Source organism: Arthrobacter sp. 18067 (genome assembly GCF_902706295.1).
In the GTDB taxonomy this organism is placed as follows: domain Bacteria; phylum Actinomycetota; class Actinomycetes; order Actinomycetales; family Micrococcaceae; genus Arthrobacter.
Genome location: NZ_CACSJJ010000009.1, coordinates 1 through 57671 on the forward strand (window position 1 = coordinate 1; position 57671 = coordinate 57671).

Consider the following 57671-nt stretch of genomic DNA (forward strand, 5'->3'; position numbering starts at 1 on the left):
ACGTAAAGCTCATGGAATTTAGAAGTGGTATTAAAACTTTAAAAATCTTTTGTTACTGATAACCCCTTAGATTGGGAACAGTATTGTTTTTTTTTTTTTTTTTCAAGCAGAAGACGGCATACGAGATAGGAGTCCGTCTCGTGGGCTGGAGTGTGTATAAGAGACAGGTGGGGTCCATGCCCCGCATAGAAGCGGTACAACAACTGATCACTGACTTCAGTGGCACCACTGAGCAGGACGAAAGGCAACACCATGGTTAAGCAGTCCATTTTCGGTCGGATCTCGCAGCTCGCCAAGGCAAACATCAATGCCTTGCTGGACCAAGCTGAGGACCCGCAGAAGATGCTGGACCAGATGGTCCGCGACTACACGAACAACATTGCCGAGGCCGAGTCAGCCGTGGCCCAGACCATCGGCAATCTCCGGATGCTGCAGGCGGACTACAACGAGGACATCAAGAACGCCCAGGACTGGGGCAACAAGGCCCTCGCGGCATCCCGCAAGGCCGACGAGTACCGTTCCGCCGGCGACTCCGTTGATGCCCAGAAGTTCGACAACCTTGCCAAGGTGGCCATCCAGCGCCAGATGACTGCGGAGTCAGAAGCAAAGTCGGCTGAGCCCAGCATTGCGTCCCAGACAGAGGTCGTGGACAAGCTCAAGACCGGGCTTGACCAGATGAAGAACAAGCTCAACCAGCTGACGGCCAAGCGCAACGAGCTCGTGGCTCGCTCCAAGACCGCAGCGGCCCAGTCCCAAGTACACGACGCCCTCAAGAGCATCGACATCATGGACCCCACCAGTGAGGTGGGACGCTTCGAAGAGAAGATCCGCCGCGAAGAAGCCAAGGTCCTGGGCCAGCAGGAACTCGCCAGCTCCAGCCTTGACGCACAGTTCAACCAGCTCGAGGACCTCGGAGAGCAGACGGAGATTGAAGCCCGCCTTGCAGCTCTGAAGTCCGGTGGTTCCACGCCGGCCATCGGTGCCGGTGCTCCTGCTTCAACCGGCGCTACCCTCGACGAAGCCGACTTCGACAAGCTTTAGTACCCAGCGGGCGGAGTGCCTGTGACGTATCTCTGAACCATGGAAATGGGCCGGATCCTGGAGAGGATCCGGCCCATTTTCTTTGAATTCATATACTTATCCCGCCGGGGATTGCACCACTGAATCCTGCCCTGGACTGACATCTGTTGCCACTTCGGCGCGGATCTCAAAACCCTTGGGATGGAAGTAGGTCACAGTACATTCCAGGACCTCGCCGTGAGGGCCCAGCGTCGTCCGCTCCAGTCGCGGCACCATAGCGAAGCCACGGACGTTGAGCGCGTCCGCAAGATGCTCCGGCGGCTCATGCATGGTGACTGTGATTTCCGCCCGCTGGAGCGGCTTCAGTGTCCTGTCCTGGATGACTTGGTAGATGGAGTTCCGTTCGGCATCCGCAAGGCTGATGTGGCGTCCAATGTGCGACGGGATGAAAATCTCCGCAATGGCGTAAGGCCAGCCGGCACTTGAATAAGAACGGCGGATCACCAGGACGAGGTTGTCATCAGAGACCAGTTTGGCCGGCACTGACTTGTCCTTTTCCATCCACTTGTATTCGATGAGGCCCTTGACGGTCTTCATCCCTGCCGCCGTGAACGTCTCCATGAATGGCGCCAGGCGGTTCAGCATCTTGACGGGACGTTGGGCCATCACGAACGTCCCCTTGCCCTGCCTGCGGACCAGCAGACCCTTCACCACGAGTGTTTCGATCGCTTTGCGGACCGTGGTGCGGCTAATCCCGTACTCGTCCATCAAGGACTCTTCGGTGGGTATACGTGACCCGGGCTCTAAACGGCTGACCTGGTCCGTGAGAACGTCAGCCACCTGTTGGTAGACCGCAACTGGGCCGTCCCTTTGAAGGACTTCACGATTGAGGCCAGGGTTGAAGGCTTCATTGACCATTGGGCCGTCCCATCCATTTTCTTGCCTCAGCAATCCGGATCCGATGCTAGCACCGGTATGCCAGCTGCCTATTAACATGGGAAGCCGGCCTTAAAACAAAAGATCCGGATCAGTTATAACTGATCCGGATCTTTTCTCCAGTTGCGGGGACAGGATTTGAACCTGTGACCTCTGGGTTATGAGCCCAGCGAGCTACCGAACTGCTCCACCCCGCGTCGCAAGAACAACTCTACCGCACCTTCAGAGCGCCTCTGACCAAATGCCCGCAATGGTGCCGCAGATCACTTCCAGCGGGTGCGGCTTCCACTCGATCCTCGCAAACGACGGTGATCGGGTCCGCCGGTTTCGGGCAAAACAACCGCCGGTCTCGGGCAAAACAAAAGGTCCGGATCAGTAAATACTGATCCGGACCTTTTCTCCAGTTGCGGGGACAGGATTTGAACCTGTGACCTCTGGGTTATGAGCCCAGCGAGCTACCGAACTGCTCCACCCCGCGTCGCAAGAACAACATTACCGCCCGGTGAATGGGAGACCAAATCCTGGCTACGTGATGTGCATCTCCCCCATTGCGAAAGGGCCGGTGCCCGCTCCCGAAAAGGAGCGGGCACCGGCCCTTTGCTGTCGCTATCGCCGCTAGCTGCTCGGCGAAGGCGACGGTGTGGCGCTGGGAGTAGCTTCAGGCGTCGCCGTCGGAGCCGTTGCGGCGCCCAAACGTGTTTCCGCGTCCAGGGCCTTCTTCAAGGCTTCTGACAGCTTGGCCTGCTGGGCGCCGTAAGTGGCAAAGTCGCCCTTGGCCAAGGCAGCCTGACCATCCTGGATCGCCTTGTTGGCCTCGTCCAAGGCGGCCTTGAGGTCGGCCTTCGCGTCGGTCGGGCCAGTGGGCGGCGTAGTGGTACCCGGAGGCGCAGTGGGCGTTTGGCCGTTATTGTCCGCGTCGCCGGCTGTGGCACCGGAGTTGCCACCGAACAGTTGGTCAAGCGCTTCGTCCAGCGTGGGCGCGAAGCCGATCTTGTCACCGAAGGCCACCAGCACGCGCTGCAACGTCGGGTAGGACGTCTCACCGGTGGACTTCAGGTAGACGGGCTGCACGTAGAGAAGGCCGCCACCCACAGGCAGGGTCAGCAGGTTGCCGTTCAAGACGTCGGACGCTCCCTGTCGCAGGAGGTTCAATGCCTGGGACACGGTGGGATCAGAGTTGAACTTGTTCTGCGCCTGTCCAGGACCTGGAACCTGCGTATCGGTGGGAAGCTCCAGAAGCCGCAGCTTTCCGTAACTCTCCCCCTTAACGCCCTTCACGTTGCCAGCATCAGAGTCGGCAGCGAGGAAGCCATAGAGGATGTTCCTCGCACTGCCGTTTACCGTCTGCGGGATGAAGGACGACGTCAGCTGGAAGGCCGGCTTTTCCTGGTCAGGCATCTGCAGCGACATGTAGAACGGCGGTTGCTTTACAGCTTCCGAAACGGTGGGATCGTTCGGAACGCTCCAAGCATCGTTGTTCTGGTAGAAGCTGTCCGGGTCTGTCACGTGGTAGCGGCCAAGGAGTTCGCGCTGGACCTTGAACAGGTCCTCGGGGTACCGGACGTGGCTCATGAGGTCGCCGGACATCTCCGAGTACGGCTTGATGACGGTCGGGAAGACCTTCTGCCAAGCCTTCAGGATGGGGTCCTGATCGTCCCAGGCATAGAGGTTGACGGAACCGTCGTAGGCATCCACGGTGGCTTTGACCGAGTTGCGGATGTAATTCACCGAGCTGTTCGGCAGGGCAACTGTGCGGCCCGCGTTGGTCTGCGAGTCAGCAGTAGCGTTCTGCAACTGCTGCGGCTGGGAGTAAGGGAAGTACTGGCTGGTGGTGTAGCCGTCAACAATCCACTTCACGCGGCCGTCAACGACGGCCGGGTACGCGTTGCCGTCAACGGTCAGGTACGGAGCCAGCTTCTCGACGCGTTCGCGGGGATTGCGTTCATACAGGATCTGGGACTCAGCGTTCACACCATCGGACAGCAAGAGGTCCGACGACTGGAATTTGATGGAGTAAAGGATCCGGTTGAGCCAGTTTCCAACGTTGGGTCCACCGTTGCCGCTGAAGGTGTACTGGGTCTCTCCCCCACCCTCCCTGCCTGCCGGGCGGTCCTGCTCACGGTTCGGAGCACCGTCCGGTGCACCCACGATCGAGTACTCAGGAGAGTTCTCACCGAAGTAGATCCGCGGTTCGTACGTGGTGTCGTTGCCGAGGACGCCGTTGGAAGGGATACCTGACTGCAGGAACTCCGGCTTACCGTCAGCCGTAAACTTGTTGCCCTTGGCCGCGACCACGCCATAACCATGGGTGTAGACGATGTGCCGGTTGACCCAGGTCTGCTGGTTGGCGCTCAGTCCGTCCGGGTTCAGCTCGCGGACGGCAATCACGGTGTCCTGGACCTTGCCATCAACCATGTAGCGGTCAACGTTCAGGGTCTGGGGGAACTGGTAGTACGGGCGGTATTGCTCCAACTGGGCGAAGGCCGAAGAAATGAGGTTCGGGTCCAGCAGGCGGATGTTGGCCGTAGTTTGCGCATCGGCAGCGAGTGCGCCGGTAGTGGCGGTGGTGGTGGCGTTGTAAGCCGACACATCAATCTGGTCCAGGCCATATGCGGCACGCGTCATCTTGATGTTCCGGTCGATAAAGTCCTTCTCCAAGGTGTTTTCCGAGGGGCGTACCTGGAACTGCTGGATAACCCATGGGTAGACACCTCCGGCAAGGATGGCTGTGATGACCAGCATCGCGGTACCGATCACCGGCAGGCGCCAGCGTCCGATGATCGCCGCAATGATGAACAAGATGGCAACCAGACCCGCGGCAACTGCAAGGATTGCCTTGGTGGGAACCACGGCATTGACGTCCGTGTAGAGCGCGCCGGCCCAGCGGCCCGAATTGCTCTGCACGGTGGTGTACCGGTCAAGCCAGAAATTGATACCAAGCAGGATCAGGAAAAGGGCACCGGTCACGGCGATGTGGATCTGGGCAGCCCGGCTGGTGAAGATGCCGCGTTCCATCAGGCGGATACTGCCATAAAGGTAGTGGGTCAGGATGCCCGCGATACCGGCCACGACGGCGATGCTGATCAGGAACCCGGTGACGAAACCCAGGAACGGAAGCGACATCAGGTAGAAGCTGATGTCGAGGTTGAACAGCGGGTCCGTCTGGCCAAACGGCTCCTGGTTGAAGAACAGCAGTGCCTTCTGCCACTGGCTGGCCGCCGCACTGCCGGCGAAAAGGCCGAACAGGATGGGCAGGCCGATCATGACAACCCGGCGAACAGGCTCAAGCTGGGCCTGGTAGCGGTTGAGGTTGTCCCGCGACTCGGCGTCCGGCGCATAGACGGGGCGGGAGCGGTAGGCGATCCTGATGGCAAAGAAAACAGCAGCGAACATCATGGCGAAACCGATCAGGAATGTGATGATCCTGGCCAGGTTTTCACGTATATAGACTTCGAAGAAACCAAGCTGCTGGTACCAGAGGACGTCAGTCCACACATTGGCGAAGAAAATGAACCCGACGACGGCCACTGCCACGACAATGAGAGTCGGAGTAAGGGCACCTCGTCTCAGCGGTGATCTTCCGGGCGGGTTGGAGCTGGCGGGACGGGACAAACTCTGTACCTCATTGGTGTCAGTGAACAGTCGGTATGCGAGTGGTTGACATTCTCTGCCGCTGGGATATGGCGGAGGCCGTCATATATGCCACGAGTGGCGATGGAGCTAAGTTCCACCGCCAGTCTAGTTGTTTGTGCAGGTGGGAAGGCCCGTCGTGTCTTCTCCTGACCCGAGCCGCTCCACAGCGGAGGTGGCATCGGCCAGCGTTTCGACTTTGACAACCTGCAATCCATCGGGAACGTGGCCCACGACGTCAGCACAATTGGCGGCCGGAGCGAGGAACATGGTGGCTCCCTGATGCCGGGCTCCGATCATCTTCTGGGCGATCCCACCGATCGGGCCTACGGCGCCATCGGCGGTGATGGTGCCCGTACCAGCCACGTGCTTGCCGCCCGTCAGGTCTCCCGGGGTGAGGTTATCGATGATGCCGAGGGCGAACATCATGCCAGCGCTGGGTCCACCCACATTCTCCAGGGAAATGCTGACATCGAACGGGAAAGTGAAATCGCTGGCCAGAAGCACGCCCAGTACGTAGCGGTCAGCCGCATTCCTGGTGGGGGTGATGGTTACCGGGACGGGGGTGCCATTCCTCTCCACCACGACGACGGCCGGCGCCCCTGCACCGGCGGCCAGCTCACCCTGGATCACGCTCATGGAGGTAATGGCCTTGCCGTTAATGGACTTCAGGAGATCGCCTTCCTGAATTTTTCCTGCCGATGGTGATGCTTCCGAGAGACCGGCGACGTTCAGCTTCTGCTCGAACGGGATGTCCAACTCCCGCAAGGCCGCGGCGAACGCATTCTCTTGGGACGTCTCCATGGCAATCTCGCCCTCTTGCACCGTCTGCTCCGCGGTGGTGCCTTTGGGGTAGATGAGTTCCTCGGGATAGATGGCCTTTGAGCTGTCCAACCAGGCACGGAAGACATCGAAGATGGTGGCCGGGCTCTTGGGGCCGCCGGTCATGACGACGGTTGTGAGGTCCAGGTTTCCATTGGCAGGAAAAGACTCGCGGCCGGAAATGCTAATCACCGGCTTATCGCCGTCTTTGCCAAGGGTATTGAACGTGGGTCCAGCTGACTCGATCACATAGGGAACGGGCAGGGCCGCAGCGCCAATGCCTAGGCCCAGTGCCAGCAGGCCCGAGATCACCATGATCATGTACCTGGTGTCGCGGGGAGGTGCCGGAGGCACTGAGGAGGAATCGGCGTCGGGCGTTTGACGCGGATCCAATGAGCCCTCGGGGCTGGGCGAAGTAAGCATTGAGGCCTCTCTATGCCGGCATTGCGTGACCGGTTCCATGGCTCGCGCCGCCGAAGACGGCAGCGGCACATACCAAATATCAACACTACGCGGTCCGACCCTGCCCAGCCGCTTTGCCTACAGCGAACGACGCCGCATCCGGGCAGACAGCGTTCCGGCCGCGGGGTACGGTGAAAGAGATCACCAGCCAGTTCGACGATCGGCGGCACCATGACATCCAACCCCAACAATCCGTCCAACGACGACGACACTCCCAAGGATCCGCTGGCAGAAATGCTGCAGAACCTGATGGGTGGCCAGGGCATGGGCAACATCGATCCCGCCGAACTGGCCAAAGCCGCAGGCTTGCCCAACGACCCCCAACTGCTGCAGCAGATGTTCGCGCAGGTCCAAGCGATGATGAGTTCCACCTCCGAAGGCCCAGTGAACTGGCAGCTTGCCCACGAGAATGCCAGGCGGGTTGCAGCGGCCGGCAGCGATCCCTCCGTCAACGCCGTACAGTCCCGGGAGATCGACGAAGCCCTCAGGCTCGCCGAGCTTTGGCTCGACCCCGTAACCGATCTCTCGGCAACTGGCCTGATTGGCCGCGCGTGGTCACGGGCGGAATGGGTCGAAGCGACACTGGGTACGTGGAAGCGTCTGACCGAGCCAGTGGCGAACAGCGTCGCCAACGCCTTGTCCAACGCGTTGACCCAGCAGATGCCCGAGGAAATGAAGTCCATGATGGGCGGGGCATCGTCCATGCTGCAGAACATGGGCGGGGCAATCTTTGGCATGCAACTGGGACAGGCCATCGGCGCGCTGTCTGCAGAGGTTGTCAGCTCCACCGATATCGGAGTCCCCTTGGCGGACTTGGAAATGGCACTACTTCCGGCCAACGTCGCCAAGTTCGGCGAGGGCCTTAGCCTCCCCGAAAACGACGTCCGGCTCTTCCTCGCCGTTCGGGAAGCTGCGCATGCCCGCCTGTTCGTCCAGGTCCCTTGGTTGCGCGGACACCTGCTGGGTGCCATTGAGGCATACGCCCGCGGCATCCACATCGACATGTCCCGCATAGAAGACCTGGCCAGGGATCTTGACCCCAGCAACCCCGAGGGAATACAGGAAGCACTCTCTCAGGGCGTTTTCACTCCGGAACGCACTCCGGTTCAGACAGCCGCGCTGGAGAAGCTCGAAACCGCACTGGCGCTTGTTGAAGGCTGGGTGGACGAACTCACCGCTGAGGCTACCGACAAGGTCCTGCCCTCTGCGACCGCCCTCCGCGAAACCGTAAGGCGTCGTCGCGCCACTGGCGGACCCGCCGAACACGCCTTCTCGTCGCTTGTCGGGCTGGAACTGCGTCCGCGCAGGCTCAGGGAGGCTGCCACACTGTGGGCAACCCTGAAGGAAGAACGCGGCATCGCCGGTCGCGATGCCATCTGGCACCACCCGGACCTGCTGCCAACCGGTGAAGACCTCGACGACCCCAAGGGATTCTCCGAACGCCGGAGGCTTGCGGAAGCCAGTGACAGCGAGGTTGATGACGCCCTGCAGAAGCTGCTGAGCGGCGGCTACGATACCGAAGAAGCCCAGGACACCGACACTTCAGAAGCGTCTGATACCCAAGGCGATCCCGCCGGCAACGAACCTGAAACGGATGACACTGATCCGGAATCCCCAGCCAAATAAGTCCTCGTAAGCAACGGCCGCCATTCCAACGGCGGCCGTTGCTTCGTTAAGCTGCGTTAAGTCGTCGAGTCCGAATCTGCCGGGAGGCCTCGGGCCGTGGCAAAGGCAACGCCCTCCAGGAAGGCCTTCGCACGCTGGGTCTCGGGATAAGCCTCAACGAGCCGCCAGAAGTCGGCGTTGTGCCCAGCCACCAGCAAGTGCGCGAGCTCGTGCACCAGGACGTAGTCGATGACCCATTGCGGCATGGACTGAAGCTTGTTCGAGAGCCTGATGGTGCCATCCGCCGGAGTAGCCGAACCCCAGCGCGAGTTCTGGTTGCTGACCCAACGTACCGACGTCGGAACAGCCCGGCCGCCCAAGTATGTCCGCGAAAGGTGGGCGGCGTGCTCAGCCAATACCTCATCGGTGGCCGGACGGCGCTTGCCCCGGCCAGATCTTTGCTCGCCCTGTTTCTTCAACTTGGCCAGCATGCGGTGGACCCATTCCCGTTCCTGGGATTTGGTAAAGCTGGCCGGGATGGCCACAACAGCCTTGCCGTCTTCCCAGAAGGCTGCAACGGTCCTGCGCCGCCTGGCCGAACGACGCACGACTACTGGAGCACCGTCGTCGGTGACCAGTGGAATTTCTGCCGACCCGGCCGGTGGGCGCGGCATCAGAGGTCGCTGCTCTCAGCCAGGACGGCCAGGACTGCTTCGCCGTACCGTTCAAGTTTTGACGGTCCAATTCCAGCAAGGCCTGCCAGTTCCTCAAGGGAGGATGGCTTGGCCTCTGCGATCGCCGTGAGGGTGGCATCCGTGAAGACGACATACGCCGGGACATCGGCGGACTTCGCTTCATCCTTGCGCCACTGCCTCAACGCATCAAACGTTTGTTCCTCGTATGACGGGGGGCACTGGTTACAGCGCCCGACCTTGCGTTCGGCTCCGCTGGCGAGCATGCTTCCGCACACCCTGCATGACGCCGGTGCAGCAGCTTTACGGCGCGTGGGACCTGTCTTGCTGCGGGCGTTGGCCGATGCCACGGAATTTGGGCGAAGTCCGTCAAGGAACCGCGAGGGTTTGCGGTTTGCGCGGCCACCCGGCGTCCGGGCCGTGGACCAGGACAAATTGAGGTGCTCCCGTGCCCGGGTAATCCCGACATAGAGCAAGCGGCGTTCTTCATCCACGTCCTCAGGAGTGTCCGCAAAGGATATGGGCATGAGGCCTTCGCTGAGGCCCACCAGGAACACCGCATCCCATTCCAAGCCCTTGGCAGCGTGGAGGGAAGCCAGAGTGACACCCTGGACGGTGGGTGCATGTTGTGCCACCGAGCGTTCCTGGAGTTCATTGACGAATTCGGCCAAAGTGAAGGACTCCCCACGGCTGATGGCAAGTTCGTCCGCCAACGCGACCAAGGCAGCCAAGGATTCCCAGCGCTCCCGGAGGGCTCCCCCGCTGTGCGGTGCGGCATCCGTGTAGCCAAGCGATGCGACGATGTCCCGAACAATCTGTCCCAGTGCTTCTTGGGGCCCCTCGGCCACTGCCCTGGTTGCGGCCCTCAGCTGGAGGATGGCATCGCGGACTTCCTTACGCGCGAAGAACCGCTCGCCTCCCCGCAACTGGTAGCCGATGCCCGCTGAAGCGAGGGCTTGTTCGTAGGCCTCCGACTGTCCATTCGTGCGGAAAAGGATTGCGATCTCGCTGGCTTTGATTCCGGTGTTGAGCAGTTCCTGGATCCGGCCTGCCACCACAGCGGCCTCTGCTTCGTCGTCCGGGCATTCCATGAAACGCGGCTCCGGACCGGCTTGCCGCTGTGCGACGAGCTTGAGCGGCGGCGCCCACGCGGCATCGGCCACAGGTCCACCGCTTCGCCGGGAACCGAGAAGCTCGTTGGCCAACTTCACCACTTGCGGGGTGGACCGGTAATCGCGAATCAGTTTGACGACGGTTGCCCCAGGGAACTGGGCTTTGAAGCCTAGCAGGTGCTTGGGTGAAGCTCCGGTAAAGGAGTAGATCGTTTGGCTCGCATCGCCTACCACGCACAGCTCGTTGCGGCCGCCGAGCCACAAATCCAAGAGACGCTGTTGCAGCGGCGACACATCCTGGTACTCGTCCACCACGAAATGGCGGTACTGTTCGCGGACCGTTGCCGCCACTTTCGGATCCTCTTGGAGAATGCCCACCGTGATCAGGAGGACGTCTTCGAAGTCGATGACGTTGCGATCTGTCTTGATGTCCTCATATGCCTGGAACACCCTGGACACTGCCGTGAGGTCAAAGCCGCCAGGCGTTCCACGGTCCTGGGCGTTCTCGAGGTAGTTGGCCGGCGTCAGCATGGACACTTTGGCCCATTCAATTTCGGCGGCCAGGTCCCTGATGGTCGCACGATCAGTACTGAGCCGTAGCCTGCGCGAGGCTTCTGCGATCATGTTGGCTTTGTGGTCCAACAGGTTCGGCAAAGTACCGCCGATGGCCTGCGGCCAGAAGAACTGCAACTGCCTCAGGGCAGCTGCGTGGAAGGTACGGGCTTGGACGTTTGCCACCCCGAGGTCGCGAAGCCGGCTGCGCATTTCGGCCGCGGCCCGCGCCGTAAATGTCACTGCAAGCAGGCGCTGCGGGCTGTAAACGCCGGAGTGGACTCCATAGGCAATGCGGTGGGTGATGGCACGCGTTTTCCCCGTGCCAGCACCCGCGAGGACGCACATCGGCCCCGTCAGGGTACTTGCTACTTCCCGCTGTTCGTCATCCAAGCCGCCGAGGATGCGTTCCTCAAGTGAACCGCCGGCGTCGAAAATGTCTTCGGTCACGGCTGAAAGTCTTCGATGACGCCGCCGTACCAATGTTCAATCAGTGAACGCGCAATGGACAGGCGCGTGGAGATGGTGATCTCGCCGTTGGAGACTGCTTCCTGAAGCTCTTCGCGGCTGAACCAGCGCGCCCTGGTGACTTCAACGCCGTCCGGCCTGGCAACCGTGTCTTCTGTGACGGCGGTGAAGCCCAACATGAGTGAGGCAGGGAACGGCCAGGATTGCGAACCGAGATACTGGCATGCCGATACACGGACGCCCACTTCTTCGCCGATTTCACGGACAACAGCCTGCTCCAGCGATTCACCGGGCTCAACAAAGCCGGCAAGCGTGGAATAGTTCCTGGCGTCTGTGGGACCGCCGCCGCCCAGAAGGATGCGGCCGTCAGGTCCAACAACCGTGACGATAATTGCAGGGTCGGTTCGCGGATAGTGCTCGGAATTGTCCCGGGGACAACGGCGCACCCACCCCCCGGCCTCGACGTCCGTGGGATTGCCGCACTGAGGGCAATGCGTGTGTGTCGCGTGCCAGTTGGAGATTGCGCTGGCCTCGATGAACAAGGCGGTGTCATTGGCGTCCAAACGCGCCGCGACATCCCGGAAGCCAGCCCAATGGGCGTCCGCAGGCACCGTCGCGGTGCCCGGTGACGGAGGTTCAGCAACCGTGAAAAGCAGAACGGACGTGCCTTCCGGCAAAGAAGAAGGTCCCAAAGTAGTGCCCAGATAAATGGCCGCGGCAGCACCGCCGTCGGCTCCTTTGAGGGCGTTCCACAGCGGCGTGGCATCCCCGAACCAGAGCCCATCGGCAGTCACCAGCGCCTTACGTTGGGAGATCACCATGGCCTTTGCCGTCCCGGAGGCAATGAGATCTTCCACCATGCCGGGCTTCATTCGGACCCCGGAGCCGCGATCCACCATGGCAGGGCGCACTGGAAGAACAGTGTCCATCAGGTGGTTGGCCAGCGCCCGCGACTCCGTATAACTCATGTATCTACCGTACTGACTCGTACCGACAAAAAACATTTGGAAGGGCCCCGCCCTGTGGATGCGTCATTACCGGACTGCCAGGGAGGCGAAATTGCCTTGTTTTGCTGTGGATCTGAAGACTCGCCGCACTGCATCATGGCCACAGGGCACACTCAATCTACCGTGGAGAACGTGAGAAGAACACCGCTCGAACTGGCCGCCATAGCAACTGCGGCGGTGCCTGGCCTGGCGCCGACGGCTACAGCCTTTTCCCCCGACGACGACGCCGATTTCGACTCGGCGCTGCTGCTCGACTCGGAAGGCAAGCGCTGGCGGGTCCGTTGCCCACGCCATCCGGAAGCCAGCACGCGGCTGGAGACCGAGTTCATGGTGCTGCGTGCCTTCGCACCTGCCATCCGTGCCGAGCTGCCCTTCCACGTGCCAACCATCGCCGGCACTGTGCGTCAAGGCGCCCTCACCACGTTTGTCTACGCGCACTTGCAGGGCTCGATGCTGTCCATCGAAGAACTCTCCGCAGGCAGCCCCGCCCTGGCTCAGGAGATCGGGGCAGCCCTTGCCGCCATTCACGACCTCCCGTTGACCCTTGTGACCAACGCGGACCTGCCGAGTTACTCTGCCAATGAATTCCGGCAGCGCAAACTCAATGAACTGGACCAAGCGGCAACCACCGGGAAGATCCCGGCCACTCTCCTCCGTCGTTGGGAACACGCCCTCGAAGACGTTGCCCTCTGGCGGTTCAATACATCCGTGGTCCACGGGGATCTCCATGAAGACAACCTCATGGTGCAGGATGACTCCGTAACTGCCTTGACGGGGTGGACCGACCTCCGGATTGGTGATCCTGCGGACGACTTCGCGTGGCTTGTTGCGTCCAATGAGGCCACGTTCGTTGATGCCGTCCTGGCCCATTACACCCAGGCACGCCGGGAGACCCCGGATGTCCACCTGCTCCGCCGTGCAGCGCTGCTGGCAGAATTCGCCCTCGCCCAGTACTTGGTCAAGGCCATGGCGGCCGGACACCAGAGCATGACCGCCGAAGCTGAGTCCATGCTCCAAACACTGGCCGACGACATCGAGGAGCAGGCGCGACGCGAAGAAGAAGCCGCTCAAGCGGCCGAGGAAGAGGCGGCTGTGCTGCAGGCGCCTGAAACTCCGGCCGGCCAGCAGCTTCCCGTCAGCGTAGCGGCAATTCCCGACGCCGGTCCAACAGTTACGGTGGCGGCCATACCGGCCGCTACGGCGACGGTTGCGGGGCCTTCCGAGCAGTCTCTTCCGTCCATCCCGGAGGGAAGCGGCGGACCGGAATCAGCCGTCGACACCGGGGACGGTGAAAGGTCCGCACCATTGGAGGGCCGCGATTCCGCTGACACGGTGGACCCGGATGACACGTCCACGGCCGCGATCAGCGTGGTCAATGTGACACCGCTCCATGCGGCCGAGAGGTCCTAGCTTTAACGGCGGTCCAGCCCTCTATCCGGCACTCTCCAACGCCCTCGCGACAATCTGCTCCAGTTCTTCGGCGCTGCCCAAGTCGTGCGGCCGCACCACTGAGTCGTCCGCGACGTAGTAGAACGCAGCACTGACGTCTTCAAGGGGCACGCCCTTGAGCCGGGCCCAAGCGAGCCGGTATACAGCCAGCTGTACCGCCCGGGTCGCCAACTGCTGACCCGCTGGACGTCGTCCGGTCTTCCAGTCGATGAGCTGCCAGCGTCCATCGGCGTCACGGAACACTGCATCGATGCGTCCACGGACTACGACGTCGCCAATCCGGGTTTCCACCGGCACTTCGACGAATGCGGGCGCGCGCTGTGCCCACTCGGACTGTTTGAAGGCCGCCACCATGTCCTCCAAGCCGTATGCCTCGTCGATGTGGGAGTCCGAGCCTGGCGCCTCGTCGAGGTCGAGCATGCCCGTGGTCCCGAAGTACTCCTCAACCCACGCATGGAAGGCCGTACCTTTGCGGGCTGAAATGCCGGGTTCGCGGGGAACCGGCCTGCGGAGTTGGCTAAGGACGGCAGCCGGGTCGGCACCGAGGTCCACGAAAAGCGAGGCCGAAATGTGGCTCGGCAGGTGAACATCCTGAACTGACTTACGTTGCTGTTGGCGGTCCAGCAGGAGTTCTGCCTCCTGGGACCATTTACGGGCAGGGCCACTAAGCTCCGGGGAGGGTGCCTGGCCCAGGGCATCACCGATGTACGCACGGACCCTTGCCGCCGCTTGATCCATGGCCAGCCTGCGCCCTGGGACCAACCTGAGGCGGGCGCCGCTCCGGGGATCCGAAGGACCTTCGAGGGGATCATACGGGAAGCCGGCGACCTCAAGCGCTGCGGTCAGAGGGCTCTCCTCGGGGAGTGCTTCCTCGGCTACAGATTCCGGATGGACCACTGCACAGCCGGGCGCGTGGGAGCAGCTGGCACCGCTCTCGGGGTCGACTCCGGCAAGCGGGGCCAGCTCGGAGAGGAAGGCAGACATACCGGCCATGCCTGAGCGGGAGCCGTTCCAGGCCGCGCTGGAGACCCACAAGACGAATTTCGCCCGTGTGTAGGCGACATAGGCGAGCCTCCGTTCCTCGGCCTCGCCATGATGCTGGACTTCGGACTTGAAATCCTTCTCCGCGTCCAGCCACCCTTTTTGGTCAGGCTGGTCGAGGTCCCACTGGGGGAGGTCGGCGCGGTCACCCCGCAAAGGCCACGGCAACGCAGCGGCTCCGCTGCTCCATCGCGAATCCCTGCTGCTGGGGAACGAACCTGCGTTGAGGCCGGGGACGAAGACAACGTCCCATTCCAAACCCTTGGAGGCGTGCACCGTCAGCAATTGCACGGCCTCCCGGTTGGTTTCGACGGGTGCAACGTCCAGGCCGCCCTCCTCGGAGGCCGCAGCCTCGAGCCACGACAAGAATGCCAAGAGATCGATGCGCTGGGATGTCTGAAGGAATCCGGCCGCGGCATCTTGAAAGGCGTCAAGGTTCCGGCGCGCCTGGTGAATGCTGATTCCAGGCTTTGCCGCTACTTCAATGTCCAGGAGCATTGCGCGTTCCACCTCGCCGAGGAGAGTCGTGAGGTCGTCCCCGATGTAGCTCCTCAGGGAACGAAGTTCCGAGGCAAGTCTGCTCAGCCGCTCCAAGGCAGCAGCACTCAAGCTCCTCCCGTGCCCGGACGTCCAGCCCGCCCTAGGGAGGAAGTCCAGGGCTTCCACGAGGCTGGCGGCATCTGTAATGTCGCTCTCGACCACTACCGCCGCCGGTTCCTCGTTGTCATCTGTGGTTTCGGAGTGGGCGTCCGGAGCTGAACGGCGACGGGCAAGGAAGCGGGACCAGTCGCTGAACGCCATCAAGTCTGCCGGGCCAATCCGCCAACGGGCTCCAGCCAGCAGCCTCATCAAGGCATCGGAGCGTCCTGGATCGGCGAGGACGCGCAAGGTGGCCACCAGATCCACAATCTCCGGTGTGTCCAGCAAACCGCCAAGGCCCACGATTTCGTAGGCAATTCCCTGCAACTCAAACTCCCGGCGAAGGCACTCCATCTGCGCGCGCCTGCGGCACAGGACCGCCATGGTTGGCTTGACTGGCGTCCCGTCCTTCTCTTGCTCGAAGACCGTGCGCTGATAGCGGCGGACATCCCGGGCTACAACAGCGGCTTCATCCTCGTCCGTACCGAAACGGCCAATCACGACGCTGCCGTCGACCGCTGCCGGGCTCGGAACCAGCGGAGGGACAGAGACGCTGCCGGCCGTCCCCCTCTCCCCCGCAGGGCCATCCGATGCTGCTGCTTTGTTCAAGGGCGCTGCGATGGTGTTGGCAGCTTCAAGAATGTGCCGACCGTTCCGCCAGGCAGTAGTCAGGTACGACGTTGGGGCCACGGAATAGGCCTCAACACTCTCCGTGGGGTCCATGTTCCTGACGGGGAACTCCTGGACAAAATGGAAAAGCTGTCCGGCCGAGGCACCGCGGAACCCATAGATCGACTGGTTGGGATCACCCACCGCTGTGACGGCGTGTCCATGGCCGAAGAGCCGGGAGAAGAGAACCAGCTGGGCATGGGATGTGTCCTGGAATTCGTCCAGGAGCACCACTTTGTAGCGGGCCCTCTCCGTTGACGCCGCGAGGGGAATGTCACTCGCAATCCGGGCAGCGAGCGCCACGAGGTCTCCGAAATCGAGGACTCCGCGCTGCCGCTTCGCTTCCTGGTAGCGCACCACCATGTCTGCCACGCTGGCGCGGGTCCGGAGCATGGCTGCCAAGTCTGCAGCAGCCTGGGTCGGGTTCTTCTTTGCGCCGGCCACGTAGGGAAGCTGGCCAAAAATTTCTACACGTTCCAGGACCCAATCCCGCACGGAGCCAGGATCCTGCAGGTGTTCGGCGCACTCCCCGGCAAGTTGAATGACGGCATTGACGAGCGTTGACTTGGCCGCAGTGAAGTGCTCATAGTCGCCGTCGTACGCCTCGACAACTTCGCTGGCCAACTGCCAGGATTGTGCCCCGCCCAGCAGGACGACGTCGCGCTCGATGCCCAACCGCAGACCGTAGTCAGACACTATGCCGCTTGCATAGGAGTGGTATGTGGAGACCTTGGGTTCAAGGTCGTCAGCACCTACGAGTCCGTCGGGGAACCCGATGGTGCCGTCATCCTCGGCTGCAACTCGCTGGAGAGTGGCCAGCTTGGTCCGGATCCGGCTGGCCAGTTCCCCTGCGGCCTTGCGCGTAAAGGTCACACCAAGTACTTCCTCCGGACGCACCCAGCCGTTGGCCACGAGCCACACCACCCGGTCAGCCATCGTGGCGGTCTTCCCCGACCCGGCTCCGGCAATCACCAAACGCGGTGACAGCGAGGAGGCGATGATGTCCGACTGTTCGGAGGTGGGATGGTTCCTTTCGCCAAGAATGTCAGCAAGTTCATAGGGTGAAAAGCGGGGCTCCGGAACAGCTGCCACGCCCTGGGTGCCGGATGGAGCAGCGGCAAAGCCGTCCAAGAGCTCAGTTGTCATTCAGTGACCTGCTTTCCTCTGGCGCACAACGGGCAAATATCCGGGAGACGGCACCCATGGCCGCCATGCCCCCCTTTGCTGGGATCGTGCCGTGCTTCGAACGTGGCCCCGGCCATCAGGGCAGCAGCTTCGTTAACCAGGTTCTCTGCCCAATTGTCGGAAGGGTCCAACGGATCCTGCTGCTGCACCCCCGGACTCTTGGTCTTGGTCCCTAGTTGGGCCAGGACGGCACCCCCGGGGACAACGCCGTTCGGGGACCCGGCGAGGGGAACGGCGTCAGCCGTTGGTTTACCGGTTCCCGCATCCTGGAAGCCACCCCTGAGTACTGCCGCCTGATAGGCACCCAGTTGCGGGTGCTTGGCAACCTCGGCCTTCCCAGGTTGACGCTTTCCGGTCTTGAGGTCCACGATGACGAGCCTGCCCTCGGGATCGATCTCAAGGCGGTCCACCTGGCCACGGAGGACCGCGCGCCGGGTGGACTCCCCCTCACTTCCATCAGGGGTTGCCGCATCCACGCTGACATCAGGAAGCTGTACCTCAAAGTCGTGCTCTACCGCCAGCAGGCTTCTTCCGTCGTTGCGCATGATGAGAACGTACTGGGCCAACTTGCGGACCATCAGCTCCGCGCGTTGGAAGTCAAGCCTGCCTTCCCAGTTGTCCTTCATGCCCAACGTGGGCCAGCGGCGGACAAGTTCAGCGACGTACTCTGACCCCGAAGCATCGGGAAATTCCTGGGCAATACTGTGGACCAACGTTCCCAGGCTCCGTGCAAAATCTGTGGCAGCCTCACCTCCAGCGGCCTGGACAAACCAGTCCAGTGGCGACTTATGGACCGCTTCCACCTTGGATGGTGAGACAGGGACTGTTCCGCCGGGAGGAACAACAGGCTCCACGGAACTCAGGGGCGCCAAGCCCCACCAAGTGTCCGGGTGGGCGCCCGGAACAGGTGGTTCCGTACTTGCGAGCCGGGCCAGCAACCGCGCCGCCTCCTGCCCGGCGCCAGTATCGGAATCTTCGGACTGGGCATGTTGCCTCAGTTCCGCGACAAGTGCCCGTAGCGTCATGGGACGGTCCACTGGGGTGTACTCGCGCCTGTACTCGCCGGAATCCAGCGGTGCCACATAATCCAGGAAGGCAGAGGGTTGCTCATCCTCGGACGAAACGGCCGTGCAAATCAGGACCTCACGGGCGCGCGACACGGCGGTCGAAAAACTCCTGAGTTCGTCGTATCGGATATCCCGGAGCCTACTCAACGGTCCACGACGGACAGCGTAATCCACTCCATGCTCCACGGCGTCGGCATACAGCGTGCTCCCCAGGAGCTCACCACGTAAACGGGTATTGGGCCACACGCCCTCCTGGAGGCCGGCAACGATCACCACCGGCCATTCCCGGCCCGCTGCACTGGCCGGAGTCATGATCTCAACACAGGCCTCGAGCTGTGCCCGTGCGGCGAGAGTGTCCATGGGGAGTTCCTGGTTCAACAGATACTCCAGGAACTGTTCAGGACCGGATCCAGGCAATTGGTCGACGAAGCGTTCGGCTGTATGGAACAGGGCCATCATGGCGTCGAGGTCACGATCCGCCCGTGCGCCGGCGTTGCCTCCTTCAAGCGCCATTTCAGCCCATCGGGACGACAATCCGGTGGCCTGCCACAAGGCCCACAGAACAGACTCCGCATTGGCACCGGGCTCAGCGGCAGCCCCGCATCCAGCCGCTATCATGCGGGCCAGCCGGCGGGCCGAACTCCCTTCTATTCCCAGCGACGCCAAGGCCCCGGGCTGAAGCAGAGCCTCCACCAAGAGGGCGTCGCTGGATCGGCCGCCACCGCCCAGAAGTTCCTCGCGTCGGAGCGATTGCCTGAGCCTGCGCAATTCGATGGCAGTGGCTCCGCCTACACGCGATGTCAGGAGGGAAACTGCCGTTTCGGGAGTTAACTTAGCTGGGTCCAGGACAACCGCAAAGGTCTCCAACAGCGGACGGACAGCTACTTCGTCGCGGACGGCTGAGTCTGCCACCGGAACGCGTACCGGGATTCCCTGGCCGCTCAGGTAACGCTGCAGCTGCGAGATCTGTCCTCCGTTGCGCACTATCACCGCGATATCGCTGAAGTCCCGGTGTTCCCGTAACTGTGCTTCCAGAATCCGCTGGGCAACGTACCGCATCTCATGGACGGCGGACGGCAGCACATGCCCCTCCACACGGCCCTCGCCGGCCGGCGCGGGCTCCACCATTGGTGGCTGCTCCATCCTCCGGGCCAATTGACCACCGGAGCGCTGCGAAATTCGAGCTGCGACACGCGTCCATGCTTCAGCTACCTCGGGCCGGTGACGGTGGGTAACCCACAGCGGACATTCTTTAACTGCCTGCTGCAGGCCTCCCAACAGGGAAGGCAGCTCAGCGAGAAGGTCTGGACGTGCTCCGCGGAAGCCCTGCACGACAGTATCCGGGGAGTACGTCACCACAACGTCCTTGCCTTCGGATATATCGGCAAGAAGTTCGAAAATCGCGGGATTGGACTCCTGGGCGTCATCCACCAAAATGAGCTGGAGGCGTTCGCGTTCGGCTGCCAGGAAGGCCGGCGAATCCTGGAAGATCTGCCGCGCCGTGGTGATGATTCCCGCGGGGTCGAAGGCCTCGGGCATGCGCAGGTCCAGGACATCCCTGTATTCGCTGTAGAGCTCGGCCGCGGCCATCCAATCGGGACGTCCGCATTCATAGGCAAGCCCGACCAGGTCCTCCGCGGTACGGCCCGATTCAATGATGCGGTCGAACAGCTGACGGATCTCGTGGCGGAAGCCGCGGGTGGGAAGTGCCGCCGCGAGGTCCTCCGGCCAAGGCAACTGGAAACCGGGCCGTGAGTGCCCCTCGAGCAACTCCTTGATGATCAGGTCCTGCTCCGGTCCGGACAGAAGTTTCGGCGGCCTGGCCAGGGGCAGGACGCCTTCGGCTTTCGCCCGCCGGATGACATCGAAAGCGTACGACGCCCAGGTGCGTGCCGGCGTCGTACTGAGACTGCGGTCAAGCCTCCCCGTGAAGGTGTCCCGCAAGGCCGCGGCAGCATGCCGTCCAGGCGCGAGGATCAGTATCTGTTCAGCGTCCAGCCCATCCTCACGAACGCGTCGGACGGCGGATTCCACGAGCACGGTGGACTTGCCGGTTCCCGGGCCTCCGGGCACCAGCACTGGGCCGCTCCCCTGTCGGAGGGAAACGACTGCTTCTTGGTCCGGAGACAAAACGGGTGCCGTGTAGTGGGTCTCGCGCGGAGGCAGCAGGCGAAGAGCTGCCGGTACTTGGCGGGCTTTGGCAGGAGTCGCGGTCACACAGTCATTTCATCATCGGGCACCGACAATTTATGGAGTTGACGCTCCAACTGGTCGGAGATCACATCAAGTTGATCGAAATCGGCGTCCGTAGGCGCCCAGCGCGCGGCCGTCAGATCCACCCGCCAGCGGCCTTCGCCCGTCCTCTGGAATGCTTCGTAAGCGCCATGGAGGGGGGTCGATTCATCCAGGTAGTGCCGAAGGGCGTCAGCCTCGTGGCCGGGGGGCGCCTCCCCGCTTGCCCGAAGCACCCTCCACCAAGCCACCGAACTGCCATAGTGGCTCATGACTGCGCCAACTTGGCGGGGTCCACCGGCTCCCAGGAGCTCCGCGACGTCACCATAGGAGACCGCTGAACCCGACGGCACGAGGTCCACAACGGCCAGAACCGCCGTCACATACTCCATCCGCATGTGTTCAGCGTAACGGCAGGAGTGTCGCGCCCAATACTGTCGGGGCCACCCGGTAACTTGAAACCATGAGTTCCTGGAACACCCTCTCCCGCGCCGCATTCGACCTCGAGACCACCGGGAAGAACTCGCGTTCAGCCCGCATCGTCACCGCTTCCATCACAGTCGTGGACTCACACGGAGAGCTCATCGCCGAACATGAGTGGCTGGCCGATCCCGGCGTCGAAATTCCCCTCGAAGCCAGTGAAGTGCACGGAGTGACCACAGAAAAGGCCCGCGCTGAAGGCCGCCCGGCAGCGGAGGTAACGCGGGAAGTCGCCGCGGTTCTCCAGGAACTGTTCGACGCCGGTACTCCAGTCATCGCTTTCAACGCAAGCTATGACTTCACGGTCCTGGCCGCCGAATCCGCCCGCTACGGCGTCCCGCAACTGAGCCGTTTCCCAGTTCTGGACCCGTACGTCATGAACAAGCAAGTTGACCGCTACCGCAAGGGCAAGCGCACCCTGACCGCCCTGTGCGAGGAATACGGAGTGGACCTGGCCAACGCGCATACCTCTGCTGCGGATGCGCTTGCCACCCTCCGCGTCTTGGATGCCATGGCCGGCAAATTCCCCAAACTCCAGATGCCGGCATCCACGCTGCATCAGCTCCAAGTAGACTGGGCCGCGTCACAGGCCGCCGATTTCCAGCAGTACTTGCGGCGCAGCAAACCCACGGCAGTCATCGAAGGCGAATGGCCGGTACTTCCGCCCGAGGACGCAAGCCGGGGCGGCTTCTAAGTCGGAAACATCCCGCACGTTACTTTCTGCGACGCAAGTCACAGCAATTTCGGGAACCTCCAACCTGGGCTTGGTCGTGCGTGGATTCCATGCGGAGAGCTGCCCTCGGAATAGTCCGGAGCTCGGAGGCCTTCAGGCGGGAAGTTTATTCGGACAAATTGAGTGTGAGCAACCATTTGTTCGATTCACCGTGCGCTAGCGGGCTGGTGACATAATTAAGTTTGGCGGGTTGAAGTCTGCTACGGCGGCCAACCTTCTTTCGGTTGCCGAATTCCCCGCCCACCGCGAAACGTCTCCGTGACCCGATGAAAGTGATTTCTTTATGAAATTCAAAGCTCCTAAGTGGCTGTCTGTTGCCCCCGTGGCCGCAGCCCTGGTGATTTCCCTGGCAGCATGCGGCGGAGGCTCCTCCGAGCCCAGCGGCTCCCCCACCGACGCCCTCGCCGGCAGTGACCAGCAGACGCTGGACAAGTTCACCACCGCCGACGTCACGCCGCTGGACAAGATCGACAAGTCCAAGCTCGGCCTCATCACCGACGGCACCTTGCGCGTGGGCACACTTTCCGACGCTCCGCCGAACATCTTCATCGATCCGTCCGGCAAGTTCACCGGTTACGACAATGAACTTCTCCGTGCCATCGGCGACAAGCTCGGCCTCAAGGTCGAGTTCGCTTCCACGGACTTCTCGGCACTCCTGTCACAGGTTGCGAACAAGCAGTTCGACGTTGGATCCTCGTCGATCTCCACCACTGACGCACGACGCAAAACCGTCGGATTCACCAACGGCTACGACTTCGGCTACATGGCTGTCGTCACCAAGAACGACTCCGCCATCAAGGGCTTCGCTGACATCAAGGAAGGCCTGCGGGTTGGCGTTGTCCAGGGCACCGTCCAGGATGACTACATGACGAACACCCTCAAGATTGAGCCCGTTCGCTTCCCGGACTACAACACCGTATATGGCAACGTGAAGAACGGCCAGATCGACGCTTGGGTAGCACCTTCGCAGCAGGCTGAAGGCCAGGTCAAGGAAGGCGACAACACCAAGATCGCCGAGAAGGTTGTCAACACCCAGAACTTCACCGCCTACGCAGTGAACAAGGACAACCAGCCGCTGATCGATGCTTTGAACTCCGGCCTCGACGCCGTGATTGCTGACGGCACCTGGGCCAAGCTCACCGCTGAGTGGTACAAGGACCGTCCGACGGCTGCCGAGCAGACCCCGCAGGGCTGGACGCCGGGCAGCAAGGCCGTCCAAGTCCCCGCCAAGTAACCCGGGCGTTCCATGGATATCCTCAATCAACTGGCCGACACCTTCTTTGACTGGGAGGCGATGGGCCAAGTCATCCCCAAGATGTTCGCCATCGGCCTTCCGAATACGCTGATCCTGGCTGTCACATCGGGCATCATCGGAACGGCGATCGGAATGCTGCTTGCCCTGATGGGGATCTCCCGGAACGCAGCAGCCCGGTGGATTGCCCGCATCTACACGGACATTCTGCGCGGCCTTCCTCCCGTTCTGACCATCCTGGTGATCGGTTTCGGCTTCGGTCCCGTTATCCGTGAACTGACCGGTTCCACGAGCCCGTACCCCATGGCGATTGCTGCATTGTCCTTGATGTCCGGTGCGTACATCGGCGAGATCTTCCGCTCCGGCATTCAGAGCGTGGACAAGGGCCAACTCGAGGCAACCCGCGCTTTGGGGTTCAGCTACGGTTCGTCCATGCGGCTGGTGGTGGTGCCCCAGGGTATCCGCCGCGTCCTTCCGGCGCTGGTCAACCAGTTCATCGCGTTGATCAAAGAATCGTCATTGGTCTTCATGCTTGGCTTGCTGGCAACGGAGCGCGAGATCTTCCAGATCGGCAAGGACGCCGCTGCCAACAGCGGCAACCTGTCGCCGTATGTAGCTGCAGCGATCTTCTATCTGGCATTGACCATCCCGCTCACTCACTTCGTGAACTGGATTGATGCCCGAATGCGTGCCGGCCGACCCGAGAAGAAGGAACCGGACGAAGCAGCAGCCGTCGTTGGAAAGGGAGCCCAGGCATGAGCGAATTCGCTTCAGGAACGTTGTCTGCGAAGAACATCCACCTGTCGTTCGGCAGCAACCATGTATTGCGCGGCATTGACCTCCACGTCGAGAAGGGCACCACGGCCTCCGTGATCGGTCCTTCGGGCTCGGGAAAGTCAACCCTTCTCCGTGTGATGAACCGGCTCATCGAGCCGGATCAGGGTGACATTCTCCTGGATGGCCGTTCCGTTCTCAAGGACAACCCTGACGAACTGCGTCGCCGGATCGGCATGGTCTTCCAGCAGTTCAACCTGTTCCCGCACAAGACGGTTGCCGAGAACATCTCCCTCGCCTTGCGCAAGCTCCGCGGCATGTCCAAGGAAGAGGCACGGGATGAGGCCCTGGCCCAGCTCGACTTGGTCGGTCTGAAGCACAAGGCCGATGCCCGTCCCGCCAACCTGTCCGGAGGCCAGCAACAGCGCGTGGCCATCGCCCGCGCGTTGGCTATGAAACCGGAGGTCATGTTCTTCGACGAAGCAACATCCGCTCTGGACCCCGAACTGGTTAAGGGCGTTCTCGCCCTCATGACGGATCTGGCCCAGGGAGGTATGACCATGGTGGTGGTCACCCACGAGATGGGTTTCTCCCGCAATGTCTCGGACATCGTCACCTTCATGGATGCGGGCGTAGTGGTGGAATCCGGCCCTCCGGAGCAACTGTTCACCGACCCCAAGACGGAACGTCTTCAAGGCTTCCTTTCGGACGTCCTCTAGCCCGGAGCAGTGACAGATGTTGAGAACCCCGCCTTCCATGTGAAGGCGGGGTTCTTTGCTTTGCTCATTGCCCGGCTTTGACCCTAAGTACCGTCAAGGCGGCAGCATCCACTTTTGCCCGGAACGCGGGCTCGTTTTGCGCCTTCTTCACCACGGCTTGGTGCATTAAAGGAATAGCCGCAGGATCCGCGCACACCAGCATGGTTCCACCGGCGCCAAAGAAGTTCAGGGCACGGTCCGCATCGGACCAGGCTTCCAGTTGCGCGGCGCTGCAGAGATCATCCGAGAGAACGATGCCTTTGAAGCCTGCATCGGCACGCAGCATGGTGTCCATGACCGTCGGGGAGAACGGCGCAATGTTGGCCGGATCGATCTTGTCGTAGAACGCGTTGGACACCATCACCCATTGCGTGCCCGCCTTAATTGCTGCGTGGAAAGGCTCCAGCGCGGGATCGTTCCGCGTGGTGGAGGTGTCCCGGACATCGCTGGAGACGTCCGTGTTGGGAACAACCCTGCCCAAACCTGGGAAGTGCTTCACCACCGGTGCGACACCGGCGTCCTTCATGCCGTCGGCAAAAGCATTGCCGAGTGAGGAAACCGTCGCGGGTGCATAGCCATACTCGCGCTGAAAGTGGCCGATCGGGGCGTTGGACGGCGCGAACTCCGGGCTGGTTACCGTGTCCAAGACTGGAGCAAGGTTGACGTTGACGCCAACGCTGCGTAGCTCCCTGCCCCACGTTGCAGCATCGGTGCGGAGCTTGGCCGGACCGGAGGATGCCTGCATCAGGGCAGTGGGGATCGTCGAGAATCCAGGGCCCGAAAGAACCTGGACGTACCCGCCTTCCTGGTCGGTGGCCACGTAGAGGGGTATTCCGCCGGTGGTGGCGGCCGAAACCGTTCCCGTCAACGCGGACACAACGCCGGCAGTAGCGGCAGAGCCTGTTTTGCTACGCCCACTCAGGTAGACGTTGCCGGTGTGATATTGCTTCAACGCCTGCATGGTTCCTGGCTCAGCGCCGGTGGCCTTGGCTGCCACCATGAACAACTGGCCCACGCGCTGCTCAAGGCTTAAGGCAGCCAACTGTTGCTCGGCCACGGCGGGAGCGCTTGTGGTCGGCGAGGCAGAGGGCGAAGGAACCGTAGACGGCTTTGTTGGCGGCGATGAAGCGGCGCTGGGTTTCGGGGTGCCTGACGGGGTGGAGGGGGAAGCCGACGGCGTCCCTTCCGCTGAGGATTGGGCGGTGCTTCCGCTACCGGTTGAGCAGCCCGACGCCATGGCGACGAAAGCTCCAGCCGCCGCGATGCTCATACCGAGGGATGCAATTGTCTGGATCTTGCGCATGGTAAACCGTTAGTTCGTTGGGGTTGGGTTTCCAACTATGAGCCTACCCCGTGGGGACGCAACAATGCCCCGGGCAGCTGACGCGCGCAGCTGCCCGGGGCATGAGCACGATCAGGCGGTAGCGGCAGCCGCAGCCTTTGCAGCTGCCGGGAGGGCATCGACGATGCGGTTCATCGCGGCGTCGTCGTGGGCCGCTGACAGGAACCAGGCTTCGAAGACGGACGGCGGAAGGTAAACCCCGGAGTCCAGCATGGAGTGGAAGAACGGCGCGTAGCGGAACGTCTCCTGGCCCTGGGCATCGTCGTAATTGTGGACGCCGTGGGCCGAGGTGCCGAAAGCAACGGAGAACAGGTTTCCGGCCCTCTGGATGGAGTGGTCCACGCCCGCAGCGTCCAGGGCCGAAGACAGCGCCGCCGAGAGCTCCAGGGAACGGGCATCCACGAATGCGTAGACCTCAGGGGTGGCATTTGTCAGCGTTGCCACGCCGGCGGCCATGGCAACAGGATTCCCGGACAGCGTGCCCGCCTGGTAGACAGGGCCTACAGGAGCGAGGTAATCCATCACGTCGGCACGGCCGCCAAGTGCCGCTGTCGGCATTCCGCCACCGATGACCTTGCCGAAGGTAAGCAAGTCCGGCGCCCAGCCTTCCTGGCGGCCCGTCAGCCCCCAGTAGCCGGAGTAGCCGGTGCGGAATCCAGTGAGGACTTCGTCAAGGATGAGAAGGGCACCGTGTTCCTTGGTGATGCGGGACAGCCCTGCGTTGAAGCCCTCCCCCGGGGTGACAACGCCCATGTTCGCCGGAGCGGCTTCCGTAATGACGGCAGCGATGTTGTTGCCGTGGGCAGCGAAAGCAGCCTCGACGGCGTCGAGGTCGTTATACGGCAGAACCAAAGTCTCAGCTGCCGTAGCTGCCGTGACACCGGCCGAACCCGGCAATGCCAGTGTGGCGACGCCGGACCCAGCGGCGGCAAGCAGCCCATCAAGGTGGCCGTGGTAGCAGCCAGCGAACTTGATGATCAGGTTACGGCCAGTGAAACCGCGAGCCAGACGTACCGCGGTCATGGTTGCTTCAGTACCGGTGGAGACCATGCGCAGCCTTTCGACGGCGGACACGCGCTCCTTGACGATCGCCGCAAGATTGGCTTCATCCGGCGTAGAAGCACCGAAGGACAGCCCGCGGTCCACTGCTGCGTGGACGGCGTCGAGTACTGCCGGGTGCGCGTGGCCCAGCAGCGCCGGCCCCCAAGAGCACACGAGGTCCACATATTCCTTGCCGTCGGCGTCCGTGAGGTAGGCCCCCTTGGCCGAGACCATGAACTTCGGGTTTCCGCCGACGGATCCGAAGGCGCGGACCGGGGAGTTGACGCCGCCGGGCATAAGGGACCGCGCGCGGTCGAAGAGCTGATCGGAGACAGGGGTGTTTGAAGTCATGGTTCCTATTCTTTCAGTGATTCATCCGCGGCAAGGCCGCAAGCTACGAGGCGTCAGCCAACAGCTCGGCGACGCGCGGGGCCACCTCGGTGCCGTAAAGCTCGATGCAGCGCATCATGGACTGGTGCGGCAGAGTTCCGTTGCTGTATTTAAGGTCGAAGCGGTCCACTCCAAGGTTGCGCTTCAGCAGGACGATCTTTTGCGCGACGGTCTCCGGAGAGCCCACATATAGCGCGCCCTCGGGGCCGCACATGGCATCGAACTCACCCCGGTTACCCGGACCCCAACCCCGTTCGGCGCCGATCCTGTTGCGCTGCTCAAGCCAGTGCGGGAAGAGCTCCTCACGGGCGGCCTCATCCGTATCGGCAATGAATCCGGGTGAATGGGTTGCGATCTGGCGCATCGGGTGGCCGTACTTGCCCATGGCTTCGCGGTACAGGTTCACCAAGGGGGCAAAGCGCCGGGGCTCTCCCCCAATGATGGCGAAGATGATCGGGTACCCGTATTCAGCACAGCGCAGAACGGACTCAGGCGTGCCGCCCACACCGATCCAGGCCGGCAGAAGATGGTGCTGCAACCGCGGGTAGACCTGGAGTCCACTGACGTTGGGCCGCGTCCGCCCTTCCCAGTGGACGGGTTTCTGCGCGCGCACCTTGTCGAACAGCTCAAGCTTTTCCTCGAAGAGGACCTCGTAGTCTGCCAGGTCCAGGCCAAACAGCGGGAAGGACTCCACGAACGATCCTCGCCCCAGCATCACCTCAGCCCTGCCGTTGGCGATGGCATCCACGGTTGCGAATCTTTGGAAAACACGGATCGGATCATCGGAGCTGAGGACCGTGACGGCCGATCCCAGGCGAATCCGGGACGTCACAGCGGCTGCGGCACCAAGGAACACTTCGGGCGCCGACACTGCAAAATCACGGCGATGGTGCTCTCCCACGCCAAAAGCATGGATCCCGACGGCGTCAGCCAGCTTTGCTTCCTCCAGCAACTCGCGAAGCACGTGGGCATGTTCCTTGGGGTTTCCCTCGGCGTCCAGCCCCGCGTCGCCGAAGGTGTTCAGGCCGAGCAGGATCTGGTTGGCCGCTACGGGCGCAGTGGGATCGGAGGGAACGGAGGTCATCAGGACTCCTTCAGCCAGCCTGCCAGTTCGGAGGCCCAGTAGGTCAGGACGGTATCGGCTCCGGCACGCTTGATCCCGAGCACGGATTCGGTAATGGCACCACGCCTGTCGATCCAGCCGTTGGCGGCAGCCGCTTCGATCATGGCGTACTCGCCGGAGATTTGGTAGGCCGAGACCGGGACGGGGCTCATGGCTGCGACATCGGCAAGGATATCGAGGTAGCTCATGGCGGGTTTCACCATCACCATGTCCGCACCCTCTTCGAGGTCCAACTCAACCTCCAGGATGGCTTCACGGCGGTTGGCTGCGTCCATTTGGTAGGTCCGGCGGTCACCCTTGAGCTGGGAATCAACGGCTTCCCGGAACGGGCCGTAGAAAGCCGACGCGTATTTGGCGGCATAAGCCAGGACCGCGGTGTTCTTGTTGCCGGATTCCTCCAGCGCCTGGCGGATCACGGCGATCTGGCCGTCCATCATTCCCGACGGCCCCAACACGTGGGCGCCTGCCTCAGCCTGTGCCACGGCCATCTGACCGTAGATCTCCAAGGTCGCGTCGTTGTCCACGTAGCCGTCAGCATCCAGCACACCGCAGTGCCCGTGGTCGGTGAATTCGTCCAGGCAAACGTCACCCATGATCACCAGGTCATCGCCGACTTCCGCTTTGACATCGCGGATGGCTTTGTTCAGAACACCTTCAGGGTCGAGGGACGCAGTGCCCTGCGCGTCGCGTACCGCGGGCACGCCGAACAGCATGATGCCGCCCACGCCCAGCTCCACGGCTTCGGCTGCCGCCCGCTTCAAGGAATCGGTGGTGTGCTGGACGACTCCAGGCATGGAGCTGATGGGGCTGGGCTCAGTGAGTCCTTCCCGGATGAAAGCCGGCAGGATCAGGTCTGCGGGAGCCAGTCGGTTCTCGGCAGTGAGCCTGCGCATGGCGGGAGTTGTGCGCAAGCGGCGGGGACGATGGTTTGGAAAGCTCATTGCGGTTTCCCTTCGTTGGCGAAAACAGATTCCAAGGCGGCCACGATGCCGTCCGGGGTTGGTTCTTTGGCTGTGGCAGCGACGGTGAGACCGAGGCGGGCGGCCTCTGCCGCCGTCGGGCGCCCTATCGCGATCAGACGGCAGGCGCCCAAGGACGGGAACACCTTTGCGATGCGCCGTGCGGCGCTGGGTGAGGCAGCAACCATGGCATCGACTGTCCCGGCCCCGAGCGCTGTCAGTGCGTCTGCCGGGGTGAGGATCGGCGCCAGTTCAGTTTCGGAAGTCACGACGGCGGCGGGCAGTTCCGCTTCCAGCGTCCGTCCCGTCCGGGCTGGGTAGTCGACAGTCCGGTACGCAACCACCGTGGCCACTTCTGCACCCTTCGCCGCCAAACCTTCCCGCAGGCCCGGTGCCGCGATATCAGCCTGGGGCAGCAGCACTCGTACCAGGCCCGCTTCCCACACAGCAAGCAATCCTTCTGCAGACTGGATTTCCGCAGGGGCCAGGGCAACGGTGAGGCCAACGGATTCGAGGACGTCCCTGGATGATGGGCCGATGGTCGCCACCTTGGTTCCGGCAGGGACGAGGTCCGCAAGGGACTTCCCAAGCCTTGCAGCTTTCGCCAAAAGAACCCGCACTGTGGTGACGCTGCTGATCACCAGCCAATCGAATTCTCCGGTGGCCAGCCGGTCAAAGGCGTCATCGAGGGAGGTCTGGTCCTCAGCCCGCTCAAAATCGATCAGCGGCAGCACCAACGGCGTGGCGCCCAAGCTGCCAAGGAGTGATGCCAGCGGCCTGGCACGGTCGGCGCTCCTGGTGATCAGGATGCGCCGACCGTTCAGCCCCAACGAATCATGCAGTTCAGGACGCGGCAAGGTCCGCGATCTCCGCGGCGCCGGCAGCGAGCAATAGCTCTGCCACTTCGATGCCGAGCAACGTGGCGCCGACGTCGGTCAGCCCATCCGTGGCCTTTTTCTCGCGGACAGTCTTGGTGCCATCCACGGCGCAGACAACAGCTTCCAAATGCAGCATGCTGCCCTTGCGGAAGGCATAGGCGCCGACGGGTGCGGCGCAACCGGCTTCGAGCCTGGCAAGGACGGCACGTTCGGCCGTTACGGCCAGCCGGGTGTCGTCGTCGTTCAATGCTTCCAGTGCTTGGGCCAGCACGCCGTTGGAACCTTCAGTGGTTCCTGCCTGACGCGGAGCATCCTCAGTGCGGCACTCGATGGCCAGCGCCCCTTGTCCTGGTGCGGGAAGCATGACGTCCGTGGCGAAGAACTCGCTGACAGTATCCAGCCGGTCGATTCGTTCCAAGCCAGCGGCAGCCAGCACCACAGCATCCAGATCGCAGGACTTGCCGGGAACAACCTCATCAGTGGCATTTCCGGGGAGCCCCGGGACGCGTCCAAGGCGGGTGTCCACGTTTCCGCGGATGTCCAGCACTTCGATGTCAGGACGCGCTGCCCTGAGCTGGGCAGCACGTCGTGGGGAGCCTGTGCCCACTCTTGCCCCACCTGGAAGGTCTGCAAGGGTCAACCCATCGCGGGCACACAGTACGTCCCTGACATCAACGCGCTGGGGCGTCGCAGCAATGCTGAGGCCCAAAGCGGCCCCGGTGGGCAGATCCTTCAGGGAGTGCACGGCGACATCGCAGCTGTCAGCCAGCAGCGCGTCGCGCAAGGCTGCGACGAACACGCCGGTGCCGCCCATTTGGGAAAGGGAGCCGGTCTTGACGTCGCCTTCGGTCTTGATGTGCACGAGCTCCACCGGGAAGCCGCCAACCGCAGCCAACTTGTCTGCCGTCTGCTGCGTCTGCGTCAAAGCCAGCTTGCTGGCCCGGGTGCCGATGCGAACGGTCACTTTGCTGCCTCCGAAGCCGGGTAGGCATCGTGGCCGATACCAATGGTGGTGCCAACCTCTGCAATGACGGGCTTGGCGCCTCGGAAGTTCTCGCAGCAGTTGGGCCGGCACACGTCGTACCAAGGTCCAAGGTCCGTGACGTGCGGACGGTCGGCGATGTTGTTCTCCACCGTCCGTTCGCAGATCAGGTCCACCAGGCCGGACACGAAGGCCGCATGCGTCCCCGGGGTGGGAACACGCGTGGCTTCGATGCCCAGGTTCTTGCAAGTTTCCAGTGCCTCGGTGTCGAGGTCCCAGGCAACTTCCATGTGGTCACTGACGAAACCAAGCGGCACAATGACCACACCGCGGACGCCTTCAGGGGCAATTTCCTCAAGGTGGTCGTTGATGTCCGGTTCCAGCCACGGGATGTGCGGCGCACCGGAACGGGACTGGTACACAAGATCCCAGGCGACGTTCGGCGCCACAACATCCATGATGGCCTTGGCATTGGCCAGGTGCTGGGCCGCATAGGCGGAGCCTTCTGCGAACTCGCGCGGCTCGTCGTCGGACCTTCCGGCCGCCTCGGCATCCCTGGTGGGAATGGAGTGGGTAGCGAACAGCACGCGGATCCTGGAATCCGGGTCGGTTTCGCCGGCGGCGGCAAGCTTGCCACGGATCTCTTCAAGACCCGCTGCCGTGCCTTCAAGGAACGGCTGGACCACGCCGGGGTGGTCGAAGTACTGGCGGATCTTGTCCACCTCAAGCTTGCCGTCCAGACCGGTTTCCGTCAGGGCAATGCCGATGTCTTCGCGGTACTGGCGGCAGCTGGAGTAACAGGAGTAGATGCTGGTGGTGAGCATCAGGATCCGGCGGTGTCCGGCGTCGTACGCGTCCTGCAGGACCGGCGCGATGTAGGGATCCCAGTTGCGGTTGCCCCAGAGAACCGGCAGTTCAATGTCCCGCTTGGCCAGTTCAGCCTCGATGGCGGCCTTCAGCTCACGGTTCTGCTGGTTGATGGGGCTGATCCCGCCAAAAGCGCGGTAGTGGTGCGAGACCTCTTCGAGGCGCTCGTCCGGGATACCCCGGCCACGGGTGACGTTGCGCAGGAAGGGGATGACGTCATCCTGGCCTTCGGGACCACCGAAGGACGCGAGCAGCACGGCATCGTAGCGCTTGGCTTCCTGGCGGCCACGCTCAGTGATGGCGTTGGGTGCGGTGGACACTACGGGACTGGTCATGCCAGAACCTCGGCAATCTCGGCCGCCGTGACGCGGCGGCCCGTGTAGAAGGGGATTTCCTCGCGCACGTGGTGGCGTGCCTCGGTGGACCGCAAGTGACGCATCAGGTCCACCAGGTCCACCAGCTCCGGTGCTTCGAGGCCGAGGATCCATTCCCAGTCGCCCAGGGCAAAAGAGGAGACGGTGTTGGAGATGACCTGCGGGAATTCGCGGCCCAGCATGCCGTGGTCGCGGAGCATCTTGCCGCGTTCTTCCGTCGGAAGCAGGTACCACTCGTAGGAGCGCACGAACGGGTAGACACAAAGCCAGGTGCTGGGCTCAACCCCGCGGGCGTAGGCGGGCACGTGGCTCTTGGAGAACTCGGCTTCGCGGTGCACGCCCATGGCGGACCAGACGATGTCGGTTCCTGCAAAGAGCTTGCTGCGGCGGATGGAGCGGACTGCGGACTGCAGGTCTTCCGGCTTGGGTCCGTGGAGCCACACCATGATGTCAGCGTCCGAGCGCATCGCCGAGACGTCGTAGCTACCACGCAGGATCACGCCGCCTTCGGCGAGCTTCTCCGCAAGGGCTTCGAATTCCTGGGCAGCATCGCCGCTGCGCAGGACGTCGGCCGAGCGCTTGAAGACCGTCCACAGCGTGTAGAACTGTTCTTCGGTTTCAGCAGTTTTAGTGACAGATTCGGCAGAAGTGTGGCTCATGGTTCAAGTTTGCCCCGTGCCAGCCCCTAAGTCGAAACGGATCAGTTCTACAACGCGTAGAAGTGACACAAATCACAGATGGGAGGGCTTTTGGGCCAAACCCGTTGCCAGCTGCACCCGGGTATCTGCCACCACGGCCGCCAACCCATTTCCGGCCAGCCAGCCGCCCACGACAGTCAAGCCATCCACCTCGGCACATGCCTTGCGCACCTGCGCTACGCGCTGTTTATGACCGACGGCGGCAAAGGGCAGCGCGCCGGACCAGCGCACCACATCCCAATCAACAATGTCCGCACGCGATACCGGAACCGTCAACAATGCTGAAGCGTCTTCCAGAGCCGCGTCCAAGAGGGACCCGTCGTCCATGACCGATTCGACTCCCCCACCGGCCTCTTCGCGCCGTCCATAGGAAAGGCGCAGGACGTGGGTCCCCGGACCGGCTTCCGCAGCCAACCAATCCCACTTGGCAGTCGCGTGCGTCAGCGCCTTGGCTTTGATTCCGGGGGTCTGCGGCGCCACCAGGATGCCTGTACCCCTGGGCCTTCCATCCAATTCCGGCAGGTCCACCACCATCGTCACCAGGCTCACCAGCGGCCCCGGTGCGGGACGTAAGCCGGACAGCTCCGGCACGGACGGCTGCAGCAGCCCGACGGCGGCAGGACCGTCGAGCGCGACAACCAACCGGCCGGCGTCGTACGTGGAATCGCCCGCGGTGACCCGCCAGCCATCGTGTGTCTTCACAACCGCATCGGTGTGTTTGCCGGTCAGCAGTTCGACGCCATGCTTCTGCAGGTCGGCGACCAACGCAGCCACCAGCGTGTTCATGCCACCTTTCAAGCCGGCGACGGCGGACCCTGCCTTTGCTGGACTGGAAGCGGAGCCGGTGGCGGGCTTGCGCTGAGCCGCGACAGCGGCAGCAAGCGAACCATGCTTACGGAGTCCTGCCCGGAGCCCGGGCGCGACCATGTCGACATCCAGGAGGCCTGGATCGGCGGAGTGAACGCCACCCACTACCGGGGCCACCAAGCGCTCCAGCACCTTTTTGCCCATGCGGGCACGAACCAACGAGGAGACGCTTGTGACCTCGGCAGAGGCTCCAACCGATGCCGGCAGCCAGCGGTCCATGGAGGCCCTGATGGCGCCGATCAGCCCCAGGGATCGGCGGACTTCCGGATCCCAGGGATTAGCTGGAATTCCCAGGACGCCCGTCTTCGGGAGTTCCTGCGGGCCATCCGGCAATTGCACCCACGCACCTCCGGGGTGCGGGGAAACGATAAGGTCCGCCAGGCCGAGTTCACGCGCCAAGTCGGCTACAGCCGGAGACCGGGTGGCGAAGGACTCGGCACCGCTGTCAAGGTGCAACCCCGCCACGACGTGGCTACCAACGCAACCTCCCCACTCCTGGCGCGCCTCCAAAACGGTGACGGAAATGCCCGCCAAGGTGAGTTCCCGCGCAGCGAGAAGGCCCGAGATACCTCCACCCACCACGACAGCCGTTTCCTTGGGTGGGTGCGTCTTTGGAGTTGAGTGTCCCCCGCGCATCGGCCCTACTCTGCGGGAATCGAGTGGATCAATTCCACGACGCGGGTCAGGACCGTCGGGTCCGTCTCCGGAGGAACGCCGTGGCCGAGGTTCAGGACATGGCCCGGGGCGCGCGCGCCTGCGGCGATGACCTCGCGGACATGTGCTTCAAGCACCTCCCACGGCGCCGAAAGCAGCGCGGGATCGATGTTGCCCTGCAGCGGCACAGTCCCACCAAGACGACGGTTGGCCTCGTCCAGGGGCAGGCGGTAGTCGACGCCCACCACGTCCACCCCGACATCACGCATGGCGACGAGGAGTTCGGACGTGCCCGTGCCGAAGTGCACCAGCGGAGCGCCAAGGCCCCGGACATGGTCCAGTGCGCGTTCCGAAGCCGGTGCCACGTACTTGGTGTAGTCGGCCAGGCCCAGCGAGCCCGCCCATGAGTCGAAGAGCTGCGCGGCCGAGGCGCCAGCCTCAAGCTGCGCCTGGAGGAACATGCCGGACGTATCGGCTGCCCAGTTGGCCAACGCTGTCCAGGTTTCAGGATCGGCGTGCATCATGGTGCGCGGGCCGAGGTGGTCACGGGATGGCTTTCCCTCAACCATGTAGGCCGCAAGAGTGAACGGTGCACCGGCGAAACCGATCAGCGGCGTTTTGCCGAGTTCGGCTACGGTCAGGCGGACAGCTTCACGGATCGGCTCCAGTGCTTCCCACGTCAGCGTGGGAAGCGCCGCCACGTCCTCGGCTGTGCGTACGGGCTTGTCCAGGACGGGTCCCACACCGGGGACGATGTCCACGCCCACACCAGCAAGCTTCAAGGGGATGACGATATCGGAGAAGAAGATTGCGGCATCCACGTCGTGGCGGCGGACCGGCTGAAGCGTGATCTCAGCGGCCAGCTCGGGCCTCAGGCAGGAGTCCAGCATCGCAACGCCCTCGCGCACTTTCAGGTACTCGGGCAGGGAACGGCCGGCCTGGCGCATGAACCAAACAGGCCTGCGGGACGGTGTGCCACCGCGGTAGGCCGTGATCAGCGGTGAGTCCGAGGTACGGCCGTCCTTCAGCGGGTGGTTGGCGCCGAGGGTTCCCGCCGGGGCGGTGGAGGCCGTACTGTTGGATGCTGCCGCGCTAGAAGTCATGCCTTCGATTGTGCCGAAGATCCGGGGCAAAAGATAACGACAAGCTGTCACGTCGCGCCCCGCCCGGGCCGTTGTGGCCGGGATCACTCGCCTGCGTGTGGATCACCACGGCGCCACATTGTTCTACCGGGCTACGAAAAAGCTATGATTGGGGTGCTGTGGTTCTTTTCTCATTGGTGGCTACACACGCCGACATCGACCTCGAAACTGTCGCTCAGTTGAGCAACGGTTCCTCTGGGCTTGCCTCCGCGGCCCTCACCGATTCCCCTGTGGTTTCCGGAACGGTGGTGTTGGCCACCTGCAACCGCTACGAGGTTTATGGGGAAACAGCCAATGGGGCCGACCTTGAAGCAGCCCGTTCCGCCCTCGTTTCACAGATCAGCGAGCTGAGTGGCCTCAACGAGCAACTCGTTTCCCGCTCCTTCGCCACACACACTGGAGCCGATGTCACCAGGCACCTCTTCGCAGTGAGTGCCGGCCTGGACTCCGCGGTAGTGGGCGAACGGGAAATTGCTGGCCAGGTACGCCGGGCACTGATTACCGCCCAGCAGGAAGGCACCGCGAGCTCCGGCCTCGTCAGGCTCTTCCAGGCGGCTTCCAAGACTGCCAAAGATGTCGGTGCGCAGACTGCCCTCGGCTCCCGCGGCCTCTCCATCGTCTCCGTTGCGTTGGACCTCGCCACCGACCTCGCCGAAAACGATGATTGGTCCACCAAGCAGGTAGTGGTCTTCGGAACCGGGGCCTACGCCGGCGCCACAATGTCGCTCCTCAGGGAGCGCGGCTGCACCGACGTCTCCGTCTATTCTTCCTCCGGCCGCGCCGAAGGCTTCGTCGCCACCCGCGGTGGAACCGCGCTCGACGCCGACTCCCTCCCCGCTGCTGTTGCCGCAGCTGACGTCATGATTGGCTGCAGCGGTTCCGACAATCGGGTTGAGGCAGCTGACCTGGCCCGCGTCCGGGAAAACTCACGCAAGCCATTGATCGCGATCGACCTCGCCCTCACCCATGATTTCGACCCCGCTGTGGGCGAACTCGACGGCGTTGAGCTCCTGACGCTTGAGTCCGTTCGTCTCGCCGCGCCCCAGGAACAAGCGGAGTCGCTGTCCCAGGCCAGCGCAATCGTTACCGGGGCTGCCGCGTCCTTCGAGTCCGAGCGCGAGGCCCGCTCTGTGGACACGGCCATTGTGGCGCTGCGACGCCACACCATGAATGTCCTGGACGCCGAGATGGAAAAGGTGCGCGCCCGCCACGGTTGTACCGCTGCCGCCGAAGAGGTGGAGTTCGCGCTGCGCCGCATGGTGAAGCAACTCCTCCACATCCCGACGGTCCGTGCGCGCGAACTCGCCGCCAACGGCCAACAAGACGACTACGTAGCCGCCCTTGAAGCCCTCTACGGCATCCAGGTGGAACAGCCGCGGTCAGCAACCCCGGCCGCGGAATGCCCCGTGGACCACCAGCAACTCCGCTCCGAAAGCGCCTGACCCAACAGCTAGGCGAAGGCGTTCACGCCCGTCATCCCAGCGGACAGCTCCCACAGTTTCCTTGCCGCGTCCTTGTCGACGGCGTGGGCGTCCACTCCCTGATACCGCGCCAGCGGTGATTCCTTGTCCGTGGGGTGGGCGATATCGCAGTCCTCACAATAGACCCCGCCTCTGCCGTCCAGTGTTTTGGACGTAGCAGCCCACACCGAAGTCGCTGCACCTTGTTCCGGGGTCTTGAAACCCTCACGAAGATTGCCCTCGGCGTCCATCCAGCCTGCGGCCACCATCTCTTCTTTGGGCAAGTGACGTTGCAGCTCGGTCATGATCCCCCCGGGGTGCACCGCGAAGGCACGCACGCCGAACTCCCGGCCCAGCCGGTCCAACTCGACGGCAAAGAGCGCATTGGCGGTCTTTGCCTGGCCATAGGCACGCCATTTGTCGTAGCCGGTAGTGAAGCTGATGTCGTCGAACCGGATGGAGGACAGCTTGTGGCCGGTGGAGGACAAGGCAACAACGCGGGCGTCTCCGGAAGCTGCCAAGGCCGGCCAGAGAACGTTGACCAGCGTGTAGTGCCCCAGATGATTGGTGGCGAACTGCGCTTCCCATCCCGGCCCCACGCGCTGCTCCGGGCTTGCCATGATCGCGGCGTTGTTGATCAGGATGTCCAGGGTGCTGTGCCCCTTCAGATAGCGGGCCGCAAAATCCTTCACGCTCTCCTGGTCTGCCAGATCCAATTGATCAATCTGTACGTCGTTGGCAAGACCGGCCTCCGCAAGGACGGCTCGGGCGTGCTCCAGCCTGCGGGCCGGAACCGTCACCCGCGCTCCGGCTGAAACCAGGGCACGCACGGTTTCCAGTCCGAGGCCTGAGTATCCGCCGGTCACAATGGCGGTCCTGCCTGAGAGGTCAATTCCCGACACAACGTCCATTGCCGTGGAGCCGTGTCCGAATCCAGATCCAAGGGGTTGCTGGGGTGTATCCGTGATTTCGCTCATGGTTGAGCTTCCCAGACGCACCGGCCAGGCAGCAACGAACTAGTAGATCGGCTTCCCGGGCTCCACGTCGCGGACCCAGGCGAGAATACCGCCGTCGAGATGCCGGACGCGGCTGTAGCCCGCCTTCTGCGCGGCTTCCAGCACAGCAGCGGAGCGCGTACCGGCCTTGCAGTGGAAGATGATGTCCTTGTCCAGCGGCAGGTCCACCCACGCCTCACCGGAGAGAATCCTGCCCTGCGGAATGAGGACGGAACCGTCGATTCTCACGATGCTGTACTCACCGGATTCGCGGACGTCCACCAGCTCGAAGTCCTTGTCCCCCGCCTCCCGTTCAGCCAGCAGTCCGGCGAGTTCCTTGGCCGACACGGTGTGGTCCCGGTCAGTAGGCGCCATGGGCGTCACACCACAAAAAGCCTCGTAGTCAGTGAGTTCCGTGATGGGGGCGGCTTCCGGATCCTTCGATACCCTGATCTCGCGCCAGCTGCCGCCCAGGGCGTCAAAGAGCGCCACGCGTCCCAGCAATGAACGCCCGACGCCGGTAATCAGTTTCACCGCTTCGGTCACCATGAGCGATCCAACCGCTGCACACAGCATGCCGAAGACGCCGCCCTCACCACAGGACGGAACGGAGCCTGCGGGAGGGGCTTCGGGATACAGATCCCTGTAGCTCGGGCCGTGCTCGGCCCAGAAAACACTTACCTGGCCGTCAAAACGGAAGATGGAACCCCACACGTACGGTTTGCCGAGAATTGTTGCGGCATCGTTCACGAGGTATCGGGTGGCAAAGTTGTCGGCGCCATCCAGTATGAGGTCGTACTGCGCAAACAAGTCCAGGGCATTGGAGGCGTCGAGACGAACGTTGTGCAGCACCACGTTCACCAGTGGATTGAGTTCGGTGATGGCATTGCGGGCGGACTCGATCTTGGGAATGCCCACGTCCTTGACGCCGTGGATGACCTGGCGCTGCAGGTTGCTGAGGTCCACGACGTCATCGTCCATTATGCCGAGCGTGCCTACACCGGCGGCCGCCAAATATAACAGGGCCGGGGAACCAAGTCCTCCTGCGCCTATGACGAGGACTTTCGCATTCTTAAGCCTGCGTTGGCCCACGGCGCCGATTTCCGGAATGATGAGATGCCGGGAGTATCGCTCCACCTCGGCCGGCGTGAGTTCGGCGGCAGGTTCAACGAGGGGCGGCAGGACAGTGGGCGCAGCAGTGTGGGCAGCAACAATTGAGGCCATACCCCAATGTATGCCTGCCGATGCCGCCCGGTCATATTACCCACGAGTAGAGTGGTCATAACTGCAAAGGAAAGGCGGCAGACTGTGGCTGACGGCACACGGGCAAACGATGGGGCACCAGCCAAGCAGGAACGGGCTGGTTCAACGCGTTCACCAAGGTTGCCGCGGGACGAGCGCCGCGCACAGTTACTGAATGCGGCTTTGGAAGTTTTCGTCTCCAACGGTTTCCATGGCGCTGCCATGGACGAAATCGCAGAGGCTGCCCACGTGAGCAAGCCTGTGCTGTACCAACACTTCCCATCCAAGCGAGAGCTCTACATGGCCCTCCTGGACAGCCACTTGGCAACGCTGACGGACCTGATGCTCAGTGCTTTGAACTCCACCACGGACAACAAGGAACGCGTCAAGGCCGTGATGCGCGCCTATTACAGGTTCATCGCTGATGACGACCAAGCCCACCGTTTGGTCTTCGAATCCGACCTCATCAACGACCCCGATGTCAGTTCCCGCTTGGAGACATTCAACAAAACCTTCGCGGACGCGGTGGCACATGTCATTGCTGAGGATACGAAGCTCCCTCCCCTGGAGGCACAGCTTCTTGGCCGTGGTCTGGCTGGAATGGCGCAGGTCAGCGCGCGCTACTGGCTTGAAACGGACGGAAACCTGGACCTCGATGTGGCCAGTGATCTGATCTATCGTTTAGCTTGGCGCGGAATCAGTCGATTCCCCAAAGAGTCCTAGGCTACAAATAGAGGACTGACTTAACACTTGATTGGCTTGGAGGCCTTGCTGTGGAAGTAAAGATCGGCATTCAGAACGTTGGCCGTGAAATCGTGCTCGAATCCGCTTTGGATGCCGACGCCGTTGCCAAGATCGTGGCCGAGGCTGTGTCCAAGGGCTCGGAACTGCGCTTGACCGATGAGAAGGGCCGACAGATCATCGTTCCCGGCAGTGTCCTGGGTTACGTGGAGATTGGTGCCGAGGAAGTCCGCCGCGTTGGTTTCGGCGCCCTCTAGGGCCTTGCCCACCTAACGTCGTCCGCAAAGGAGTCTTCATGCTTTCACTCGTGGTGGTGGTTCTGGCCACCGTTGCCACCGGCTTCATCGTGTGGGCCAACGACAAGAGGCACGGCAAGTACGGCATCGCTTTGCCTGCCGGTGTTTCGGCGGCCGTGGGCACCCTGAGCTGGATCGCGTTCATTAGTGCCGGTATGGGTTACCAGCCCGGTGCAACGTGGATCCCATGGGTCCTGCCGATCGTCCTGGGGACCGCTGCCGCCGCCGGCGTCGTGGTCTTCCTGGGCCGAACGCGCACCCAGCACGATACCGCCGCACTGACCAAGGCACTGAGGCTCTAACTGCGACCAACCAAACAAACAGTGACCATCACGCTCTCGGGTGATGGTCACTGTTGCTTTAACGGCCTGTCCACTCTGTTCAGGGGCCCCGGTAGCGCTCTGGCTGGGCAGCAGCACCTATCCCGGAGGCAGCCACACTCACGGAAGCTGCGGCGGCGATGTCACGTTGTGTCACCTGCCCGCCCGCATCGTGGGAGACATAGCGCACGAACACCCGGTTGTAACGCCAGTCAAGATCCGGATGATGGTTTTGTTCTTCGGCGATCTGTCCGATCGCGGCGATAAGAGCCAAGGCCTGGGCCGCCGTCGGGGTTTTATAGACGGTGACGAGGCCGTCCTGGTATCTCCAGTCCGGAAGGTCCTGGAGGGCGCCTTCGACTTCCGCCTGGGTCAGTTGGTCATCGTTGCCCGCCACGACTACTCCTTCCACACAGGGGAACCCTGCATCTTAGAGGAACTCTGCCCGGCCCTCCATGGCTGAGGACGCCAAGGCGTGCTCTCGCCGCGGAATCCGGCCTGCCTGCTTGGCCAGCCTACCGGCGATGACGGCGTGTTTGAAGGCTTCGCCCATCTGTACGGGGTTCTGCGCCCTTGTCACTGCGGTGGCCAACAGGACGGCGTCGCAGCCCAACTCCATGGCGAGCGCGGCGTCGGACGCCGTCCCGATTCCAGCATCGAGCACCACGGGAACTGATGCCCGGGACACGATGAGCTCAATGTTGTGCGGGTTCAGGATGCCAAGGCCCGTACCAATGGGTGATCCCAGCGGCATGACGGCTGTGGCGCCAAGGTTTTCGAGGCGCAGTGCAAGGACAGGATCGTCGTTGGTGTAGGCGAAGACCTTAAAGCCGCGGTTCACCAGTTGTTCTGTTGCATCCACCAGTTCCACGGCGTCCGGAAGCAGCGTGTGCTCGTCCGCGATGACTTCCAGCTTCACCCAGTCGGTCTCCAAGGCCTCGCGAGCCAGTTCAGCGGTCATCACGGCGTCCTTGGCCGTGAAGCAACCCGCTGTGTTTGGCAGCACGCGGATGCCATGGTCCACCAGGAGTTGGAAGAGCGATCCGGTTTCGGCCGGCGAGTAGCGCCGCATGGCCACAGTGGTGAGCTCCGTCCCGGAGGCCAGGAGTGCTGCGCCCAGACCATCCAAGCTCGGGGCACCTCCTGTCCCCATGATCAGGCGGGAGCCAAATTCGACGCCCTCGATCACCAGCGCGTCGGTACCTACGTCCGCGGTGCGGATCTCAGTGTTTGCTGTTGTCATGCTTCAGCCTCCTTGGACTGCGGTAACGAGTTCGAGTTCGTCTCCGGCGGCGAGCGCTGTTGCGGACCATTGGCTTCGCGGCACCACCTCGGAATTGCGTGCGACGGCGACGCCCAGCTTGCCGCCGTCGGCTGCCTGTCCGCGGTGGTCCAGGACGCGGCCGGTGACAGCCGTGACGAGTGTGCTGACGGAGGCGTCCTCCGGCACTGCGTGGTCGGATCCGTTGAGTTTGATGTTCATGCTGTTTCCTTACTCGGAACGTGTGCCGGGGCAAGAGCCCGCGATAGGGATGTGTTCGTGGCGAAACGGTCCGGACGGAAATGCGCCCATCGGGGGTCTGCCGAACCGTTGATCAGTTCGCCCACGATCCTGGCGGCCACGGGTGTCAGGAGTACACCGTGCCGGAAAAATCCTGTGGCGATCACCAGTCCGTCAACGTCTCCGGTGGGACTGGCTACGCGACCAAGCAGCGGTGCATTATCCGGAGTCCCGGGGCGGGCCCGGGCGGTGGCTTCAAGGAGTTCCAACTCCGCCACGGCAGGGACCAGGGTTTGGGCATCCCGCAGGAGTTGGTACACGCCGCCGGCTGAGACCGCGTTGGACGACGCAGACAAGCCGTCCTCGCGTTGGGTGGCCCCGACGACCACGGTGCCATCGTCCCGGGGAACGATGTATACCGGTACGCCGCGGACCATGCCTCGAACTGTGGAAGTGATCAGTGGCCGCACGTGCTCGGGTACGCGAAGCCTGAGGATATCCCCGTAGACCGGCCTCACTGGAAGGACCAGACCTTCAGGGAGTCCGGACAGCTCTGCCGCCCCCAAGCCGTTGGCCACTACGGTTTCCCTGGCATGGACAGTGGTGCCTGAGTCGAGCTCCACTCCGGAAACCCGCCCGCCGTCCCACAACAATCGGCTGGCGCCGGCACGGACGGCGTGCCCGTCATCTGCTCCAAGCACCCACGTGGGCTCGCGGTACGAATGGTTCGCCAATTCAGTCAAAAGGCATGCGGCCAGCTTCCGGGGATCTACTTGGTGGTCGGCCGGGATGTCGAAGGCGCAGGAGATTTGCGGGCTGAGGAGCGGCTCGCGCTCCCTCGCATCGCGCAGGGACAGCGGTTCAACAGCCAACCCGGATGCAAGCTGTACAGCGCGGAGGTCGGCGAGCGCCCTGCGGTCGGCGGCGTCGGCACCCACGGCGAGTGTCGGCGTCGTGCGGTATCCGGTGTCAGTACCGTCGCGGGACAGCGTGTCCGCAAAAGACGGCCACAGCCGAGAGGACTCAAGCATCAGTTCCAGGAGGTCTTCCTCCTGGTAGTGCAGTTCGCTGACAGGAGCAAGCATCCCTGCCGCAGCATAGGTGGCTCCGGTTGCCGGTGCGGGATCGATCAGCGCCACCGAGCGGCCCAGCCGCCGGGCTTCGTGGGCGATGCCAAGGCCAATAATGCCGCCACCAATGACCGCCACGTCTGCGTGGATGGGGGTATGGCGGGAATCTGCCATTCGTTTCCTTCCCTACGCCGGTACTAGCCGGATCAGGTCAAGCGGTCGGCGCTGAAGCCCTCTCAGCCGGACGGTCATATGACGAACGTCGCGGCTCCCGCAGTACGTGCCCAGTTTAGAGGAACTACTCTGGTTTCCATGACCCAGCCTGATGCCCTCTCCTCCGCCCGCCTGTACTTGTGCACCGACGCCCGCAAACAGCAAGGCGATTTCGAAGACTTTGTGGACGCCGCTTTCGAGGGCGGCGTGGACATCATCCAACTGCGCGACAAGGCGATGGAAGCGGCCGAAGAACTGGAAATGCTGGCGGTACTACGCAGTGTGGCCCAGCGTCACGGAAAGCTTTGGGCAGTGAACGACCGCGCCGATGTTGCCAGTATTTCCGGGGCTCCGGTGTTCCATGTCGGCCAAAAGGACCTCCCGTTGACGGCCGCCCGAACCCTCCTGCCGAACGTTGCGGGCATAGGCCTGTCCACGCACTCCACCACACAGATCGATGCAGCAATCGCCGCGTCGTCGAGCCCCGCCGGACTGGACTATTTCTGTGTCGGTCCGGTCTGGGCAACACCCACCAAACCCGGTCGGGAAGCAGTCGGACTGGACCTGGTCACATTTGCGGCGAAAGCGGTCAAACACGCAGAAGTGGCTCTCCCCTGGTTCGCCATCGGCGGCATCGACCACAGCAATGTGGAGCAGGTGGTTGCCGCGGGCGCCAGCCGCATCGTCGTCGTCCGAGCCATCACTGAGGCCACGGATCCGACGGCGGCCGCGAAGTCGCTGTTGCAGGCGCTGGACACCGTCCAGCGGTAGTAAGCGGTCGGGTGGTTACGCAGTCAGGCCGAGGCCTGTCATCCGGCGTGCGTGCTTGTCAGCGAGCTCGCCCGTCAGCCTCTTGACCGCCGCACGGGCGTCTCCGCCACTCCTCAGCGCGGGCCCCAGGTGCGGGTGTTCCGTGCCGACGCGTTGCGCCTGCGTCAGCGCTTCGCCCACCAGGCGGCGGCCCCACAACGCCAGGCGCGAGGCCAATCGGGGGTCGTCGGCCAATGCCCGCCTGAGCAGGACCCGCAGTACCTCCGTTGCCTGATCGGGGGAAGCCACGCGATCAACGAACTGTTGGGTCGTGGCATCAAGGAATGTCGCAACGGCCCTGTAGAAGTCCGATGACACGGTATCGATGACATAGGCCTTCATGACGGATTCGAACCAGTCCCCTGGCTTGGTGCGCTCATGGAAGTGGTCGAAAGAGCGCTGGAACGGCAGCATGGCCTCTTCGGGATCGATGCCCATCTCCGCCAGCCGATCGTTGAGGAGTGCAAAGTTTCCGTAGGCACCCACGGCGATTTTTGCGAGGACTGACCGGTCATGAAGCGTGGGGGCGTAGCGGGAATCGAAGGAGAGCCGCCCGAATGCCGACAACTCGCCATATGCCATTGCTCCGAGCAGCTCTGCGGCGAGTTGCCCGGTTGAAGCTGCTGCGTCCGGGGAAGTGCCCATGATCCAAGACTATCCGCCGGATTCGGGCTAACCTGATTTTCGTGTCACATCATCGGATTGCACCCAACGTCGACGATTCATCGGACCAGCTTGCCGCCGCCCTTGCTGCCCTGAGGACCGAGCTGGAGCTTCCTGGTACGTATCCCGCAGCTGCCGTGGAAGAAGCACGCCAAGCCGTGCAAACCCTTAAGTTGCCGGACCGGGACTTGCGCGATATCCCTTTTGTGACCATCGACCCTGCGACGTCGACAGACCTGGACCAGGCATTGTTCATAGACCGCTCCGGTGACGGCTACAAGGTTTTCTATGCCATCGCCGACGTGCCGGCCTTCGTGGTTCCCGGCGGCGCCCTGGATGCCGAAACACGGCAGCGCGGGCAGACGTTCTACGCTCCTGACGGGCGGATCCCCCTGCACCCCGAGGTCATCAGCGAAAACGCCGGAAGCCTGCTGGCCGGCCAGGTCTGCAGTGCTTTCGTCTGGGAATTCGACCTGGATGTGGAAGCGGAGGTGGTGGCAGTTTCGATGGCCCGCGCTGTTGTTCGCAGCACGGCCAAGCTGAGCTACAAAGGCGCCCAGCAGCAGATCGACGACGGAACAGCCCCACCTGTCCTGCAGCTCCTGAAAGAAGTTGGCCTCAAGCGCGTTGAGCTCGAACGGCTGCGCGGGGGCGCAAGCCTCAACATGCCGGAACAGGAAATAGTTCAAGCGACCGACGGCGGCGGGTACAGGATCGCTGCCGCCCCGTCCTTGCCTGTGGAGGACTGGAACGCCCAGATCTCCCTCATGACCGGCATGGCCGCCGCCCAAATGATGCTTGACGGAAAAGTGGGCATCCTGCGGACCATGCCCGCGCCGGACGACCGTTCACTGCTCCATTTCAAGCGGCAGACGGTTGCACTGGGCAAGCCTTGGGACGGCAAGATCACCTACGGTGAATACCTCCGGACGTTGGACGCATCCGATCCCAAGCAACTGGCCATCCTGCATTCGGCCGGTACGTTGTTCCGCGGCGCCGGCTACACCCCGTTTGACGGGGACGTGCCCGCCAACGTGGTTCAGGCAGCAATTGGGGCTCCCTACGCGCACACCACCGCACCGCTGCGGCGGCTCATTGACCGTTTTGTCCTGGTGATCTGCGAAGCCCTTAGCAATAACCAGCAGATACCGGCCTGGGCGCGTGAGGCTTTGCCGTCACTGCCCGAAATCATGGCGTCCTCGGACCAGCTGGCCGGACGCCTCGAGCGCGCTGCGCTGGACACTGTGGAAGCGGCGCTGGTGGCCAATCGCATCGGCCAGGAGTTCGACGCCGTGGTCATATCCGGGTCCAAGCCTTCGAACGGCAATGCCAACGGAAACGGAACGGGCAATGGAAACGGAAATGGAAACGGGAGCGGTCCGTACGGCGTCGTCCAGATTGCCGAACCTGCCGTGACTGCCCGCTGCGACGGCGAGTTGGAGTCCGGGACCAAGGTTCGGGTACGGCTGGTGAAGGCCGATATTGCCAGCCGGGAGATCCGGTTCCAGTTGCTTCCCTGACAGCCTTCCCGGCGGCGATCCGGGCTTTGCCGGCGCCAGAGGATAGACTAAGCCTGTAGTAATGGATGCCCGGTCGTTGATTCAGTTAATTTTTGAACTCAACAAGCCCGCCCCTACGCGATCTTGAGATGTACCAACTGGTCACCAGTGCCAGTACTTAGATAGCCCGCGATCGGCTTCCACTGGATTTGCTTGCGCGCCCGTTCGTGCTCCGGTACGGCTCCGCCGCCCCCGTTGAGCATGCAGCGCCAATGCCCAAATGAATAAGGAAACTCCCTGTGAGTGAATTGCATACCCATGAAGTCCTGACGGACTCCACCGGAACTGAAACCATCGAGCCCGAGGAAACGATCACCTCGGATGAGACGCCCCACGAGATCGAAGAAAAGTCGTTCGCTGACTACAACGTCCGCGCGGACATTGTCGAGTCCTTGGCCGACGCCGGGATCACACACCCCTTCCCCATCCAGGCAATGACCCTGCCCGTAGCCCTGAGCGGTCACGACATCATTGGCCAGGCGAAGACGGGTACAGGCAAGACACTGGGCTTCGGCATTCCCGCGCTCCAGCGCGTGGTCGGCCGCGACGACGCCGGCTACGAAAAGCTTGCTGTCCCGGGCGCACCCCAGGCCCTGGTGATCGTCCCCACGCGTGAACTCGCGGTGCAGGTTGCCAACGACCTCCAGTCCGCATCACGCAAGCGCAACGCCCGCATCGCAACCATCTACGGCGGCCGTGCCTACGAGCCCCAGATTGATGCGCTGCAGAAGGGTGTCGAAATCGTCGTCGGTACCCCGGGTCGCCTGATCGACCTCTACAAGCAGAAGCACCTGAGCCTGAAGAACGTCAAGATGGTGATTCTTGACGAGGCCGACGAAATGCTGGACCTTGGCTTCCTCCCGGACGTTGAGACCCTGATCGCCGGCACCCCTGCTGTTCGGCAGACGCTGCTCTTCTCGGCAACGATGCCTGGCCCCGTGATTGCGATGGCACGCCGCTACATGACGCAGCCCACCCACATCCGCGCTGCTGATCCGAACGATGAAGGCCTCACCAAGCGCGACATCCGCCAACTGATCTACCGCGCGCACAGCATGGACAAGACCGAAGTCGTGGCACGTATCCTGCAGTCACGCGGACGCGGCCGGACCATCATCTTCACCAAGACCAAGCGCACCGCCGCGAAAGTTGCCGAGGAACTCGTCGACCGCGGATTCGCCGCTGCAGCCATCCACGGCGACCTTGGCCAGGGCGCCCGCGAGCAGGCCCTCCGGGCCTTCCGCAACAACAAGGTGGACGTCCTGGTAGCAACCGACGTTGCAGCCCGCGGCATCGACGTCGACGACGTCACCCACGTCATCAACTACCAGTGCGTTGAAGACGAGAAGATCTACTTGCACCGTGTTGGCCGTACCGGCCGCGCAGGCAACAAGGGCACTGCCGTCACGTTCGTCGACTGGGACGACATGCCCCGCTGGGGCCTGATCAACAAGGCCCTGGGGCTCAGCGTTCCCGAGCCCGTTGAGACGTACTCCTCCTCACCGCACCTCTACACCGATCTGGACATCCCCGAGGGCACCAAGGGCAGGCTGCCGCGCAACAAGCGCGTCCTCGCCGGCGTAGACGCCGAGGTACTTGAAGACCTCGGCGAGACCGGCAAGAAGAACGCGCGCTCCGGCGGTTCCGGCCGTGACGGCGGTCGCGATGGCGGCCGTGGCCGCGACGGGGGACGTGGACGCTCCGGCAAGTCCGGCGACTCCGACTCCAGCGAATCCAAGGGCGACGGTGGACGCAACCGTACGCGCCGCCGTCGTACGTCAGAAGGCGAAGCAGCCCCGGCTGCTGGTGCCCCGGACGCCCGCACGGCCGCTACGGACAGCGCCGAAAAGCCTGCAAGGACGCGTCGCACCCGCACGCGCCGCCGCAACGGCGAAGTGGTCTCCGGTGAGACTGCAGCTGCCCAGTCCGGCAGCGCCGAGGCCTAAAAACCTCAATGACTGAAACTGTTTGGGCGCCGGACGGCGGCAACTTGGTGGTGCACGCGGACAACGCGGAATTCCTCCCTACGCTGCCGGACGGCGCCTTCACACTCATTTACGTGGACCCGCCCTTTAATACCGGCCGGGTCCAGCGTCGCCAGGAAACCCGCATGGTCCGCAACGCGGACGGTGACGGCGACCGCGTCGGCTTCAAGGGCCGCTCCTACGACACCATCAAGGGCGCCCTGCACAGCTACGACGACGCCTTCAGCGACTACTGGTCGTTCCTGGAACCCAAGCTCGTAGAGGCTTGGCGGCTGTTGGCTGACGACGGCACCCTGTACCTTCACCTCGATTACCGCGAGGTGCACTATGCCAAGGTGATGCTCGATGCGATCTTTGGCCGGGAATGCTTCCTCAACGAAATCATCTGGGCCTACGACTACGGCGCCCGCGCCAAGAACCGTTGGCCAACCAAGCACGACAACATCCTGGTGTACGTCAAGAACCCCACCAAGTACCACTTCGACAACGCCGAAGTGGACCGGGAACCGTACATGGCCCCGGGCCTCGTCACGCCTGCCAAACGCGAGCTCGGAAAGCTGCCCACGGACGTGTGGTGGCACACCATTGTCTCGCCTACCGGCCGCGAAAAGACCGGATACCCCACTCAGAAGCCCGAAGGACTGGTGCGCCGGATAGTCTCCGCATCAAGCCGTGAGGGCGACTGGTGCTTGGACTTCTTTGCGGGCTCCGGGACCCTTGGTGCCGTCGCAGCCAAACTGGGCCGCAGCTTTGTGTGCGTCGACCAGAATGAGCAGGCCATCGAGGTCATGCGGAAACGGCTGGGCAACAAGGCCGTCTTCCACGAGATCCAGCCGGCCAGCCCCTAGAACGCGTTCCAAGCGGGCTTCAGGCGACGCCCTTGACGAAAGCCGTCACGGAGTCGGCGATCATCTGCACGGCGATGGCGGAGAGCAACAGGCCGGCGATCCTGGTAACAAGCTCCACGCCGTTCTCGCCCAGCACGCGCTGGACCACCCCTGCGAAGCGCATTGCCAGGTACAGCGAGGCCAGCACTACCGCGATGCCAAGTCCCACGGCCAAATACTCGGACAGTTCGGTGGACTGCTGGACAAAGACCATCACCGCCACGATCGCGCCAGGACCGGCCATCAACGGAGTGCCCAACGGCACGAACGCGACGTTCTTGTACTTGGCGGCGTTTTCCTCGCCGCTGGTGGACCCCGTCAGCAACTGCAGTGCGATCAGCACCAGCAGCAGGCCACCGGCTCCCTGCAAAGCCGCCAGGGAGATGTGCATGTAGTTCAGGATGGACTGGCCGAAGATCGCGAACACGACGATGACACCAGTTGCCACCAAGAGCGCCTGGAATGCGGAGCGGTTCCTGTCCTTCGCGGACATCCGGGCCGTCAACGACATAAAAATCGGCACAGTTCCCGGTGGATCCATGATCACGAACAGCGTGACGATCACCGATGCGAGCAACTGCAAATCCATCAGCGGACCCCCATCAACGAACTACCGTACTGCCTGTTGCCAATTCCTCCATCAGTGCCAACACCTCAGGCGAGGTAGTGTTCTCACCCAAAAGATTCGGCTTCCCTGCTCCGTGGTAGTCAGAGGACCCTGTGACGAGGAGGCCGTGTTCCGCCGCCAAGCCCCGCAGGAACCCGCGTCCATCCTCAGGGTTGTCCCGATGCTCGACTTCAAGTCCCAGCAGTCCGGCGTCAATCATGTCCCTGTACGTCCGCTCTCCCACGATGCGTCCCCGCGATGACGCCACCGGGTGGGCGAAGACAGGAACGCCGCCGGCGGCACGAACAAGCTCGACGGCGAACGCCGGGTTGGGCGCGTAGTGCTGCACGAAGTACCGCGAATGTGAGGTGAGGATGGACGTAAAGGCTTCCGTCCGATCGGCGACAACGCCGGCGGCGACCAAAGCATCGGCAATGTGAGGGCGCCCCACAGTCGCACCCGGTGCCACATGGTGGATGACGTCGTCCCAGGTCAGGGGATAATCCTCGGACAACAAAGTGACCATGTGCTCCGCACGGGTGAGCCGGGCATCCTTGGACTTGGTGATCTCGTCCAACAATCCCGGGTGGGCGGGGTCGTGGAGGTAGCTCAGCAAATGGACGCTGATGCCCTGTTCGGTCCGGCAGGAGATTTCCATGCCAGGAACAAAAGCGATGCCGTGTTCCCGGGCAGCTGCAGCCGCTGACTCCCAGCCATCCGTGGAATCGTGGTCAGTCAAAGCTACGGCGTCCAAGCCTGCCGCCACAGCGGAAATAATCACCCCGGCGGGTGTCTCGGTTCCGTCGGAAACGTTCGAGTGCGCATGCAGGTCTATCCTCACTTTCCCAGCCTATGGGATGCAGCCCGGCTTGGAGCGTTGCGCCGTTGGCCTCCTCACGGAACTGGTGGGACGATGTAACGGTGAACGATGCCGAAAACACCCAAAACATGGACTCCTCAAACTCCCAGCCGCTGCAAGAGCGCGTCAACAACCGCTCACAGAGGCCCACGTCCGATGCCTTCAAGGCATTCATGGCCAGCAATTGGGCGCCTGCCCCGCAGGTGACCCCTGCGCGTGACGCCGTTGCAGACCATGCCGCCCGCCGCCGTCGTACCGTCTCCGAACTGTTCAAGGGCGAACGGCTAGTTGTCCCGGCCGGACCGTTGAAGGTCCGCTCCAACGACTGCGACTACCGCTTCCGCCCCCACTCGGGTTTCGCCCACCTCACAGGTTTGGGCCTGGACCACGAGCCCGACGCCGTCCTCATCCTGGAGCCGGTTGCGGAAGGAAAGGGCGACGACGGCGGTCACCACACCGCGACGCTCTACTTCCGCCCGCTGGCCGGACGCGATACCGAACAGTTCTACGCGGACTCCCGCGCCGGCGAGTTCTGGATCGGCGCCCGTCCCACCCTGGCCGAATTCGAAGCCCGGCTGGGCCTGCCCACCGCGCACATCGCCGAACTCGAGATGGCCATCACCAAGAACGTGGGTGCCCCGGAAATCGGTGGCATTTCCATCAGACTGGTCCGCAAGGTTGATGAGAACATCGACGCCCTGGTGGATACGGCACGCTACAACACCGCCAAGGACCCCGAGACCTTGGACCTCGGTGAACTCGACGCCCTGGATGAAAAGCTCAGCGAAGCACTCTCCGAACTGCGCCTGCTCAAGGACGAGTGGGAAATCGAACAGATGAGGATCGCCGTTGCGGCTACCGTTGAGGGCTTCGCCGACGTCGTTCGTGCACTCCCCCGTGCCTTGACCCACAAGCGCGGCGAGCGTGTTGTGGAGGGTGCCTTCTTTGCCCGCGCCCGTGAGGAAGGCAACGAACTCGGCTACGACACAATCGCCGCCTCCGGGAACAACGCCACAGTGCTTCACTGGAACCGAAACTCAGGAACCGTGAACGCCGGCGAACTCCTGCTCCTGGACGCCGGAGTGGAGGCCGATTCCTTGTACACGGCCGATGTCACCCGCACCCTTCCTGCCACCGGAACCTTCACCGACGTCCAGCGCAAGGTGTACGAGGCCGTTCTCGACGCCGCCGACGCCGGCTTCGCTGCAGCCCAGCCGGGCGTGAAGTTCCGCGACATCCACACAGCGGCAACCACGGTCCTGGCAGAACGCCTCGCTGAGTGGGGGCTCCTGCCTGTCTCCGTCGAGGAAGCCATCAGCCCCGAAGGCCAGCAGCACCGCCGTTGGATGCCGCACGGCACCAGCCACCACTTGGGCCTCGACGTCCACGACTGCGCCCAGGCCAAGCGCGAGCTCTACCTCGACGGGATCCTCACAGAGGGTATGGTCTTCACCATCGAACCGGGTCTCTACTTCAAGGATGAGGACCTCGCCATTCCGGAGGAATACCGCGGCATCGGTGTCCGGATCGAGGACGACATCCTGATGACCGCCGACGGCCCCGTCAACCTCAGCGCCGCATTGCCGCGCAAGGCCGACGACGTTGAGTCCTGGATGGCCGGCATCTACCAGGAGGCGCAGGGCTAAGCCCGGCCGCACTGCTTTGCAAAAGGGAAGGCCACCGGAGATCCGGTGGCCTTCCCTTATTCAGAACTTATTCTTGTCCAGTGCTTATCCAGGTCTACTGCTTGGACGAACCTTCGGAGCCGGACTCACGTCCATCCCCTTGCGGCGCGTTCTGGCCTTCAGTGACGCGGACACCGTACTGCGGACGGCCGTCGGGCAGGTCCGGGTAACGGACGGCTGCCGGCGCCGGGTTCTGAACGGGCTCCTGGGCGGCAGGCGCCGTTGTCCCGGCCGCTGCGTCCTGTCCCTCCGGGACGCCGGCGGTGGGCTCGGGGCCGCGCTGGCCGTAGGGATCGTTCCAGGTGGAAGGACGCTCCGGAGCCTGACCTGGCTGCTGCAGTGGAGGATTCTGGGGTCCGTAGTTTGGGGCCTGGGCCGTGGCTGCCTGCGATGGGTTCATGGGCAATTGCTGGAGTAGCCGCCGGGCTTCGTGCGCAGCCTCCACGGCAACGATGACATCGTAGTTGGTCGCCACCACCTGGCTGGTGGAGGTGAAGTCACGCTTCCCGCGTTGCGTGGCGTACGTGACGATTCCAAAGAGCATGAAGAACGCCGCGCCCATCAGCACGGAGGTGATGATGGAGAACGGACCACCTGCAGGGGTGAAGAAGGAGAGCATGACACCGACGAAAAGGCCGAACCACATGCCGCTCAAAGCGCCCGACAACGCCACCCGCGGGTAGCTCAGGCGACCGGTCACCCGCTCCACCATTTTGAGGTCGTTGCCCACGATCGACACCAGCTGAACCGGGAACTGCTGGTCCGCAAGGTAGTCCACCGCCTTCTGGGCATCCAAATACGAGGTGTATGAGCCCACAGTGTCGCCTTGGGGGACGCTGCGGGATTCCTCTACGGCTTTGGGAGCACCAAAAATGTTAGACATAGCCCCATTGTGTCTCATGGACATGTGTGGCGGCTGGAATTCAGCTAAAAGAGAGCAGACTCGGTAGCCTGTAAACATGAGCACACATCCTTCACGCGTCTTTGTCGCGCGCCTGCTCGGCTTGGACGTCTTCGACCCCTTGGGCGATCGTCTGGGCCGCTTGCGCGACGTCGTGGTGCTCTCGCGCGGGACCCGTGGAGCCCCCCACGTGGTGGGTATCGTGGTGGAGGTACCAGGCAAGAAGCGGGTCTTCGTTCCCATGACCCGCATTACGTCCATCGACCAGACGCAGATCATTTGCACCGGTTTGGTCAACCTGCGCCGCTTCGAGCAGCGCGGCGCCGAAACGCTGGTGGTGGCCGAGATGTTCGATCGCCGGGTGACGCTGGCCGACGGCAGTGGAGACGCCACGATCGAGGACATCGCCATGGACCAGCACCGGTCCAAGGACTGGTTCGTCAGCAAGCTGTTCGTACGGCGCGGACATTCTTTGTCACCGTTTGGCAGGCTCCGCCGCAACGAGACCCTCATCATCGATTGGGCCGACGCCCAGACCGGCGCCCACAACGAGCCCCAGGCCGCAACACAGTTCGTTGCGACCCACGAGGACCTCAAGCCCGCCGACTTTGCCGAGGCCCTGCAGGAAATGAGCGACAAACGGCGTTTTGAGGTAGCCAGTGAGCTCCAGGATGAGCGCCTCGCAGATGTCCTCCAGGAGCTCCCGGAAGATGACCAGGTTGAGATCCTTTCCGCCCTGGACGTTGAACGCGCCGCGGACGTCCTTGAAGAGATGGATCCCGACGACGCCGCCGACCTCCTCGCCGAGCTTCCGTCCGCGCAGGCCGAAGAGCTGCTTCAGCTCATGGAGCCCCAGGAAGCCGAGGATGTCCGCCGCCTCCTGGAGTACGACGAAGACACCGCAGGTGGCTTGATGACTCCTGTCCCTGTCATCCTCCCGCCGGAGGCGACTGTGGCCGAGGCGCTGGCCCACGTCCGCCGCGAAGAACTCTCACCCGCGCTGGCCTCCTCCATCTTCATCGCCCGCCCGCCTCTGGAGACACCCACCGGCCGTTTCCTTGGTGTGGTGCATATCCAGCAGCTTCTGCGTTTCCCTCCGCCGGAACCTCTGGGCAACCTCGTCGACAAAAACCTGGAGCCACTTTCGGACCAGGCCCACATCAGCGAAGTTGCCCGGACCTTGGCCACGTACAACCTGAATTCCCTTCCAGTCGTGGACGACGACGGCCGCCTTGTGGGGGCGGTGACTGTTGATGACGTGCTGGATCACCTGTTGCCGGATGACTGGCGCGCCCACGAGGACGATGCCCCTATAAGGAAACTTGGAGGCCGCATTGGCTGATAACAACGCCACCCGATCCACCAAGACCACAGGACGCTCAGGCAGCAGCCTGGACACGCCCCTGAGCGGCCGGCAGCGGATCCTTCCCAAGTTCTCACCCAACCCGGACGCCTTCGGCAACGCGACGGAGGGTTTCGCCCGTTTCATGGGCACGCCCACGTTCCTTGTCTACATGACGGTGTTCTGCGTGTTCTGGCTTGCCTGGAACTCCTTCGCGCCCACGGACTGGCAGTTCGACCGGATGGAGCTGGGCTTCACCCTTCTGACCCTGATGCTCTCGCTGCAGGCCTCGTACGCCGCTCCCCTCCTGCTGCTGGCCCAGAACCGGCAGGACGACCGGGACCGTGTCTCGCTTCAGCAGGACCGCCAGCGCGCGGAACGCAACCTCTCCGACACCGAGTACCTGACCCGGGAGTTGGCTTCCCTCCGCATAGCCCTGCGCGAAGTAGCCACCCGTGACTACGTCCGGACCGAGCTCAGGAGCCTGCTGGAAGACATCATCGATGCCCAGGAGGAACTCCGCGAGAACGAAGGCTCCGCTGATGGCTCGGAGTCGCCGGGCGAGAAGGTCAAGGAGAAGCTCAAGGAGAAGCGCGATAAGTCGCGTGGTCCCCGCACCCAGCAGATTCCGAAGGTCCGCCAGGCCCGTGCCAGCGGCCCGCAGCACTCCACCGCAAAGCCAACTCCCGAGAACCCTGAAAGCCGGACCTGACCGTATGAGCACCACATCTGCCGAGGCTCTTCATGCTGCCTTGGCAACCGTCATTGATCCCGAGCTACGCCGGCCCATCACGGAACTCGGGATGGTGGAATCGGTGTCCGCCGACGATGCCGGCGCCGTGCACGTAGCTGTCCTGCTGACCATTGCCGGGTGCCCGCTGCGCGAGACCATCACGGAGGACGCCACGGCGGCGTTGTCCAGTGTGCCCGGCGTAACCGGCGTGGACGTGGAACTGAAGGTCATGACGCCGGCCCAACGCGAAGCCCTCAAGGAACAACTCCGAGGACCCGGCGGGCAGCGAGGCATACCTTTCACCAAGCCTGGTTCGCTGACCAAGGTTTACGCCGTTGCCAGTGGAAAGGGTGGTGTCGGCAAGTCCTCGGTCACCGTCAACCTCGCCTGTGCATTGGCCGCCCAGGGCCTGCGGGTGGGCATTGTGGACGCCGACGTCCACGGCTTCTCAGTTCCGGCCCTTATGGGGATCACCCAAAAGCCCACCCAAGTTGACGACATGATCCTGCCCCCGGTGGCGTACGGAGTGAAAGTCATCTCGATCGGCATGTTCGTCGCTGGCAACCAGCCGGTTGCCTGGCGTGGACCCATGCTCCACCGCGCCCTTGAACAGTTCCTGACGGACGTCTATTTCGGCGACCTCGATGCCCTCTTCCTGGACCTGCCTCCGGGCACGGGCGACATTGCCATTTCCGTAGCCCAGTTGTTGCCGAACGCCGAGATCCTGGTAGTGACCACGCCGCAGGCAGCTGCAGCGGACGTCGCTGAACGCGCCGGAACCATCGCCACCCAGACAGGGCAGAAGGTGGCCGGCGTCATCGAGAACATGTCGTTTCTGGAGATGCCCGACGGCGGCCGGATGGAATTGTTCGGAAGTGGCGGAGGGGCCATCCTGGCTGAGCGGTTGAGCGCTGCCGTAGGTACCGATGTTCCGCTTCTGGGGCAGATTCCGTTGGACATCCGGTTGCGTGAGGGTGGCGACGCCGGGAAGCCCGTGGTCCTGGCAGCACCCGAAACGGCCGCTGCCAAGGCCATGCAGGAAGTCGCCTCGGCCTTGGCCTCACGGCCTCGCGGATTGTCAGGCCTGCCGCTGGGGATTCAGCCGCGCTGACGGACACCGCGTTTACGACGCAGCCGGGTATCCCGGATCAGGTGGCTTCGGAGTCGAAAGGCGCGGCTTCGCCGTCGGCCAGGCGTTCAATGACACGGGTCGGGGCCTTGGGCTTGGCCTCTGTCGACGCGGTGGCGGCAGCAGTAGCGGCAACAGCAGGAGCACCGGCACTCACGGGCTTGGAGTCATCATCAAGGAGGGCATCCTTGATGATGCGCCGGGGATCGTACTGGCGGGGATCGTACTTCTTCCAGTCGACTTCATCGATATCGATGCCGACTTCTTCCTTGATCTGCTCACGCGCGCCCGAAGCCATCCGCCGGACTTCCTTGACCAGGTTTGCGAGCTTTTGAGTGTATTCGGGCAAACGGCTGGGACCGATGACGAGTACGCCGATAATCAGAAGGAGTATGAACTCCGGGCCGTTGATTCCAAACACGCTACGAAGATTACCTTGTCTGTGGTGTCGCTCATAAACCGGCGGGACGGAGAAGGGTCTGGAGGCCGCGCAGCAGTCTCGCATACCATGCCTCCGACCCTTCACTGGAAGGCGGAACGGCCACGGACTCCCCGGCCCGGACGATCTCGGGAACGGCGTCATCCGCGGATTCTGCCGGGAGGTCGGACGCATAGCTGATCACGGCCGCAGGCATGGTGTAGACAGCCTTCCACGGGCTTCCCTGCGTGACGGAAAGGCGTGCGGACGTGGTTTGTCCGGTGGCGGCCTGATCCACCGGCAGGTGCTCTTCCACGATGGTGGCGTAGTGCCCTTGGCTTTCAAGCCTGAGC

At 63.0% G+C, this 57671-nt stretch carries 50 protein-coding genes, 2 tRNA genes and 1 riboswitch (1 of these 53 running past the window's edge); of the genes, 19 read left to right on the forward strand and 33 right to left on the reverse strand.

Going from position 1 to position 57671, the window contains the following annotated elements; translation table 11 throughout:
- Window positions 1-252 precede the first annotated feature (252 nt).
- Window positions 253-1041, forward strand: coding sequence for a PspA/IM30 family protein (locus GVL04_RS10340; RefSeq protein WP_159703547.1), 789 nt, complete (start codon window positions 253-255; stop codon window positions 1039-1041).
- Between the two features lie 96 nt (window positions 1042-1137).
- Here GVL04_RS10340 and GVL04_RS10345 read toward each other — a convergent pair whose 3' ends face one another.
- The 5 genes from GVL04_RS10345 to GVL04_RS10365 all read right to left on the reverse strand — a co-directional run bounded on the left by GVL04_RS10345 (window position 1138) and on the right by GVL04_RS10365 (window position 6831).
- Window positions 1138-1938, reverse strand: coding sequence for a GntR family transcriptional regulator (locus tag GVL04_RS10345; protein WP_159703550.1), 801 nt, complete (start codon window positions 1936-1938; stop codon window positions 1138-1140).
- Between the two features lie 141 nt (window positions 1939-2079).
- Window positions 2080-2153, reverse strand: a tRNA-Met gene (locus GVL04_RS10350).
- Between the two features lie 207 nt (window positions 2154-2360).
- Window positions 2361-2434, reverse strand: a tRNA-Met gene (locus GVL04_RS10355).
- Window positions 2435-2571: 137 nt separating this feature from the next.
- Entirely contained in the window at window positions 2572-5568 is a 2997-nt protein-coding gene (locus GVL04_RS10360; RefSeq protein WP_159703553.1) for a UPF0182 family protein, read from the reverse strand.
- A 126-nt stretch (window positions 5569-5694) separates the two neighbouring features.
- Window positions 5695-6831, reverse strand: coding sequence for a PDZ domain-containing protein (locus GVL04_RS10365; protein WP_159703556.1), 1137 nt, complete (start codon window positions 6829-6831; stop codon window positions 5695-5697).
- Between the two features lie 210 nt (window positions 6832-7041).
- Between GVL04_RS10365 and GVL04_RS10370 the strand changes: the two genes are divergently transcribed.
- A complete protein-coding gene (locus GVL04_RS10370) occupies window positions 7042-8496 on the forward strand; it encodes a zinc-dependent metalloprotease (RefSeq protein ID WP_159703559.1) in 1455 nt (484 codons plus the stop codon).
- Window positions 8497-8552: 56 nt separating this feature from the next.
- Here GVL04_RS10370 and GVL04_RS10375 read toward each other — a convergent pair whose 3' ends face one another.
- Genes GVL04_RS10375 through nudC form a run of 3 tightly spaced genes read right to left on the reverse strand, consistent with a single transcriptional unit; the run spans window position 8553 to window position 12267 of the window.
- On the reverse strand, window positions 8553-9149 hold the full coding sequence (locus GVL04_RS10375; protein ID WP_159703562.1) for a M48 family metallopeptidase: 597 nt from the start codon (window positions 9147-9149) through the stop codon (window positions 8553-8555).
- Window positions 9149-11281, reverse strand: a complete 2133-nt coding sequence (locus GVL04_RS10380; RefSeq protein ID WP_159703565.1) for an ATP-dependent DNA helicase UvrD2 — start codon at window positions 11279-11281, stop codon at window positions 9149-9151. The genes GVL04_RS10375 and GVL04_RS10380 overlap by 1 nt, the downstream gene beginning before the upstream one ends.
- Window positions 11278-12267 (reverse strand): NAD(+) diphosphatase, encoded by a 990-nt coding sequence (gene nudC / locus GVL04_RS10385; protein WP_159703569.1) that lies wholly within the window; start codon window positions 12265-12267, stop codon window positions 11278-11280. The genes GVL04_RS10380 and nudC overlap by 4 nt, the downstream gene beginning before the upstream one ends.
- A 171-nt stretch (window positions 12268-12438) precedes the next feature.
- On the opposite strand from nudC, the gene GVL04_RS10390 reads away from it, so the two are divergent.
- Window positions 12439-13716, forward strand: a complete 1278-nt coding sequence (locus tag GVL04_RS10390) for a macrolide 2'-phosphotransferase (protein WP_235036243.1) — start codon at window positions 12439-12441, stop codon at window positions 13714-13716.
- A 21-nt stretch (window positions 13717-13737) separates the two neighbouring features.
- On the opposite strand, the gene GVL04_RS10395 is transcribed toward GVL04_RS10390, so the two are convergent.
- Genes GVL04_RS10395 through GVL04_RS10405 form a run of 3 tightly spaced genes read right to left on the reverse strand, consistent with a single transcriptional unit; the run spans window position 13738 to window position 20986 of the window.
- Window positions 13738-17250, reverse strand: coding sequence for an ATP-dependent DNA helicase (locus GVL04_RS10395; protein ID WP_159703575.1), 3513 nt, complete (start codon window positions 17248-17250; stop codon window positions 13738-13740).
- Window positions 17247-20573: an ATP-dependent DNA helicase gene (locus tag GVL04_RS10400; RefSeq protein WP_159703578.1), complete on the reverse strand. Its 3327-nt coding sequence runs from the start codon at window positions 20571-20573 to the stop codon at window positions 17247-17249. Before GVL04_RS10400 ends, GVL04_RS10395 begins: the two co-directional genes overlap by 4 nt.
- A complete protein-coding gene (locus tag GVL04_RS10405; protein ID WP_159703581.1) occupies window positions 20570-20986 on the reverse strand; it encodes an MGMT family protein in 417 nt (138 codons plus the stop codon). The genes GVL04_RS10400 and GVL04_RS10405 overlap by 4 nt, the downstream gene beginning before the upstream one ends.
- 65 nt (window positions 20987-21051) lie before the next feature.
- On the opposite strand from GVL04_RS10405, the gene GVL04_RS10410 reads away from it, so the two are divergent.
- From GVL04_RS10410 to GVL04_RS10425, 4 genes are all read left to right on the forward strand, one after another.
- Window positions 21052-21762: a 3'-5' exonuclease gene (locus GVL04_RS10410; RefSeq protein ID WP_159703584.1), complete on the forward strand. Its 711-nt coding sequence runs from the start codon at window positions 21052-21054 to the stop codon at window positions 21760-21762.
- A gap of 322 nt (window positions 21763-22084) precedes the next feature.
- Window positions 22085-23035 carry an ABC transporter substrate-binding protein gene (locus tag GVL04_RS10415; protein ID WP_159703587.1) on the forward strand — a complete coding sequence of 317 codons (951 nt, stop codon included), beginning with the start codon at window positions 22085-22087 and terminating at the stop codon, window positions 23033-23035.
- Window positions 23036-23047: 12 nt separating this feature from the next.
- The gene (locus GVL04_RS10420) at window positions 23048-23812 is read left to right on the forward strand and encodes an amino acid ABC transporter permease (RefSeq protein WP_159703590.1); all 765 of its coding nucleotides are present in this window, start codon (window positions 23048-23050) and stop codon (window positions 23810-23812) included.
- A complete protein-coding gene (locus GVL04_RS10425; RefSeq protein ID WP_159703593.1) occupies window positions 23809-24546 on the forward strand; it encodes an amino acid ABC transporter ATP-binding protein in 738 nt (245 codons plus the stop codon). Before GVL04_RS10420 ends, GVL04_RS10425 begins: the two co-directional genes overlap by 4 nt.
- A 64-nt stretch (window positions 24547-24610) precedes the next feature.
- On the opposite strand, the gene GVL04_RS10430 is transcribed toward GVL04_RS10425, so the two are convergent.
- From GVL04_RS10430 to hemE, 10 genes are all read right to left on the reverse strand, one after another.
- Window positions 24611-25888 (reverse strand): glycoside hydrolase family 3 N-terminal domain-containing protein, encoded by a 1278-nt coding sequence (locus GVL04_RS10430; RefSeq protein ID WP_159703596.1) that lies wholly within the window; start codon window positions 25886-25888, stop codon window positions 24611-24613.
- 111 nt (window positions 25889-25999) lie between these two features.
- Window positions 26000-27319: a glutamate-1-semialdehyde 2,1-aminomutase gene (gene hemL, locus GVL04_RS10435; protein WP_159703599.1), complete on the reverse strand. Its 1320-nt coding sequence runs from the start codon at window positions 27317-27319 to the stop codon at window positions 26000-26002.
- A gap of 43 nt (window positions 27320-27362) precedes the next feature.
- Window positions 27363-28442, reverse strand: coding sequence for an LLM class flavin-dependent oxidoreductase (locus GVL04_RS10440; RefSeq protein WP_159703602.1), 1080 nt, complete (start codon window positions 28440-28442; stop codon window positions 27363-27365).
- Entirely contained in the window at window positions 28442-29422 is a 981-nt protein-coding gene (gene hemB, locus GVL04_RS10445) for a porphobilinogen synthase (protein WP_159703605.1), read from the reverse strand. Before hemB ends, GVL04_RS10440 begins: the two co-directional genes overlap by 1 nt.
- On the reverse strand, window positions 29419-30297 hold the full coding sequence (locus tag GVL04_RS10450; protein ID WP_159703608.1) for a uroporphyrinogen-III synthase: 879 nt from the start codon (window positions 30295-30297) through the stop codon (window positions 29419-29421). Before GVL04_RS10450 ends, hemB begins: the two co-directional genes overlap by 4 nt.
- Window positions 30284-31282: a hydroxymethylbilane synthase gene (hemC, locus tag GVL04_RS10455; protein ID WP_159703611.1), complete on the reverse strand. Its 999-nt coding sequence runs from the start codon at window positions 31280-31282 to the stop codon at window positions 30284-30286. The genes GVL04_RS10450 and hemC overlap by 14 nt, the downstream gene beginning before the upstream one ends.
- Window positions 31279-32502 (reverse strand): ferrochelatase, encoded by a 1224-nt coding sequence (locus GVL04_RS10460; RefSeq protein ID WP_159703614.1) that lies wholly within the window; start codon window positions 32500-32502, stop codon window positions 31279-31281. The genes hemC and GVL04_RS10460 overlap by 4 nt, the downstream gene beginning before the upstream one ends.
- A complete protein-coding gene (gene hemQ, locus GVL04_RS10465) occupies window positions 32499-33200 on the reverse strand; it encodes a hydrogen peroxide-dependent heme synthase (protein WP_159703617.1) in 702 nt (233 codons plus the stop codon). The genes GVL04_RS10460 and hemQ overlap by 4 nt, the downstream gene beginning before the upstream one ends.
- Before the next feature lie 72 nt (window positions 33201-33272).
- Entirely contained in the window at window positions 33273-34742 is a 1470-nt protein-coding gene (hemG, locus tag GVL04_RS10470) for a protoporphyrinogen oxidase (protein ID WP_159703620.1), read from the reverse strand.
- A gap of 5 nt (window positions 34743-34747) precedes the next feature.
- Window positions 34748-35863: a uroporphyrinogen decarboxylase gene (gene hemE, locus GVL04_RS10475; RefSeq protein WP_159703623.1), complete on the reverse strand. Its 1116-nt coding sequence runs from the start codon at window positions 35861-35863 to the stop codon at window positions 34748-34750.
- 158 nt (window positions 35864-36021) lie between these two features.
- On the opposite strand from hemE, the gene GVL04_RS10480 reads away from it, so the two are divergent.
- Window positions 36022-37344 carry a glutamyl-tRNA reductase gene (locus GVL04_RS10480; protein WP_159703626.1) on the forward strand — a complete coding sequence of 441 codons (1323 nt, stop codon included), beginning with the start codon at window positions 36022-36024 and terminating at the stop codon, window positions 37342-37344.
- A gap of 8 nt (window positions 37345-37352) precedes the next feature.
- Here GVL04_RS10480 and GVL04_RS10485 read toward each other — a convergent pair whose 3' ends face one another.
- A complete protein-coding gene (locus tag GVL04_RS10485) occupies window positions 37353-38339 on the reverse strand; it encodes an SDR family NAD(P)-dependent oxidoreductase (protein ID WP_159703629.1) in 987 nt (328 codons plus the stop codon).
- Window positions 38340-38378: 39 nt separating this feature from the next.
- Window positions 38379-39581, reverse strand: a complete 1203-nt coding sequence (gene moeB / locus GVL04_RS10490; RefSeq protein ID WP_159703632.1) for a molybdopterin-synthase adenylyltransferase MoeB — start codon at window positions 39579-39581, stop codon at window positions 38379-38381.
- A gap of 6 nt (window positions 39582-39587) precedes the next feature.
- Here moeB and GVL04_RS10495 point away from each other — a divergent pair, with 6 nt between their 5' ends.
- The 3 genes from GVL04_RS10495 to GVL04_RS10505 are packed head-to-tail and all read left to right on the forward strand — an operon-like array spanning window position 39588 to window position 40938.
- On the forward strand, window positions 39588-40322 hold the full coding sequence (locus tag GVL04_RS10495; protein ID WP_159703635.1) for a TetR/AcrR family transcriptional regulator: 735 nt from the start codon (window positions 39588-39590) through the stop codon (window positions 40320-40322).
- 50 nt (window positions 40323-40372) lie between these two features.
- Window positions 40373-40597, forward strand: a complete 225-nt coding sequence (locus tag GVL04_RS10500; RefSeq protein ID WP_026539987.1) for a DUF3107 domain-containing protein — start codon at window positions 40373-40375, stop codon at window positions 40595-40597.
- A 38-nt stretch (window positions 40598-40635) separates the two neighbouring features.
- Window positions 40636-40938: a hypothetical protein gene (locus GVL04_RS10505; RefSeq protein WP_159703638.1), complete on the forward strand. Its 303-nt coding sequence runs from the start codon at window positions 40636-40638 to the stop codon at window positions 40936-40938.
- 79 nt (window positions 40939-41017) lie between these two features.
- Here GVL04_RS10505 and GVL04_RS10510 read toward each other — a convergent pair whose 3' ends face one another.
- From GVL04_RS10510 to thiO, 4 genes are all read right to left on the reverse strand, one after another.
- Window positions 41018-41353: a 4a-hydroxytetrahydrobiopterin dehydratase gene (locus tag GVL04_RS10510; RefSeq protein ID WP_159703641.1), complete on the reverse strand. Its 336-nt coding sequence runs from the start codon at window positions 41351-41353 to the stop codon at window positions 41018-41020.
- A gap of 33 nt (window positions 41354-41386) precedes the next feature.
- Window positions 41387-42199: a thiazole synthase gene (locus tag GVL04_RS10515; protein WP_159703644.1), complete on the reverse strand. Its 813-nt coding sequence runs from the start codon at window positions 42197-42199 to the stop codon at window positions 41387-41389.
- Window positions 42200-42202: 3 nt separating this feature from the next.
- Window positions 42203-42439 carry a sulfur carrier protein ThiS gene (gene thiS / locus GVL04_RS10520; RefSeq protein WP_159703647.1) on the reverse strand — a complete coding sequence of 79 codons (237 nt, stop codon included), beginning with the start codon at window positions 42437-42439 and terminating at the stop codon, window positions 42203-42205.
- Complete coding sequence (thiO, locus tag GVL04_RS10525; protein WP_159703650.1) at window positions 42436-43701, reverse strand: glycine oxidase ThiO; 1266 nt, start codon at window positions 43699-43701, stop codon at window positions 42436-42438. The genes thiS and thiO overlap by 4 nt, the downstream gene beginning before the upstream one ends.
- A riboswitch (TPP riboswitch) is annotated at window positions 43694-43812 on the reverse strand. Its footprint overlaps the gene before it by 8 nt.
- A 27-nt stretch (window positions 43813-43839) precedes the next feature.
- Here thiO and thiE point away from each other — a divergent pair.
- A complete protein-coding gene (gene thiE, locus GVL04_RS10530; protein WP_159703653.1) occupies window positions 43840-44511 on the forward strand; it encodes a thiamine phosphate synthase in 672 nt (223 codons plus the stop codon).
- A 15-nt stretch (window positions 44512-44526) separates the two neighbouring features.
- Here thiE and GVL04_RS10535 read toward each other — a convergent pair whose 3' ends face one another.
- On the reverse strand, window positions 44527-45195 hold the full coding sequence (locus tag GVL04_RS10535; RefSeq protein WP_159703656.1) for a ferritin-like fold-containing protein: 669 nt from the start codon (window positions 45193-45195) through the stop codon (window positions 44527-44529).
- A 41-nt stretch (window positions 45196-45236) separates the two neighbouring features.
- Here GVL04_RS10535 and GVL04_RS10540 point away from each other — a divergent pair, with 41 nt between their 5' ends.
- The 3 genes from GVL04_RS10540 to GVL04_RS10550 all read left to right on the forward strand — a co-directional run bounded on the left by GVL04_RS10540 (window position 45237) and on the right by GVL04_RS10550 (window position 49605).
- Entirely contained in the window at window positions 45237-46733 is a 1497-nt protein-coding gene (locus GVL04_RS10540) for an RNB domain-containing ribonuclease (RefSeq protein ID WP_159703659.1), read from the forward strand.
- A gap of 278 nt (window positions 46734-47011) precedes the next feature.
- Entirely contained in the window at window positions 47012-48718 is a 1707-nt protein-coding gene (locus tag GVL04_RS10545; protein WP_159703662.1) for a DEAD/DEAH box helicase, read from the forward strand.
- Window positions 48719-48726: 8 nt separating this feature from the next.
- The gene (locus GVL04_RS10550; RefSeq protein ID WP_159703665.1) at window positions 48727-49605 is read left to right on the forward strand and encodes a site-specific DNA-methyltransferase; all 879 of its coding nucleotides are present in this window, start codon (window positions 48727-48729) and stop codon (window positions 49603-49605) included.
- A gap of 19 nt (window positions 49606-49624) precedes the next feature.
- On the opposite strand, the gene GVL04_RS10555 is transcribed toward GVL04_RS10550, so the two are convergent.
- Window positions 49625-50233, reverse strand: a complete 609-nt coding sequence (locus GVL04_RS10555; protein WP_159703668.1) for a MarC family protein — start codon at window positions 50231-50233, stop codon at window positions 49625-49627.
- A 13-nt stretch (window positions 50234-50246) separates the two neighbouring features.
- Entirely contained in the window at window positions 50247-51092 is an 846-nt protein-coding gene (locus GVL04_RS10560; protein ID WP_159703671.1) for a PHP domain-containing protein, read from the reverse strand.
- Window positions 51093-51172: 80 nt separating this feature from the next.
- Between GVL04_RS10560 and GVL04_RS10565 the strand changes: the two genes are divergently transcribed.
- On the forward strand, window positions 51173-52756 hold the full coding sequence (locus tag GVL04_RS10565) for an aminopeptidase P family protein (RefSeq protein WP_159703674.1): 1584 nt from the start codon (window positions 51173-51175) through the stop codon (window positions 52754-52756).
- 94 nt (window positions 52757-52850) lie between these two features.
- Here GVL04_RS10565 and GVL04_RS10570 read toward each other — a convergent pair whose 3' ends face one another.
- Window positions 52851-53678: a general stress protein gene (locus tag GVL04_RS10570; protein WP_200846811.1), complete on the reverse strand. Its 828-nt coding sequence runs from the start codon at window positions 53676-53678 to the stop codon at window positions 52851-52853.
- Between the two features lie 76 nt (window positions 53679-53754).
- Between GVL04_RS10570 and GVL04_RS10575 the strand changes: the two genes are divergently transcribed.
- Genes GVL04_RS10575 through GVL04_RS10585 form a run of 3 tightly spaced genes read left to right on the forward strand, consistent with a single transcriptional unit; the run spans window position 53755 to window position 56882 of the window.
- Window positions 53755-55038, forward strand: coding sequence for a CBS domain-containing protein (locus GVL04_RS10575; RefSeq protein WP_011775428.1), 1284 nt, complete (start codon window positions 53755-53757; stop codon window positions 55036-55038).
- Window positions 55019-55750 carry a DUF1003 domain-containing protein gene (locus GVL04_RS10580; RefSeq protein ID WP_159703680.1) on the forward strand — a complete coding sequence of 244 codons (732 nt, stop codon included), beginning with the start codon at window positions 55019-55021 and terminating at the stop codon, window positions 55748-55750. The genes GVL04_RS10575 and GVL04_RS10580 overlap by 20 nt, the downstream gene beginning before the upstream one ends.
- 4 nt (window positions 55751-55754) lie before the next feature.
- Window positions 55755-56882, forward strand: a complete 1128-nt coding sequence (locus tag GVL04_RS10585; RefSeq protein WP_159703683.1) for an Mrp/NBP35 family ATP-binding protein — start codon at window positions 55755-55757, stop codon at window positions 56880-56882.
- 37 nt (window positions 56883-56919) lie between these two features.
- Here the strand turns inward: GVL04_RS10585 and GVL04_RS10590 are convergent, their stop codons facing one another.
- The gene (locus GVL04_RS10590; RefSeq protein ID WP_159703686.1) at window positions 56920-57321 is read right to left on the reverse strand and encodes a Sec-independent protein translocase TatB; all 402 of its coding nucleotides are present in this window, start codon (window positions 57319-57321) and stop codon (window positions 56920-56922) included.
- Window positions 57322-57352: 31 nt separating this feature from the next.
- Window positions 57353-57671 carry the end of a hypothetical protein gene (locus GVL04_RS10595; protein WP_159703689.1) on the reverse strand. The gene runs 596 nt beyond the window's last position, so the window shows 319 of its 915 coding nt (coding positions 597-915); the start codon falls outside the window, past its right edge; the stop codon is at window positions 57353-57355.

Excerpts from the sequence above, each read along its gene's own strand:
- GVL04_RS10340 (WP_159703547.1), top strand. The coding sequence starts at position 253 with ATGGTTAAGCAGTCCATTTTCGGTCGGATCTCGCAGCTCGCCAAGGCA.
- GVL04_RS10345 (WP_159703550.1), bottom strand. The coding sequence starts at position 1,938 with ATGGTCAATGAAGCCTTCAACCCTGGCCTCAATCGTGAAGTCCTTCAA.
- GVL04_RS10365 (WP_159703556.1), bottom strand. The coding sequence starts at position 6,831 with ATGCTTACTTCGCCCAGCCCCGAGGGCTCATTGGATCCGCGTCAAACG.
- GVL04_RS10370 (WP_159703559.1), top strand. The coding sequence starts at position 7,042 with ATGACATCCAACCCCAACAATCCGTCCAACGACGACGACACTCCCAAG.
- GVL04_RS10375 (WP_159703562.1), bottom strand. The coding sequence starts at position 9,149 with ATGCCGCGCCCACCGGCCGGGTCGGCAGAAATTCCACTGGTCACCGAC.
- nudC (WP_159703569.1), bottom strand. The coding sequence starts at position 12,267 with ATGAGTTATACGGAGTCGCGGGCGCTGGCCAACCACCTGATGGACACT.
- GVL04_RS10395 (WP_159703575.1), bottom strand. The coding sequence starts at position 17,250 with ATGACAACTGAGCTCTTGGACGGCTTTGCCGCTGCTCCATCCGGCACC.
- GVL04_RS10405 (WP_159703581.1), bottom strand. The coding sequence starts at position 20,986 with ATGCGGATGGAGTATGTGACGGCGGTTCTGGCCGTTGTGGACCTCGTG.
- GVL04_RS10410 (WP_159703584.1), top strand. The coding sequence starts at position 21,052 with ATGAGTTCCTGGAACACCCTCTCCCGCGCCGCATTCGACCTCGAGACC.
- GVL04_RS10415 (WP_159703587.1), top strand. The coding sequence starts at position 22,085 with ATGAAATTCAAAGCTCCTAAGTGGCTGTCTGTTGCCCCCGTGGCCGCA.
- GVL04_RS10420 (WP_159703590.1), top strand. The coding sequence starts at position 23,048 with ATGGATATCCTCAATCAACTGGCCGACACCTTCTTTGACTGGGAGGCG.
- GVL04_RS10425 (WP_159703593.1), top strand. The coding sequence starts at position 23,809 with ATGAGCGAATTCGCTTCAGGAACGTTGTCTGCGAAGAACATCCACCTG.
- GVL04_RS10430 (WP_159703596.1), bottom strand. The coding sequence starts at position 25,888 with ATGCGCAAGATCCAGACAATTGCATCCCTCGGTATGAGCATCGCGGCG.
- hemL (WP_159703599.1), bottom strand. The coding sequence starts at position 27,319 with ATGACTTCAAACACCCCTGTCTCCGATCAGCTCTTCGACCGCGCGCGG.
- GVL04_RS10440 (WP_159703602.1), bottom strand. The coding sequence starts at position 28,442 with ATGACCTCCGTTCCCTCCGATCCCACTGCGCCCGTAGCGGCCAACCAG.
- hemB (WP_159703605.1), bottom strand. The coding sequence starts at position 29,422 with ATGAGCTTTCCAAACCATCGTCCCCGCCGCTTGCGCACAACTCCCGCC.
- GVL04_RS10460 (WP_159703614.1), bottom strand. The coding sequence starts at position 32,502 with ATGACCAGTCCCGTAGTGTCCACCGCACCCAACGCCATCACTGAGCGT.
- hemQ (WP_159703617.1), bottom strand. The coding sequence starts at position 33,200 with ATGAGCCACACTTCTGCCGAATCTGTCACTAAAACTGCTGAAACCGAA.
- hemG (WP_159703620.1), bottom strand. The coding sequence starts at position 34,742 with ATGCGCGGGGGACACTCAACTCCAAAGACGCACCCACCCAAGGAAACG.
- hemE (WP_159703623.1), bottom strand. The coding sequence starts at position 35,863 with ATGACTTCTAGCGCGGCAGCATCCAACAGTACGGCCTCCACCGCCCCG.
- GVL04_RS10485 (WP_159703629.1), bottom strand. The coding sequence starts at position 38,339 with ATGAGCGAAATCACGGATACACCCCAGCAACCCCTTGGATCTGGATTC.
- moeB (WP_159703632.1), bottom strand. The coding sequence starts at position 39,581 with ATGGCCTCAATTGTTGCTGCCCACACTGCTGCGCCCACTGTCCTGCCG.
- GVL04_RS10495 (WP_159703635.1), top strand. The coding sequence starts at position 39,588 with ATGTATGCCTGCCGATGCCGCCCGGTCATATTACCCACGAGTAGAGTG.
- GVL04_RS10505 (WP_159703638.1), top strand. The coding sequence starts at position 40,636 with ATGCTTTCACTCGTGGTGGTGGTTCTGGCCACCGTTGCCACCGGCTTC.
- GVL04_RS10515 (WP_159703644.1), bottom strand. The coding sequence starts at position 42,199 with ATGACAACAGCAAACACTGAGATCCGCACCGCGGACGTAGGTACCGAC.
- thiS (WP_159703647.1), bottom strand. The coding sequence starts at position 42,439 with ATGAACATCAAACTCAACGGATCCGACCACGCAGTGCCGGAGGACGCC.
- thiO (WP_159703650.1), bottom strand. The coding sequence starts at position 43,701 with ATGGCAGATTCCCGCCATACCCCCATCCACGCAGACGTGGCGGTCATT.
- thiE (WP_159703653.1), top strand. The coding sequence starts at position 43,840 with ATGACCCAGCCTGATGCCCTCTCCTCCGCCCGCCTGTACTTGTGCACC.
- GVL04_RS10535 (WP_159703656.1), bottom strand. The coding sequence starts at position 45,195 with ATGGGCACTTCCCCGGACGCAGCAGCTTCAACCGGGCAACTCGCCGCA.
- GVL04_RS10550 (WP_159703665.1), top strand. The coding sequence starts at position 48,727 with ATGACTGAAACTGTTTGGGCGCCGGACGGCGGCAACTTGGTGGTGCAC.
- GVL04_RS10555 (WP_159703668.1), bottom strand. The coding sequence starts at position 50,233 with ATGGATTTGCAGTTGCTCGCATCGGTGATCGTCACGCTGTTCGTGATC.
- GVL04_RS10570 (WP_200846811.1), bottom strand. The coding sequence starts at position 53,678 with ATGTCTAACATTTTTGGTGCTCCCAAAGCCGTAGAGGAATCCCGCAGC.
- GVL04_RS10575 (WP_011775428.1), top strand. The coding sequence starts at position 53,755 with ATGAGCACACATCCTTCACGCGTCTTTGTCGCGCGCCTGCTCGGCTTG.
- GVL04_RS10585 (WP_159703683.1), top strand. The coding sequence starts at position 55,755 with ATGAGCACCACATCTGCCGAGGCTCTTCATGCTGCCTTGGCAACCGTC.